Source organism: Bacteroides sp. 1_1_30 (genome assembly GCF_020982715.1).
GTDB lineage: Bacteria > Bacteroidota > Bacteroidia > Bacteroidales > Bacteroidaceae > Bacteroides > Bacteroides xylanisolvens.
This window is the reverse complement of the sequence record NZ_JAJKHN010000051.1, coordinates 1-47,787: the sequence shown is the minus strand read 5'-3', so window position 1 is coordinate 47,787 and position 47,787 is coordinate 1. Positions and strand designations below refer to the sequence as shown.

Sequence of the window (47,787 nt, the reverse complement as noted above, 5' to 3'; positions counted from 1 at the left end):
AAAAACACACCAGCCACAAGCCCTGAAAGGGCGGAACTATATACAATTATGCCCTTTCAGGGCGCAAATTCAGATTGCCGTTTTTACGTAGGGCGTTGCCCTACGCTATATAATTAAGCCCTTTCAGGGCACTCCGCAAAATTATCATTTACCTCATTCTTGTATAGCAACAATCTTCGAAAAAGAATGGGTAAGATAACGTCCGTTCGATAAAAATCAGCAGATTTGTCAGCAATCAAACCTTATATGTCAGCAATCTGACCATCGTTTCAGCCGGATATTAGCATCTTTGCACCAAGCTTTACAAGTATAAAGCACATATTACGTTTAACCTTTAAAATGCTAAAACGATGAAAAAAGTAGCACTATTCCTATTTTTATCCGTTTGCTTCGCGCAACAATCCTGTTCGTCGGATTCTGTTGGAACGGAACCGGAGGAAAATCCACAAGACATTCTTTTTAAAGACGATTTCAACTTTTTCGACGAAAAAGTATGGACGAAAGAAACTCATGAACCCGGTTGGACCAATCAAGAGCTTCAGGCATACGATGCCGCCCATGTATCAGTAGGAAAGGACGGGGATAAATCGGTTCTGATTCTTACCGCCGAACGCAAAGGGAATAAAATCTACTCCGGCAGGATCAATTCAAAAGGGAAAAAGAGTTTCAAGTATCGCAAGATAGAAGCAAGCATCAAGCTTCCCAAGACTAACGGCGGACTGTGGCCTGCGTTCTGGATGATGGGAGATAACGACAAAGAATGGCCGGCATGCGGGGAGATTGATATTATGGAAATGGGAGAACAGAGCGGAATGGCTGCGGGCGATTCGGAAAAACAAGTGAACACCGCCATTCACTATGGCCCCAGCGCAGCGGCTCACGAACAGCAATACTACAAAGCCAATGTTGCCAACAGCCTGCAAGACGGCAATTATCACACCTACTCTCTGGATTGGGATGAAAACAGCCTGACAATATCCATCGACAACGTCAAGTTTCATACGTTCGACATTAGCTCGAACACATACTTCCACGACAACTTCTACATCCTGTTCAACCTCGCCGTGGGAGGTGCGTTTACAGGAATTACTAACATTAATAAACTGACGGGCCTGAAAGACGGTCAGAAAGTGAAGATGTACATCGACTGGGTGAAAATATTATAGGAATCTTAAATATACATGCTATGAATATGGAAAAATGTAAGTATCTACTATTTTGCGGAACACTCGCCCTTTGGATGGCGGGAGGTTTCCAGCAAGTGTATGCAGCAACGGAACCAAGTTCCCAGGCTATTCAACAACAAAGCAACAAGGTAACCGGAAAAGTGAGCGATGCCACAGGTCCCATCATTGGGGCTTCCGTAGTGGAGAAAGGAACTGCCAACGGAACGATTACCGATCTGGATGGAAATTTCAGTTTGAATGTAAAAACGGGAGCTACGCTCGTTGTCAGCTACGTGGGTTATAAATCCGAAGAAGTAAAAGCGGGAAGAGGTCCTTTGAACATCACCTTGAAAGAGGATGCCAAAGCATTGGATGAAGTGGTAGTCACCGCCCTTGGCATCAAGAGAGAGCGCAAAGCGTTGGGCTACGGCATTGATGAAGTGAAAGGTGAAGCCTTGACCAAAGCGAAAGAGACGAATCTTATCAACTCCATGGCAGGACGTGTGCCGGGCTTGGTAGTCAGCCAGACCGCCGGTGGTCCTTCCGGTTCTACGCGCGTTATTCTGCGAGGCAGTACCGAAATGACCGGCAATAACCAACCTCTTTATGTAGTGGACGGCGTACCTTTGGACAACACTAATTTCGGCAGTGCCGGCACAAACGGAGGCTTCGACTTGGGCGACGGTATTTCGAGCATCAATGCCGATGACGTAGAAAACATGTCGGTATTGAAAGGCCCTGCGGCATCCGCACTTTATGGTAGCCGTGCCAGCCACGGTGTTATCTTGATTACAACCAAGCGAGCCAACAAGGATAAAATCAGCGTGGAATATAACGGAACACTGACTTTCGATACCCAACTTGCCAAATGGGACGAAGTGCAACAGATATACGGTATGGGAAGCAATGGTACTTATAGCTATGATGCCATATCCAACACAAACAAAAGTTGGGGCCCAAAAGCGGACGGTTCAAACATGCTGAAGTATTTCGACGGCGTGGAACGCCCTTTCCTCATTGTCCCCGACAATACGTCCAACTTCTTCCGCACGGGTATCACCGCCACCAACTCCGCCATCATAGGTGTGAACAGCGGAAAAACCGGAATTCGCTTTACCTATACGGACATGCGCAATAAAGACATTGTTCCCCAGACACACATGAGCCGTGACATTTTCAACCTGCGCGCCAATACGTCTGCAGGAAAGGTAGACTTGGATTTCAGCGTCAACTATACACGGGAAGACGTGAAGAACCGTCCGGCTCTGGGCGACAGCAAGTCCAATATCGGTAAAAACCTGATGACCCTTGCCACCACCTACGACCAGGAATGGTTGCAAACCTATCAAACTGCCGACGGCGAATATTCCAACTGGAACGGTATGGATCCCTACAACGTGAATCCATACTGGGATATCTATAAGAACTTCAATAAATCCAAAAAAGATTTGTTCCGCATGAACGGCAAGGCCGTATGGAACATCGACCCACATCTGAAACTTCAAGCAACATTGGGCGCCGAACTCAACTGGTTCACGTTCGATGATTACAAAGCACCTACCACTCCCGGATTCGAAGCCGGAAGACTTCAAAACAGTGCTTTCCGCAACCGCATGTACAACTTTGAAGTGTTGGCTCTCTACAACAACCATTGGGGTGATTTCGATTTCAACGCTACGTTAGGCGGCAATGTATATAAGGTGAACAACCAGACCACCGTTACCACCGCTCAAGACATGAAGATACGCGATGTCCCTTCATTGACGAGCTTCAACGAGATCAGTGTAGTGCCCGGCAGTTACCGCAAGCAGATTAATTCGGTTTACGGAGCAGTGAACGTGGGATGGAAACACATGCTTTACCTCGATGCTACGTTGCGTGGCGACCAATCGTCTACCCTTCCCACTGGCAACAACATGTATATGTATCCTTCTTTCTCCGGCAGCTTTGTATTCTCCGAGCTGACAAAACTGGGCGACCTCCTGCCTTACGGAAAGGTGCGTATGTCATGGGCGCAAGTAGGTAGCGATACCGATCCTTATCAATTGGGACTCGTCTATACGAAATCCAAATATGCTTATCCCGGATATACCATCGGATATATCGATAACGGAACCATCCCCAACAAAGACTTGAAACCAACCAAAACAAACTCCGTGGAAATGGGATTGGAATTGAAATTCCTGAAGAACCGTATCGGACTGGATTTCACCTACTATTCTCAAATCAGTAAAAACCAGATTATGGGAATGGCAAGTTCCTGGACAACCGGTTACAACTATCGCTTGATTAATGCCGGCAAGATAGAAAACAAAGGTATTGAGATTGCCCTTAGCACACGACCGATTCAAACACGCGATTTTTCCTGGGACATTAATCTGAACTTCTCCAAAAACAGCAACAAAGTAAAAGAACTGGATGGCGAATCGGATATGTTTGAACTGGAAAAAGCATCTTGGCTCGACGTTCAGGTAGCCGCTAAGGTAGGCGAGAACTTTGGTTCTATTGTAGGCCCGGACTTCCAACGGAACGAAAAGGGAGATATTCTGATTGACCCGCAAACCGGTCTGCCGCAATATGACAAGAGCAACCACGTATTGGGTAATGCCTCTTGGGACTGGACAGGTGGATTGCTCACCAACTTTACCTACAAGAATCTTTCGCTGGTAGCGGTATTCGATGTGAAAGTAGGTGCCGACCTCTATTCTATGTCTGCCCGTGCTGCTTACGAATCGGGTAAAAGTCCGGAGACACTGGCAGGACGCGACGCCTGGTATCGCTCGGAAGAAGAAAGATTGGCAGCCGGCATTGCGAAAGGAGCCGATAACTGGAAGCCGACAGGCGGATTCGTTGCTCCGGGTGTCATCGACAACGGTGATGGAACATATCGTCCCAACGACATCTACATCAATCCGGAAGACTACTGGATGAGCGTTTGCCGTAATGCACCTTCTATGTTTATTTACGACAACTCATACGTGAAATGCCGTGAACTGACGTTGAGTTACAATGTACCCAAATCCTGGCTGAAGAATGTAGTAAGCGGACTGACCGTTTCGTTCGTTGCCCGCAATCCGTTCATCGTATGGAAGAATATCCCGAATATCGACCCGGATTCCAACTACAACAATACCACCGGTATGGGACTTGAATACGGTTCGTTGCCTTCACGCAGAAGCTATGGTTTTAATGTAAATGTGAAATTCTAAAAAGATATATCATGAGACAATCTAAATACATCACAATCATCACGATGGCATGTGCCCTGTTTTTCGCTTCTTGCAGCGATGAATACATGGAAAACATGAATACCGACCCTTCCAAGGCCGCTACCATCGACCCGAATGCGCAGCTCACCACTGCCCAACTGCAAACGTACGGAGACCTTAGTATGATGGAAATCTACCGTAACTACCATTATGCATTCACCCAACAACTGATGGGATGTTGGAACACCACCAACTACGGTGGACGCCATACGCTAGACAATAATGAAATGAGCCGTATCTGGACATCGTTCTACACTCAATCCCTGAAGAATATCATTGATGCTCAATATCGCACAGCCGAAGATGCAGAGAAAGTGAACATCAACTCTGTGCTCCGCATTTATCGGGTTTATCTTATGTCTATCATCACCGACACTTACGGAGACGCTCCTTTCAGTGAAGCCGGCCTGGGATTCCTCGAAGGAAAGTTCAATCCGAAGTATGACAAACAGGAAGATATTTACAACGCTTTCTTTCTGGAGCTGGAAGATGCCATCAATAAAATCGATCCGACCAAAGATAAAGTGACAGGTGACCTCATCTATGCCGGTGACGTAACTAAATGGCAACAACTGGCAAACTCGCTTCGCCTACGTTTTGCCATGCGAATCTCCAATGTCAATCCTACAAAGGCACAAACGGAATTTGAAAATGCTTTAGCTGCCAATGGGGGTGTGATAACGGACGCCTCAAGCGATGCGCTTATCAAATACATGACAATCGCATTTAGTTTCGGACAAGAAGCTTACTCTGATTATCGCGGAAATTCATTGTCACAGTTATTGTTCGGCAACGACCCCGCTAATAATCCAAGTTACCTCTGTTCCACTTTCTTTAATCAGTTATACAATTCCGGTGATCCTCGTACATTCAAAATTTCCCGTTGTTATTATGACGGGCTGATGAGTGCCACCAGTCCCGACAATCGTGTCGACATCACCCAGGAGATGATTGAAAAAGGGATTGATTTCAGTCCGCGCGACCCGGGTTCCTACTCGTGGGAGCCATGGCCTACAGGATACGACAGCGATATTTGTAAGGAATTAGCCGTTAACAACCCTTCTGTTACAGCAACCATGGCTCGTGAAGTGGAACCCAAACTTGCCAATAATTTCCTAAAAAGCGACAATCCGGGCGTAGTGATGACCTCTGCAGAAGTGAAGTTCCTGATGGCAGAAGCTACCGTGAAAAAATGGAATGTCGGCAGTGTGTCGGCAGAAGATCTTTACAAGCAAGGAGTGCGTGCAGCTATGGATTTCCTGACAGACAACTACGGTTGCACGGCTACTACTGATGCAGAGTTTGATGCATTCATTCAAGGTAGAGGGACGTTCGGACATACGGACAATCAGAAACTTGAAGCTATCAATACACAGGCCTGGATTCTTCACTTCACCAATCCTGCCGAATGTTGGGCAAACGTGCGTCGTTCCGGTTATCCGAAGTTGAAATCACCGGCAGAATATGGGTTCGGACAATACCTCACCGGTGGAACGGAAATTCCGGTACGTCTCTGCTATCCTGTATTGGAATCTTCCTATAATAAGAAGAGCTACAACGAAGCCATCGAGCGCATGGGAGGAACAGACAATTGGCACAGCCTTCTGTGGTGGGATACTGAAAACTAACTATTAAACAATCATCCATTATGAAAAAGATATATATTGCACTATTTGCCCTACTCGCTGTAGGCTCCACATTTACTGCATGCACCGAGGAAGAACCGTTCGCTACGGTGACGGAAAATGATGATCCGCATATCCTTGCCCCGGTATTCCCTGACAGAACGAACGGCCAATTGGCTACATTCGCCAACATCAGCCGGGATGCGAACTTATCCATCGCGCTGACCGTGACTCCGAAAGATTACACCACAGTAACCTGGTTCATTGATGGACAGGAAGTAGAATCGGGTACCGACTCCGACAAAGAAATCAACCGTAGTCTGAAAGCCGGTACGTATAATTTGAAAATAGAAGTGGAAACTGTGAAAGGGAAGAAGACTTCCCGTGAAGGATTGGTGGTGGTCAATCCATTGGCTGATGACCCTCAATCTAAAGAAGTAGCTTTTGAGAGAATTGTATCTCCCGGTAAGACTGCCCGTTTATATGGCAGTAATTTACAGAACGTAACAGCCATCCTCTTGGGAGGAAACACGATCACCAATCCTACTTATGTTGAATCGGAAGACGAGAACTATCTGGAATACATCGTTCCGACAGGCGTAAGCGAAGGCGATTACCGTATCGTTCTGCAAGATGCCGCCGGCAATGAATATGGAGCCGACATGGTGAAAGTGACCAATACTTCCCTTGTCATTTCGGGGGCTAACCGGGCTACTGCCAACGTGGACTGGACCATTTCCGGTATCAATCTTGAAAACATCGCTTCTCTAACTATCGGCGGACAGACGGTGTCTCAATTCAGCAATCAATCTTCTACGGAAGTTACGCTGACTTGTCCGGATTTGTCTGATGGAAGCTATACGCTGACAGGCAAAACCCGTAGCGGAGAGGCTGTGCAGTTCTTGAACGACAATGCTACGACTACCGAACAGACTGTGACCGTATCTACCGAAATAACACTTTGGTCAGGACACCATTACGTTTCGTGGGATAAGCCGGACGGTGACCCCAACAAGAGTTTCGGTCTGATTCCAAAAGATGTGTTTGCCGGTATCACAGCCGGATCAACACTGAAAGTAGTCTACTCCATAGAACCTACTGCCGAATATCATCAGATGCAACTTGCCACAGGTTGGTGGACTGGCCTGGCAGATAAGATAGAATTTTCGGAAAACGGTGAATACACACTGGTACTGACACAAGAGATACTGAATAAGATTCAAACTGAAGACGGATTCTTATGTACGGGTCATGGCTATTATGTAGACCTGGTAACCGTGAAATAATGTTCCTAAGTAAGTTTAAAAATCATTCATACCATAAGTATCTGTCATTCTTCGGGTTAAATCCCTCTGAATGACAGATTACATAAACGATGCTACTTAAAAACAAATCATAATGAAACTAAGAAATATTATATTAATGACCGCATCTATCGCAATGACTGCCTGTTCCAAACAGGCAGTTCCCACTGCCATTCCTGAAGACGCAAAAATAGAACAACAAGTGGAAGAGCTTCTATCAAAAATGGATCTTGACGCCAAGATAGGGCAAATGACCGAGCTTGCTATTGATGTATTAGGAGAGACGATAAATGGAGAATTCCAATTGGACGAGGCAAAACTCCACAAAGCGATTGCTGAATACAAGGTAGGTTCGTTTCTCAATGCTCCCGGCCCGGTAGCACAAAGCCCTGAAAAGTGGAACGAGATTATCGGTCGAATACAAGAACTGTCGATGACGGAGATTGGTATTCCATGTATCTACGGTCTGGATCAGAATCATGGTACTACCTATACATTGGGCGGCACACTCTTTCCTCAAAATATCAATATGGGTGCTGCCTTCAATCCGGATTTGACCTACGAAGCGGCACGTGTAACAGCTTATGAGACAAGGGCTAGCAATTGTCCCTGGACATACTCCCCCACCGTCGATATGGCACGCGATCCCCGTTGGCCACGTGTATGGGAAAATTATGGAGAAGACTGTTTAGTCAATGCCATTATGGGCAGCACTGCTGTCCGAGGCTTCCAAGGAGATGATCCTAACCATATTCCCGCCGACCGAATCGCCACCTCCGTGAAACATTACATGGGATACAGCATGCCACGTACCGGTAAAGACCGCACACCGGCTTATATATCGGTTTCCGAACTGCGTGAGAAATGTTTTGCACCGTTCAAGGCTTGTGTGGAAGCAGGTGCACTGACTATAATGGTCAACAGTGGTTCCATCAACGGAAAGCCTGTGCACGCCGACCGCGAACTCCTTACACAATGGCTAAAAGAAGACTTAGGATGGGACGGAATGTTAATCACCGACTGGGCGGACATCAACAATCTTTATACCCGCGAACATGTGGCGGAAAACAAGAAAGAAGCCATCGAAATGGCAATCAATGCAGGTATAGACATGGCTATGGAACCGTATGATCTCAATTATTGTACACTACTAAAAGAGTTAGTGCAAGAGAAGAAAGTGCCTATGAGCCGTATTGACGATGCCGTCCGCCGGGTGCTTAGACTTAAATTCCGTCTGGGTCTGTTCGATCATCCGAACACTTTATTGAAAGATTATCCTCTCTTCGGCAGCAAGGAGCATGCACTTATCGCACTTCATGCAGCCGAAGAATCGGAAGTATTGCTAAAAAATAAAGATAATATTCTTCCGCTTCCTCAAGGGAAAAAGCTACTGGTAACCGGTCCGAACGCCAACTCTATGCGTTGCTTGAACGGCGGTTGGAGCTATTCATGGCAAGGACATCTGACCGACAGATTTGCCGACAAATATAACACCATTTACGAAGCAATCTGCAACAAATTCGGAGCCGATCATGTCCGTCTGGAACAGGGCGTAACCTACAAACCCGAAGGTGCTTACATGGAAGAAAATGAACCGGAAATTGAGAAAGCTGTGGCTGCCGCCCGCAACGTGGATATTATTATCGCCTGCATCGGTGAAAATTCATATTGCGAAACACCCGGTAATCTTTCCGAACTTGCCATCTCTGCCAACCAAAGCAAACTGGTAAAGGTACTTGCCGCTACAGGAAAACCGATCATCCTGATACTCAATGAGGGTCGTCCCCGCATTATCAACGAGTTGGAGCCATTGGCTGATGCTGTTATTGACATTCTATTACCCGGAAACTATGGTGGCGATGCATTAGCGAACATTCTGGCAGGAGACGTGAACCCCAGCGCTAAGATGCCTTACACATATCCGCGACACGAAGCAGCACTGACTACCTACGATTATCGGGTGAGTGAAGAGATGGACAAAATGGAAGGAGCTTATGACTACAATGCAGTAGTCTCCGTTCAATGGCCTTTCGGATACGGATTGAGCTACACCACTTTCGAATACAGCAACTTCCAAACGGACAAATCTTCGTTTACCACAGGAGATGATTTGCACTTTTCCATAGATGTAACTAATACCGGTAAATATGCCGGAAAAGAAGTTGTCATGCTATTCAGCAGTGATCTTGTGGCTTCGCTTACTCCCGAAAACCGCCGGTTACGAGCTTTCAAAAAGGTGGAACTGCAACCGGGCGAAACCCAAACTGTCACTCTATCCATCAAAGGCAGCGACTTGGCTTTTGTCAATTCCGACGGGCAATGGGTACTGGAACAAGGAGATTTCCGTATGCAATGCGGAAATCAAGTATTGACTATTACTTATAAGTAGGCATTTATAAGTAGGTATTTATAAATAAATGCGCATTATTAATATATACACTCCAGACAATAACTCTATGAGACACTGCGTTACTTTGTGGTGAACTCAAATTATCATCTAACCGGTTGAACAGCCGTTTGAGACTGTTCAACCAAATTTAAACAACCGCTCCTCTTGATCCAAACGACCGTATGTCTACAAAAAAAAGACAATCGTTTGAGTCCAAAGGAGCGGTTGTTTTTATCTGAAGGAAAGCGGCATTATTACAAAGGATATTCCTCAAAAGCATACAAAATGGTAGATAAATAACGTTCGCCTGTATCGGGTAATAATGCAACAATCATTTTCCCTGCATTTTCCGGTCGCTTCGCCAGTTCCGTAGCAGCATATACGGCTGCGCCTGAAGATATGCCTACCAACAAACCTTCCTGTTTGGCTAATTCACGACTCGTACGAATGGCATCGTCATTCTGCACCTGAATAATCTCATCTACGATAGAAGCCTTGTACGTTTTAGGAACAAACCCTGCACCGATTCCCTGAATCTTATGCGGACCTGGTTTTCCTCCCGAGAGTACCGGAGAATCAGAAGGTTCTACTGCCACGATCTTTATACTCGGATCACGCATCTTCAGCGCTTCCCCTACACCGCTAACTGTCCCGCCAGTACCTACTCCGGCCACAAAGATATCGACTTTCCCCTCGGTATCTCTCCATATTTCCAGACCGGTAGTCCGTAAATGCATGGCGGGGTTAGCAGGATTCTCAAATTGTTGTAAGATGACTGCCCCCGGAGTGACCGCTTTCAGTTCTTCAGCTTTGGCAATGGCTCCTTTCATACCATCTGCACCAGGAGTCAATACTAATTCCGCACCTAAAGCTTTCAGAAGATTACGCCGTTCGATACTCATGGTATCGGGCATCGTCAGAATCAGTTTATAGCCTTTAGCAGCTGAAACAAAAGCCAATCCCACACCGGTATTTCCACTGGTCGGTTCAATGATAGTTGCTCCGGGATGCAAAATTCCTTTCGTTTCTGCATCCTCAATCATAGCCAATGCTATGCGGTCCTTCACGCTTCCTGCCGGATTGAAAGACTCAATCTTTACAATCAGACGAGCTTTCAGGTCGTTACTTGTATTATAGTTACTAAGTTCCAATAACGGAGTATTACCTACCAAATCCGTCAATTTTCTTGCTATCTTTTCCATATATATCTGTTTTAAATTTCTCTTGTTTTAATATATGACAAAGATAGTGCGGATTCTGTTCAGGGTAAATACCATATATGTGGTAAATTCATACCACATATATCTGACTTCCTGCCAGAACAATATATCATTTGAATCTCTTCACATAATCTGCAATCAGACGACATGCCGGACCGAGTACTTGACCATGATCGAATCCTTGCATTTCGTACAAAGTCACTTTCTTGTTACCTATACTTTTCAAGACAGCTTCCAGCAACGCATTTTCTTCATATCTTGCCGCCATCTCCAGATGCTTGTCCCCCGTAATCAACACGAGAGGAGCTGTTTCCTTACGAGCCTTATTTACCGGAGCATACTCATCAACCACCGGAATACCGTCAGGCAAACCGCGTTCCTTACGAATAGTGAAATGTGTCACCGTCTGACCACTCACCGGAAGATAAGCAGCTACACTATCGGCATCTGCTCCGTATGCTGCCATGTACTTTTTATCCATTGCCAGAATCAACGAAAGATAACCTCCCGCAGAATGACCGGAAACAAAAATGTGATCCTTACGACCACCATACTTCTCAATATTCTTGAAAACCCATGCCACAGCTTCAGCTGCATCTTCGATGTAAGCCGGATTCTTTGCTTTCGGACTCAAACGGTAATTCACCGCCACTACTGCAAACCCTTGTTCTCTCAATTCTTTGGGAATAAATTTATTTCCACCTTCCATACCACCGCCATGAAACCAAACGATAGTTGAGAAATCCTTCTTGTTTTCAGGATAATAAATATCCAGTTTACAACGCTCCTGACGATAGGTGTCCGTTTCGGAACCAGAGACATAAGATATATCTTTATCGGTGCGATAAACATTTTGTGCTTGAGCAATGCAAGTAACAAGCAAAAAGAGAAGAGAAAAAATCTTTTTCATGGTTTTATTTATTTTATATTCATCTATTAGTACTATTCTTAAAAATTACTTTAGAGTTAATGATGTCATGTTCATCAATATATAATTCAGGATTCTCACCCGAGCTTTCCACCAAAGCTTCAATTGTGATACACTCATCCGGCAACCACTGTTTAAAATGTAACATATTATCTCTCAACTCTACCATATTATTGTCCGTAGCTGATAATTGAATCATCTTTTTTACATTTTTCGTATATAATGGAAGTCCGCCCCCTTTAGCCACTAAAGAAGATTGGGCACCTTCACCAATAATATTTCTATTTCCCGTATTCTCTAACGTATAACATATTCTCCAAAGATTTTCAACCGGTATCGTATCTTCATACTGTACAAAGACAGTAATTCCAGGTATTTTAGGTTTTTGCGTCAGCAATGTACTCTCTGTACAGCAGATTGTCACTCTGACTTTTTCCTTCGAGAAATATGAAAGCAAAGTAACTACTCCTCCTAAAATTGTGACTATTGTAACTATAACTTCTATCATACACCTGTGTCTTTTTTTTCATAATTACTATTCTTTAGTCAGCTCCCTCAATCGCCATGCACAATCTTTAAATTGCTTATCAATACACTTTAACCGCTCTTCCAATTCATCTATTCTTTGTAAAGCAACTTTTACATCAATCTCCTTTCTCTCAATCTTATCCTCTACATACTTAATTACTTTCAAATCGTACTTGTTATGCCGTATCTCATCCTGCGTAGCGATATAGAACGAACAACCTTTTTTTTCTCTCCCCATCTCTTCTCCGGCAAGAAACTTTTTATATGTATTCGAAAGCTGTTCCAGCATTTTATCAGAAAGTTTACAAAGTCCTTTATTCGAAATATACCCCTTCCGTGCGTCAACAAATAAAGTTTGCGTCCTCATTCTTTCCTTTCTGAATACAAGAATTGCCGTAGAGATAGCCGCTCCATAAAATAGATTCGGCGGCAATTCAATAACTGCCTCAAGTAAATTATGTTCAATAATCTGCTCTCGTATCTTACTTTCAGTATTTCGGAACAAAACGCCTACCGGTACTACTACAACAGCTTGTCCGTCATTCCGCAAACTTGCCAAAATATGACTTATATACGCCCATGTAACCTGACTTTTAGGAGGAATGCCATATTTAAAGCGTTTGTAAAAATCACTATAAGCCTCTTCGGCTGCCCACTTATCCGCAAATGGAGGCACAGAGACAACAATATCAAACTTTCTTAGCCCTCCATGATCCAACAATTTAGGATTACTAAGACTATCTCCCCAAAGAAAAGTCGCACCCTTGAAGCCATTCAGCATCAGATTCATTTTTGTCAATGCATACAAATTCCAATTCACTTCTTGCCCATAGAGCTCAGTACCTCTGATCCCCATTTTTTTACCGACCTCAACCAACAGAGTACCACTACCGGATGCCGGATCGCACAAACAAGCATTTTTTCTATCGCCATCTATTAGTTTCGTGATCAAACTAACTACCTCTGTAGGAGTAAGCACATTATTTATCTTTTTACCTGCTTCTTCAGCAAATATATATAACAACTGATTATATAAATCACCAACGTCTATCAACTGCCCGGTAGCATTAGTCAGCCTGATTTCTTGAAAAAGCAAAAGAAGCTCACGCAACTTGATCGATCTCGCGTTCATATCTCCTAATATATTACTTTCGAAATCAATAGCTTTATTGATTTCATAACCTTCAGTAACCAAAGCGTTCACCTGCTCCAGTTCATAAAGAGCCATATTTATCAATCTGCCAAGTTCCGGTGAATCAAGTTCTTTACATAGATAATCGAAAGAACTGCGCTCGGACACTAACAAACGTAAAGCAGGGCTATTATCATCTTGTTGAAAAGAATTATTTGATTTATAGTACTCACTTGCAGATTTCAAAAATAGCAGAGCCAATACATAATCCCTGCACTGATCGGCAGAAATCGTTCCACCCAAAATTTGCCGTGCTTTACTTACGATATAATATGCTTTCTCTTTCATAATACAATCATTTTAAAGAATCCATCAACAACTGATCTTGCAAACTCTGTTTAAGTATATCAATTTCACTACGAATACATTCACCTTCTTTTCTCAACCGATCCATTTCTACAACAAGCCTTTGTACTTCTATAGATGGTATATCAAGCTGTATTTCCCCCATTACCGATTGAGGAATCACCTGAATACCTGTACCTACTGCTGCATTCTTCAACATACCAAGAATGGACGATGTATTTAAAAAACAACAAAGGAATTCCGGTAATATGTTACTAATGACGGGACGTATGATAATAAAAGATGAAGATGCTATAGTACTTCGTTCTGTCCCTTCATACTGTATGCAATAATTGGAGCCTCCTTTAGCCGCAAACAACAAATCTCCGTTTTTCAACCAATGCTTATCATTTATTCCTGTATTTATTACCGTAGCTATTTGAGTATAATCGAGTTTATTCTCCGAATTAACATCCTTTACCTGCAAATACCTGACCTCACCTTGTGAATCAGTTTTCATGTATATGCCGGATTGCATTATAGCTATATCCTTTAATGTTACTTTCTTATTCATTACCTTACCATTTCAAATAAAGACTCTACTTAAATAATCTGCCATGAATATCAGTAATACTATTTCTTGGCTATTACCTCAATTTTATAGATTGACCGCACAAATATATAGCTTTTTCTGATATTACCAAGCAATAGAAAGAAAATAAATCATAATCGACAAAACATATCTTACCTCCTCCATCTTTTCAGGTTTCGTCAAGTAGAAATCCTACTAAATACAAATCACGCAACTTGATATAAAATCAGAAGAACATAAATTACCTGCTTTTGACAAAACATACATCAATACCCCATTCAAATATCCCACCGTCTTCCCCTAGCATATTTAGTTTTAATATGCCTATAATAAACGACAATCTCCCACCCGAAAATATACCTCAAAGTATATTCCGGACAGGAGACCACCATAATAGACAAAACGAACTGTTTGTCCTTTTCTAAGGTTTTCTTTAAAATCCCTCTCTAAAGTTTCTTGATAGAGAAATCGGCAAAACGAATTTCTTCGTCACGCAACTGGTCTTGCCAGGTCCTATCTTCACCCAAATAGCGGTAGATACCCCATTTGGGACGAAGTCCCGTACAATCCGTACGCCACATATCCATCTTTTCAGAACTAAATTCCAAGAGAACTTTTCCGTCTTTTATGCGTGTGATGACTACTTCATACGAACCGTTCTCACCGAAACAGGCTTTTTCTTCTACTTCCACCCAGTTGCCGAGGAAGCCAGCAAGGTCTGTACTGGCAAGGGTAGTAGTGCTTCCGCCACGTTTGTCATAACGTACGCGCAGTTGTTGACCGCCTTTACTGCCGCTGTTGGAATAAGCAGTCAGGGTAATGAGTGGAGAACCGACGTCTGCCGTGCCCGATGAATTATCAATACCCTTCAACTGGTGGAGATGGGAGAATTTGGCTGTCGTCTGGAATCCTGTCGGCAAACAGAATTTCCAGCGAAACACCATAGTCTCTCCCTTTTGTCCGACAAGGCTTTTCGGAGACTTATTATCCGTCTTTATCTCATTACGCTGGCGGTCGGTGATGTTTGTCAGTCCGCGGTCATCATCTATCTCGGCATGAATAAAGAAAGCAAATACGTACTTATTTAGCTGGTTGTCATGCACCTGCTGAATATGTTGGAAGTGCTCTGTCTTATGTTCGCGCGAGGAGTCGGGAGCTTCGTGGTTATAGCCCGAACGTTTAATCAAGTCATACGTTTTTGCGCTATTACCGTCAGCGGTTAATGTGCCATCCACCGGTTGTTCCGGTTTCAGTTGTTCTTTCTCATCTATCACTTCCGACGAACTGTTGGAGCAGGCGATAAAGGCGAAAAGAGCTAAGAATAAAATTCCTTTTCTCATTTGGATTTATTTAATATGGTTAGTCAGGAAATCTACCGACTTGAAGAAAATCTCTTCCATCTTGTCCGAAGTCTTCGAACTTACGTTATGGTCATAGTATTCATACTTCAACAAGTCGCAGACTCCCCCTCTTTTCTTTAAAGCCGATGCGAACATTTCGCTCTGTTCACACTCTACCGTAACATCACACGTGCCACATACCAGCATGGAAGCAGGAACGTCCTTCTTTGGAATCAGATTTATGGGAGAGGCTTCACGAAGCACTTTCGGCTCTCTGTCACAGAAGTATGCAATACGCTGAGGGTCTTTTGTTTTCATGGTGATGGCAGCCTTTTCCAAGTTATATATTCCGGAATAGCCTACGAAAGCCTTTGTACCGGGAACAGTCATCGCAGCTACTGCTGCCAAGTGCGCACCGGCAGAAGTACCCAGGAAACCGAAGCAATCAGGGTTAATGTTCAGTTCTGCGGCATGCTCCTGTACATACTTCACTGCGTCCAGAATATCCTGGATAGAGACTTTCACCGTTGCATCGGATTGAGGTGCCAATGTATAAGAGACACGTACGCCTGTTATGCCTTTCTGTTTCGCCAAGTATTGGGATAAAGACCGGGACGAGCCGTTATTACCGCGCGCCCATCCACCACCGTGGATATAAACGACAAACGGGGCAGGCTTCTCTGTCTCAGCAAAGTCTACCGTGAGTATCAATTCGTAATCCTTATGTTTCTTGTAGACGATGTCCTTTGTAGTCACTCCTTTATAATCCTTGCTTTTCAAGCGGTCTGCCTGATAGGTATAGGGAACCATCACATCGGGAATGGTGTTCACATCAATAAACTTCGCATATTTCTTTGCATACAACAAGGCATAAGAACCGTCGTCGTTCCGCGTCATCTTCATGCCATAGCGGTTGGAGAACTGCTGTGGTTGAGATTCCTGCGCAAGGCAGAGAAGCGGCAGCATACACAAACAAAAAATCAGTTTCAGTTTCATGTTATCACTTTATATTAGGTACAGATAATCTTATTTCTTCTTCAAATTTTATTTCTTCTTTAAAACCAGATAAGGTATTGTTTCCACATCGGACGTACTGTATTTCAAACCGATGCGCTTTGCCGTATCGACATACTTCTGATTACCCAATGCCGTTCCCGCTTCATAAAGAAGAATGGCGGCACGGGACTGGTCGAAAGGTTTAATCTGTTTAAATTTCCAGTCTTCGGGATTCAGATAAAACGGATACAGATAATCTACCGCCTGCGAAGCCACTTTTCCGTTGAAAGCAGGGGTACTCCATAGATTGATGCCTATCTGGCTGGTAATTTGGTTGGCTTCCATTAAGGCTTCCAGAGCGAAAGTGGAATAATGCAGGGAGAGAGTCCGTTTCAGTTCCTGGGGTAACGAGCCGTCGTCGGCAATCTGTGCACCCATCTTGGGGAGAATACTTTGTTCCGCCACTTCGCGGATACGGTCGGTACGGTCCAAGTAAGCCAGTACCATCAAGTGGATGGCTTCGTACCACAAGCCATGATTGTTGGCGGCATGAGATTCCCTTTGCCCTTGCGTGCTGTTCTCCATCCAGTAACAGAAGGCGGTAGCCCAATCATCGAGTTTTTTCTTATCCGAGGGAGTCCAGCTTTTCGAGCCTTCTATCAGTTTGGCAACACCCAACGCACGGCTGAAACGGCGCGAGTCTATGAAGCCCGAACCTCTCATTTTCTTCATACCCGGCACGGCTTGGGCATAAGTCATATTCGGGTTCATACCCAGTTTCGGGTCTGTGAACCATGTCCGCAAGTGGTTGGCGCATGCTTTGGCGTAGACTTCTTTTCCTGTGATATAATAGAGTACTCCCAGGCAGTAAGCGGCATCACCGAAACGGTTGGCATTCTCACGTTCGGGGTATTCGTAGACTTCGGGATTTCGTTCACCGTCTTTCCGGATATAGGGAAGTCCGTCTATTTTTGTAGAATCAGGCCACCAATAGGGAGATAAGGTCATATAATCCCTGGGATCTTTACTGGGGGGAAGTTTTTTCTTGGCAGTCACCGATAGAGGAGTCATCTTTATATATTTCTCTGCCACCTTTTCCTGAAGTTCAATGTATCGGGTGACTTCCTTCTCACCTTTCTGATAGTCGTTTTTTAGCTGTTCAAGCAAAGTCGCATTAAACGGGCCTAAGGGGGCGGCATTCAGTATCCCCCAACAGAGGCATACAGCCCATATAGCAAAGATTCGTCTCATAAATATTTTCTTTAAAGTAGGTAAGTATGTCATTCGGAGCGAAGCGGAGAACCTGCTTCTGGTATCTGCCAAGGGGCAGGTTCTTCACTACGTTCGGAATGACGGTATCAGCTTTCTTCTTTAAGAGAAGAAACAGCCACCGTTAATGTCAATGTTCGTACCTGTCAGGTAAGAAGATTCGGAGCAAGCGAGGAAGCAAACCAGGTCGGCAACTTCATCGGCAGTTCCTTCACGACGCAATGCGTAGGAAGCCTTCATACGTTCGCGGTTTTCCGGCGTATTGAAACGGTCGTGGAAAGAAGTGGCAATCGTGCCTGGACAGATAGCGTTGCAACGGATTCCCTGAGGGCCGAGTTCCTTCGCCATGGAACGGGTAAATGTCATTACCGCACCTTTCGCGGTTGCATACATGGAAGCTCCATTGCCACCGCCGTCGCGGGCAGCCAATGAAGAGAAGTTGACGATAGAACCGCCTGCCGGCATCATCGGAACCACTTCACGGGTACAGAGGAATACGGAACGCATATTGACATCCATCAGGAAGTCATACCAGTCTTCGTCCTGTTCGGTGATTTTCTTACGGCCTACAATGCCGCCTACTACATTCACCAATACATCTACCTTGTCGCCGAATGCCTTGTTACACTCTGCAAAAAGATTCTTTACCGCAGCAGCCTTTGTCATATCACCCTGAACTGCGATTGCTTCGCCACCGACATTTTTAATCAGTGCCAATGTTTCCTGTGCATCGGCTTCATTGTCGAAATAGTTCAGGCAAACTTTTGCACCTTCTGCTGCCAATTTCACTGATATTGCACGACCAAGGTCGCGTGCGCCACCTGTTACGATAGCTACTTTTCCTTCTAATTTCATAATTGTCTTGTTTTTAAAATACGTTTATTTTTTTATTTGTTTAATCTCTCCTACTGTCAGGAAGATGGAACACAGCGATAGCGGCACCAAAGCTCCCAACAGACTGAATAATAATATCCAATTCGTAATATAACTGGCAAAAAGGATTGCCAGGATAGTACCTAATACGGCCGAAGCACCGCCCAGTCCTGCCAGCGAGCCGACAGATTTGCCGCTGTGCAGGTCGCTCGGGATAGTCTGCAAGTTCGTCATAAAGAACTGGAATCCACCCAGTACCAATGCCATGAAAACGATAGCGACCGGAGCCGTAGTAGACATGATAGCTGCCAAGATAGACGGGATGATGATAATCCCACCAAGCAGCATTGCCGCCTTACGGGCATAGTTCACCGTATGTCCCCGGTTTATCAGCCAACCGGAATACCAGCCGCCGGCAATACTTCCCAATGCCGCACCTACATACGGAACCCAAGCGGAGAATGCCACCTCTTTGATATTCAAGTGGAACACATCTGCCAGATATAACGGCAGGAATGTCACGAACATCCACCAGATAGGGTCGAGGAAGAACCGTCCCAAAATGACAGACCAGTTCTTTTTCACCCGGAGCAGTTCGCCCCAGCTTTTTCCTTTATCCTCGGTTTTCAGCTCCTGTTCGGGCTGACCGCTCAAGATATAGGTACGTTCTTCTTCTGTAATCCAGGGATGCTTCTTCGGCCCTTCCTTATTGATAATCAACCAGGGAATCAACCAAATCAGTCCTAATCCGCCGACTACAATAAAAGTCAGTTTCCAGCCGAAAGCAATGAAGAGCATCAGGATAATAATCGGTGCAAGGATTGAACCGATGGATGCTGCCGCCCCGAACAAACCCTGTGCGAAAGCGCGTTCCTTCTGCGGGAACCATTCGGCGTTGCTTTTCGTCGTACCGGGCCACGGACCGGCTTCCCCCAATCCGAGCATCATCCGGAAGAAGGTCAGCGAGAAGATTCCCCGTGAAAGGGATGCTAATGCATCTGCCGCCCCCCAGACGAGCACGCTCCAGAAGAAACCTTTCCGGCATCCAATCTTGTCGTACAGTTTCCCGGAGACAAGCTGGCTGATACCGTATGCTATCATAAAGAAGATAGTTATCAGACCAAGAATATCTTTCGCTTTCTGCGAAGCATCCGGGTCGTTGCGGTCTATCAAGCCGAGGTCGATAGCGATACCTTCGCGATTGGTTACGAACGTAACGCCGTTCTTCTCCTTCATCTGTACGTTGGCTACGCTGACAGAATCCCGGTTGCCATTAGCGGCTGTCAGGATATACTGCTCTCCTGCCAGGACGGCATGATTACCTTTATCTGCCGACGCATCCGCTTCGGAAACCAAGTGATAGTCGATATTAGCCACCCACATATAGTTGAGCGTACCTCTATCCAAATAGTTGATGATGGTTATCAGCATAATTAACCCGATAACCATCCATCGGAGTCCTTTTACCTTCATACGTTTACAGGTTTAAGAAGTCTGCACGCACAGGGCTGAACGTATCAATCAGGATACCGGCTTCGAGGCAAACACAACCATGCAGCTCGTCGGGCGCTACATAGTAGCCGTCTCCGGCAGAAAGGATTTCTTTCTTATCGCCAATGGTTAGTTCAAACTTGCCACTTACTACGTAAGTCGCCTGGCTGTGGTAGTGCTCATGCATACTCCCTACTGCACCTTTGTCAAATTTCACTTTGACCATCATCAACTGACCGTCATACGCCATAATCTGGCGATTTACACCCGGAGCAGGATTTTCCCACTTCAAATCTTTCTCAAACTGATAAGTTTCACTACATGTTTTCATATTTCTGTCTATTAATGGTTTATTATATTCTCGATTCATTTATAACTCATCTTTCATTAGTTATCTCATCCCATATTAACATCCTGTAATCAAGTTGTTAATTCACTGTATTTCAGAAGTTAATTCACCGTTCGTCAAGTGTTAACTGTTAAGTTGTCAAGTGTTAACAGTTGAGCCGATAAGTATTAATACTTGAGAAGACAGGTATTAATACCTGAGAAACGGAAAACTAATCATCATTTCATAAATACTCCGCAACGACCGTTCCAAGCATACATAGTGCCTTCGACCGTCAGGCGGTGCCCTTTCTCTTTGTCGGCATCGGTATTGCTCAAGCAAAGCATTACGGAATGCCCGCCTTTATAGGTTGCTTTCACCACTGTATAGGAAGCCGTATCCATCACGACTTTCACCTCTTCGCAAGATGAGGTCAGGTTACTGGAAGTTTCCATTACCACATCATATTCTCCATGCGTTTCGATGGAAGTGGCGAATGTATGGTTCTTCCGTGCTTTTTCCCTTATCAGGAAAGCGGTTTCGTTTCTCAAGTTGAAATCAGGGTCATTGGCACCCAGACGAAGCATCTTCATCTCTGTTTGCGCAGTAGTAGCTATACTAATAGTATAGAAACGATCCTTATTAACAAAGGTGAAGCTTGATGTATTTCGGCTCTTGTTCTGTCCCCAGGCTTCCAGCCAAAGATGCTGATAGCCGTCTTTCGTGCCAAGAGTTTTCAGTTCGTTAGTTGCTTTGGCGTAAGGGAAGTTCAGGGAAACGAAGTGCCCGTTATACCAGATAGGGTAATCGTATTGGTGCTCTTTGTCCGCATTTGCTTGCAGCACATCCAAGATTAACGGGAATTGCAGGAAAGGGGTAGTCACGTAAGCCAGTGTACGTTTCATCTCTATTCCGGGATAGGCATTGGTGTCTTTCGCCACCATTACCTGAAAATGTCCGTCGTTGAAATCATGGTAAATAATATCTGAATGATAACGGGAAGAGACTTTTATATCTCCGGCAAAGTGGGATGTTTCGTCCACGACCAATGTATTGTGCGCAATAGTCTGTTTGGCAAACGATTGGTTTTCACGGGTATAATGACCTTTGTACTTGGCTTCGATATTCAAGAAGCGGGAAGCACCGTAGTCGGGCAGAATCTCGTTCCCATTGTCGTAATAAGCCATTGTCAGTTTATCAAAATGTCCATGGCTCAAGCCGTGTGAGGTAGCTTTCAGTGTCAAGGCGCTGTTCAGATTAGAATCTGTGGAGCGGATTACGGCTACACCGCCTTCATCCCCCTTGCGCCCGTCACGAAATACACTGCTACGATAGATAATCGGAGCAGCTTCTCCGCGGGCAATATCACGGGCTACTTTAAAACCGCCGCTAGTAGGGAGATAAGTATGCTGGTACTTATTTGCAACGGACAGCAGTGATTTGTCCGAAGGATTAACATTATACAATATGTCTACCGCATATACCAGTTCCTGTGCGGAAAGCCCTTTCAGCAAGGCATCATTAATATGGAAGAATTCGCCTTCATAAGAAAGTTGTATCAATGTGGAGAGGGCTTTTGAAAGAATGCTATCCCGGTAATTGAAGATTTTCAAGTCCGGCAGTTTATTCTCGATGCATTGGGCGAAGATGACGAAAGGCCAGATGGCATAACGTTGATAGTAGGCTCCTTCCGTGAAGTAACCGTCGGGAGAGAACAGGTAATCCATCTGGCGGATAAAGCCGCCCCGTTTGCCTGTTCCGTCAGAACCGTAAAGTGCCTTCTTTACGTAATCTTCACGATTCATCGCAAAGCCAATCATACCGACGGCGGCCGTAGCCCATGTAGCATGGTTGTGCATTTTATTGAATGTCTTGTTATTTGCATGGTTGTCTCCCATACCGTCCATGATGAAGTCCGCCATCGGAACGAAAAGATTCTTCTCGATAGTGGCACGCTGTTTGGATGAGAGTGTGTTATAGATACAGTCATAAGCAACCGCTGTATGCACCAGCCATACACTTTCATTCAGTGTCTGCCAAAACAGACGTCCCGGGACGGGGGAAAGTTGCAGGGGGTGGAACCCTAAAGTAGGGTATAGTTTTGCATAGGCTTCCAACATATCGCCCACGTAGGCGGCATATTTCTTATCCCCTGTCAACTGATAGGCAACTCCACAATGGAACATGGCATAGTAATTGGATTTATGCTGTTCGTGTACCACACCGCCACCGCCATCTACGGGAACCGGTACGGAAACAGGAGAGTTTACTGCTGCATCGGCTGCGGCCAACACTTCCGAAAGAGATTTGTCGAATGCGGGTACTGTCCCCTTTCCTGCCCTCATCTCGTTCACTTCTTCCTGTGTGAAAAGAAGGGACGGATGTTGGGCAAATGAAAAGAGGTATCCACCTAAAACCATGAATATGCAAATAATAAGTTTTCTCATCTTACATCATTTTCTATTTCAATAATAGTATCGTATGACAACTGTTCTACTTCTTTTTCAAGCCGATAGAGAGTTTTTCCAGTTCGCTACCCTCAACCGGAGTATAATCGTATGCTTCGGCATTGATATATGCGGGACGGAAATTGTACATCTTTCCCTGTATTGCCTGGGAAGTGGTAGTCATCATTCTACCGGAATTCCACAGATTACAGTTTGCAATGCGTACTTTCTCCCAGGTCGCCTCATCCAGGCGGATAGTTGCCCCGCCGCGTCCGCTATTATCAAAATTGCAGTTCTCTACTGTCAGTACTTGCGGGCCAATCAGGCGCATGACACTTCCACGTTCTTTGTTGCAACAGTCTACAAAGGTACAATGTCTGATAGTAATATAAGGGCCTGCCGTACTTTCATCGCTTCCGCCACGATAAATATTAATAGGTAAACCCAACAGACGGTAGAAGGAACAGTTTTCAATCAACATGTCGTCGGCATTATAGCGACCTATATCATCTTTCTCTGCCGCATAGTTGATAGCATCTCCTGATAAATCGCGGAAAAGACAGTTGCGGATGGTAACGCTTTCGGCAAAAGTAGCTTTTGTTCCTTTAATGGCAAAGAATCCGCCTTCTCCGAAGTTCTGGAATTCGCAGCCGTCTACTATCAGTGTATAAGGTTGTATCATATCAAAGGCAGTAGAAATTCCTGCTTTAGCCAAAGCCTTTCCGGGCTCTAATACGCCATCGAATGTTATATTCTCAATGACCATTTTGCCGCCATCGGCAATAGTTACCATATTATCCGGCTTATCTCCGTTGAAACGGACAAGCGGCTTGTTGGCTGCATCGGCTGCACGGATAGTCAACGGTTTGTCAATGAACATAGCACGTTGGATAGGATATGTGCCTTTCGCCAAAATAATGACGCCACCCGGTTCTGCCGAATGAATGACTTCGGACAAGTTCGTTCCCGGAGACACATTGTATTCCTTATGAACATTCGCTGCTGGGTGTGCCACTTGGTTCTTAAACCAGGAAGCGCCTTTATCCTTACGTATCGCAGCATCGTCGGGCAACTGGGGAGCTTTTACTTTTTCCGTAGTAAATCCCGGAGCCGAGTAGTTCTTTGCCAATTGCACTTTGTTATCTTTGAACTGGATACCCGCTACGTCGTCAACGGCTATATAAGGCTGGTCGAGTCCTTTATTGATGATGATATTATCCGTGAATGAGACTTTTTCCGGTGCAAGAGTACGTTCCATATCCTTGCCTGTACCAAATTCTATATTCGTGCAATCTACGAATGTGTTACGGTACATCTTGACATCAACAACTTGACAATATCTATTAGGTAACGAATTGGGTACGGCATCCATAACTCCCAAAGCTGAGAAGAAACGGGTACCTGCCAAGCCGACCAATACATTATCGTAAATCTGATGTCCGGCATTGACGACACGGATACCGCCGGTATTGCGACGTCCGTTACCGATAAACAAATTATCATTCACAGTATTACGGTCACCATGACGCAGTGCTACCACTCCTTCACATTCCAACAGCGTATTGTTGCGGATGATGTTATCACTGGATTTAATAGAAATTACTTCCACTTCACCGGAGCAACGTTCGAACAAGTTATTCTCAATCACCGTATTTGAAGAACTGTAAGCTTGCTGGGAAGTTCCTACACGCATTGTTTCGGCACCGTTCGAGCCATACACGGGTCTTTCTCCAAAGTAGTTATGGTCAATCCGGTGATGATTTTCCAGACAACGTTCGTCGTTGAGGATGACAATCAATGTCACCCCCAAGTTAAGTTTTCCTGTCAACGAACAATGGTCTACTCTGTTGTGACGACCATAAAGCAATATATAGCTGTAAGCCTGGTCCCGGCGAGACGGATTGAATTTGTCTATCACACAATTCGTCAGACGACAGTGATTAGCCAGTTCTTGTCCGTTACGGAATTCTATTACGGAACCTTTGGGAGCGTATCCGTCAGTGAAATGCAATCCGCTGACAGATAGCCACTCGCCCGCTATCCGCAAGGTGGAACCACCTTCTACCTTTACCTTTCCGGGGTTCAGGGCTTCTATGGTAATAGGAGATTTCTCCGTTCCTTTGCCTATCCATTTCAACTGCATGTCCTTGTATTGACCGTCCTTGATGTAAATCCGGTCACCCGGTTGTGCAGTCTTCAAGCAGGAAGCTACTTCGGGGAGCGTTACGTCGTATCTTTTTGCAAAAGAGACTGACGGTAGCCCGATAAGCAGGAGAGCTATAATTGCCTTATGTATATTTCGTATCATCATTAATTATTGAACTTTTGAGTAATCGTAATCTTGTTTCTGCCAGTACATATCAAAGGTAATAGAACTTGCGGAAGGGTCTTTTTCCGTACCTTCTTTCATCTTGAAATCAGCACTCTTGATATACATCAGCCCTATGCGCTTCACATCCCTAACCGGATTCTTATCAGCTGCTTTATTGTCATATCCTTTCACATTGTAATAGAATACCAGGAACACAGCATCAATTGTCACATTAGTTTTCTCCACACCTGCTTCAAATTTATCTTTTGCCCAAGCATCAGTAGTAGGTGCAGCACTCACTGACGGCTTAATGCCGGCGCATGTTTTCTTTTCCACATCAAGCGGGAAAGTTATTTCATCAATCTTTTTGATATTGCCAGCTTTCACATTATTGACCAGCTCCGCACAATCCGGGTTAGTCTCCGGATCCAAATATGCAAATGATAATGCAGGGGTGCCATAATAGCTGCTCCCCCCCGTAATGGAAGCCTTACCGGAAGTTTTAAAATTCTTCAACTGCCCGTTAGAGTTCGCCGGACTATTGATAGCTAAATTGAATTTAGAAGATGAGCCGGAAATGAAAAAATAAGGATTTACAGAATTATAGTCTGTTTCGGACACAACCGGAATATTCGCTGTCTTACAAGTATTCTTTCCTGCAGCAGCAATAATATCCACTTCCTGGCTCCATACATCATTAGAATAAACCCGTCCTGTTTCCGGTGAGAAGAATGCAGAAGTCTCTCCAGCCTGTGCATGAATAGTCCTGTTCTCCCAATAATATACAAAAGCCACCCTTACAATAAATTCATCCGTTAATGTCGGTGTCTCACGACCGTCAAAATAAGAAATCTTTAACGGTACCATATTATCACCGTTCTTAAAGCTATCAGATGTAGGTACAACAAACTTTAATTCAGTTTCAGTCTGCAACGTAATAGTACACTCAATATCACCTAACAGCACTTTATCAATCTTATTTAGATATGCTCCCTCCAGCACTACCATATCTCCCACGTTGGCTGGTTCAAATACAGTAGTTGTAACCTCAGGCTGATAACGTTTCACCGTTAACTTGGGTGCGGACGAACTTGACGTCTCCACTTCTTTTGTTCCATCAAAATATTTAAATGTTACAATAGCCTTGTCACTTTCCACATAAGGAACCTTTACTACTATCTCATTCTCACTTTGTGAGATGATCTCTGCCTCATTTCCTTCTGTCCCGCCTTCGGCAGTGAAAAGAACAGCACTCACCACATTCATGGAACTACCGGAGAGCAACAAATTATTGCCCATTTCAACTTCCGAGGGCATTCCGGCCTGTGAAACGACAGGAGCCGGATATTCAAGGGTAAAATCTCCTTCGGACACACCCTCACCTATCGAATTTACCAATACAATTTTACCACTGCGTGCCTGATTTGTCACTTTCAAAGACAAACGCCGGTTGGACACTTTCTGTAGGATAACGGCTTTTCCACCACCGATAGTAGCACTTACCACATCATCCAAATATTCTCCGGTAACAACAATCTCACTACCTATGCTTCCACTCTCGGGCGAGAAAGAAAGGATTTCCGGTGAACTAACCGCCACATCCTTCATCGACGTAGAATCACAACCACACAAAAAGAATAAACAAACAAACAATGATGCCAGACTCCATTCTCTATATTGTTTCATATTCGTAAGCATTTAAAAGATTAATAACCCGTATTCTGTGCTATCTCTGGATTAATGTCAATCACACTCACCGGAATAGGCAGAAATGTTTGCCAATCTTCTATATCATTCACCGTATAAGAATATTCCGTATAAAGAAGCTCGCTGTTCAAGTAGTTGTTTACTGTCTGAGTAGCGATCCCCCAACGAAGAAGATCAAACCAACGCTGGTTCTCAAAAGCCAGTTCAAGCCTGCGCTCATTACGTACAGCCTTTCTAAAATCATAAAGACTTGGCAGGTCGGTCAGTGTATATGTAGAAACACCGGCACGTTCACAAACCATATTCAAATACTTCAGATTGTCTGCAGAAGGCCCCGAGATTTCATTTGTCAATTCAGCATAAAGCAAAGCAATATCAGCCACACGAATCACAGGCCAGTCACTCTCGCCATCATACTGTGTAGTTACAGGATTTACATACTTCTTACAGTAACGGCAATTACCTTCCGTCACCCACGTCTGAGTAGTTGTATTGAAATATTTCTGGGCGATATTCACATCCAGACGTTTATCAGCCCCCGCACCTCTTTGCTCGTAAGCTGCAATAATATTGTCAGTAGGAGTATTATAACCGGAAGAAGTACCGATAATCACATTTGCACCATTATTGACCGGAGCAAACATATTGCCGAACGGCGAACCGATACCGGCATTTCCCGAAAGGTAACGAACCGCAAAGATTATCTCCTTATTCATCTCATTGCCAATATCAAAAACCTTATCATAAGCCACAAGATCACTACCCGATTGCGGATTTCCCACAGATTCACTTTCGAGTACTTCCTTACACAGTCGGGCGGCACGGGCATATTTCTCGTCACCCGCCTGGTAGTGCGTAGCATATACTTTGGCAAGCAACGCTTTTGCCGAATTCAGGTCAGCACGTCCCAAGTCACCATCCGCCATCTTGCCGGGCAACAGTTCATTATTGACAATATTCTCCAAGTCTCCCTCAATAAGCGCATATACTTCATCCACCGTAGAGCGTTGCATATCACGGGCCACTTCAGAAGGAACCTTGGAAGTAACAATAAATACCGGCCCCCATAAACGGACCAGATTGAAATACTCCAATGAACGAAGAAAAAGTACTTCTCCCTCATATTGGTTCCGCAATGTCTCGTCCGTCACTACATCAAGGTAAGAAATAACATTGTTTACCCGTGCAATTGTGGCATAACAGGCATTCCAATACGTTTTCACCCATTCGTTTTCCGGTACGATAGTACCCTGGTCGAGCTGTTCCACCAGTCGTGTAGTATTCGAAGAAGAACCTGCAGCATACATACGTCCGTTATCCGAGCGCAATTCTGTCATGGCCCACTCGTAATACATCACATCATGCAGGGAATTATAACAACCCAGCACCAGATTATTTACCGACGAAGCATCCTTCACATACTTATCCGCCGCCACTTCCGAATAAGGATATTGATCCAAATCACAAGCGGAAAATACCATGACGATTAACAATAATCCTATATAATTTATTTTTTTCATCGTTTTCCTCCATTAAAAATTAATATCAAAACCGGCAGAAATGGTAGAAGTCAACGGGAACCCACCACGCTGATACCCCGAAATCATTGCACTGGAATAATTACCGGATGTCATACGCGACTCCGGATTAATGCCTTTGTAGCCACTTCCCCAAATATAGAGCAAGTTACTGCCCGACACATAAAAACGTACACCTGATAACTTAATCTTACGGGCAGCAGTTGCCGGCAAGGTATATCCCACTGTAAAGTTACGCAGACAAGCATAAGAAGCATTTTGCAAAGGATAATCAGTAAGCATGAGGTCATGTCCCGTTTTCACATTCTGATAAGGCGTTTTTCCGTCACCCGGATGTTCTGCGCTTACCCAACGGTTCTTTGTGTACTTCTTATTCCACTTCTTTGTTTCATTATAATATACATCACCATTAAGCACTGTGATGCCCTGTACACCCTGAATAAGGAATGAGATGTCGAAATCTTTAATTTGGAAAGTATTGGTGATGCCCCATGTGAAATCCGGGTAAGGAGTGCCCAACGCAACCCGGTCTTCAGGAGTCAAAGAGCCGTCATTATTGGTATCGACAATGCGTATCCCCCCCGGTGCATCGTCTGAAAAATGAGGATTAGCTGCAATCTCTTCCGCACTATTCCATACACCACACGTTTTGTATCCATAGAATTGAATCAACGGCTCACCCACTTTAGCAAGATAACCCTCATTTCTTTCACCCAAAGAAATCATTTGTTGTTCACCGCCTAACTCCAATAATTTATTACGCGAAAGTGAGAAATTTATATTAGTATCCCATGAAAACTTACGGCTTTTCATATTATGCGTATCAAGCTGGATTTCCAAACCTGAGTTACGGACTTTTCCTATATTATTCCAATAGTGTGTGTAACCGGTAAACGATTGCGTCGGTTGTTCGAACAATAACGCACGCGTCACTGAATAGTAAGCATCTATCGCCAGATTGATACGGTTGTTGAAAAGTCCCAAATCCAGACCATAGTTAAACTCATCAGTCTGCTCCCATGTTATATTAGAATTAGCCAGCGAAGAAGAGATATTCGCAGAACCATTAACCAATGAACCCGTACCTTTGCCGGTCACGTAATTCGCACTGTTCAATACCTCGAGGGCTGCATTATAACTGATACGGTTATTTCCTGTCACACCATACGATGCACGAAGTTTCAAGTTAGAAATAGCCTTGATACCCTTCATGAATTTCTCTTCACTCACGCGCCAACCCAGTGATACGGAAGGGAACCAGGCATTACGGTTTCCTTTGGAAAAGAGCGATGAACGGTCCAGACGTAGAGAGGTAGACAACAAATAGCGCCCCAGATAACTATAATTGACACGTCCCAGATAAGATTCCAATACAACATCCGGATATCTGAAAGTTCCCGTACCCGCCGTATTTCCATTACCCTCACTAGCCAACTCGTAAACAGTGGCGGCATTCAAAGTATGAATGTCATCCGTAGCAAATCCCGTCGCAGCCATAGCCACCCGCTGATTCCGTGTCTTTTCTACAGTATATCCCAATAAAGCGTCAAGACTATGGTCTTTATTCTTTCCAAAGTCCAAATGGTAACTCAAGGTATTCTCACTCAACAAATCAATATAAAGTGCACTGGAATAAGTAGCGCGGCTTGCTTCCTTGTCTTTCGTAGCGTCCTTATTTGCATAATAATAAGAAGGGGCAAAACGAACATTCAAGCCGTTGGATGTCTTAAACTGTAATCCTTTACAAAGATCAAGCGTGAGATACATGCTGGCCAATCCTTGCATAGTCTCGCTCCAACGAAAAGTATTAGTCATTACGCTCGCCGGATTATTATTGGCAGAGCTAAATGGAGACGATTTTTCCAATACCCGGTTACCGTCGGCATCCAACAACGGATTTCCATCGGCATCCACGGCAGTCGGTGTCATAATATTGTTAAAATGGCTACCTCTTGCAAATCCGGTATATCCGGTCAGGTCTGTACTATACGCATTGTGATAGACCGGTAAAAAAGAGGGAGTACGATAGAAATCAATAAAGTTATTTTTCGGACGTTCCGTCTTGCTATATGTACCGGATATATTAACACCCACCGTAGCTATCTTTGAGAGTTTGGTATCCACTTTAGTACGGAAATTCAGTTTGTCCAGTGAATTGTTGAGCATCACCCCCTGGTCTTTAGTATAGGCCGCTGAAATAAAATATTTCGTCTCTTTGCGTCCGCCCGAAACACTCATCTGCACATTCGTGATACCTGCCATATCACGCAAGCCCTCTTTCTGCCAGTCGGTAGTCCCCATCTGGCTTTCCAAATAAGCAGCCCCGCGAGCAGCACTCGGTACTTTCGGACCACCTAAGGCAGCTTCTTCTTCCAATAAGCCCAACCATTCGGAAGAAGTCATCATATCATGCAACTGATAAGCGTATTTAAATCCCTGATAGAACTTAAAAGAATATTTCGGTTTGTCCGGCGTACCGCTCTTTGTCGTCACCATAATCACTCCATTGGCAGCACGTGAACCATAAATAGCAGCCGAAGCCGCATCTTTCAAAATTTCAATAGACTTCACATCCGCAGCATTGATAGACGACAAACCACCGGATACGGGAAATCCATCTATGATAACCAACGGTTCACTATCTGCGGAAATGGAACCCGTACCGCGTACCCGGATAGAAGGAGTCACACCCACTTCCGATGTCTCATTAGAAACCGTCAATCCAGTCATAGCACCTTGCAAGGCAGTAGTGACATCACTCACCGGAGCATTAATCAGCTTCTCACCTTCCAACTTTGAAATCGAACCTGTCAAATGAGATTTCGCCTGTGTACCGTAACCGATTACCACAACATCATCCAACATCTTCGAATCTTCTTCCAACGTCACATTCACAACTGTACGTTTGCCAACCGCTTCCGCCTTATCAACGTAACCGATATACGAATAAACCAAAATTGTCTTGGAATTAGGAACCTTAATGGAGTATTTACCTTCAGCGTCCGTCACAGTACCGGTAGGAACGGCAGCGTCTTTCACTGTCACCGAAGCTCCAATCAACGGACCCTGTTCATCTATCACCTTACCAGTAACTACATGCTGGGAGTAAACGTTCAATGTCCCTACCAACAACAGGAACATCATCACGACTTTTTTAAAAATACAGGAGTTGTTCATAGATTAGTGTTTTAATTTCTGTGACAAACGTAACGATTAAAATTGGTAAACCAAAATTTTGGTCTACCAATTAATATTTATTAATAATTAGATATAAGCCGCTTATAAATAACACGTTACGCGTACCTCTATATAAAAGGACAGGAGAATATTTTTACTAGAAAGCTTTACTTTGAAAGATAATATTTGTACTTTTACAGCCGAAACGGAAAAGGTCATCTTTTTAAAATATTTATATCTTATGAAAGACGAAATCAATTCGCAACCAGTTAAGCATGTAATAGAACACATAAAAAAACAAATATCAGAACGTCAGATTTTACCGGGAGAGCGTCTCCCTTCTGAGCGTAAATTATCCGAACTTTTGAAAGTCAGTCGGTCACATGTTCGCGAGGCATTGCAGAAACTGGAATTATACGGTATTGTAAAAACATATCCTCAGAGTGGAACAGTGGTATCCGAATTCTCCAAAGACCAGTTGGATACTATGATTACCGATGCATTGAAAATCAGCAGATATGATTTTTCAAGCTTGGTTTATGTACGTGTACTTCTGGAAATAGAGGTCTGCAAATTATGCGCAGTAAACCGCACAGAAGAGGATTTGAAGAATATCGAAAACACGCTTGTCGAACTGGAAGAAAAGTTTGATACAGACCTTCGTGTCGAAAAAGATTTTGCCTTTCACCAGGCCATTGCGCAAGGCGGACATAATCCGGTTATCAGTTCACTCCTGCTTATTATTACTCCCGATATTTTAAAATATTATCAAAAATACAAAGTTTGTGCTGTTCCTCAAAAAACGGTTCATGCAGAACATAGGGAAATGTTACAGAAGATAAAAGATAGGGACAAAGAAGGAATGAAAGAACTGGTGATCCGCCACTTGGCCAATCTGATTGATTTTGCTAAAATGTCCGCGAAAGGCGATATCCCGGAATTCGAATACGGACATATCTAAGATACGTAAAAGAATAGATTTAATTAGCTGTATGCGAGAAACTATCCAGTCTCTTGTATACAGCTAATCCTATTTAATAAGCAATGTTCTATTTTTAATATTATACAAGGAAATGGCCAATTAGAAAATAACGAACCGGAAAATAAACTGCATAAATAAATGCATGAGCATACAAAAAGATGCCTAATATTGCATAAAAGCAAACAGGATATGCATCTTTCTCTATTCAGAAACCGCTCATTGCTTTAAAACCAACGAAGTGTTCCTCGGTGTGCATCGACTTGTTCCTCACCGAGGAAGCTATCGTTCCCCGGTGAAGAAGATAAAAATGAACTATTAAGAAACATTTTTTCTCTAGTTTACCATAATATATCGGAAAGGAAAAAACAATAAAATGATTAGTTATTCGGGCATCTGTTCTCCAAATAACAAAAATAATTAAAAATCTATCGCAGCTTGATAGCCATATTTTCGAAACAGCAGAAATAGAGAATCGCGTAATTACAAATGCAGGACATTTTCCTGCTTTTCTTTACCAAACTGCAATTCACGTCCTTCTTCCAATGATTAAATATTCCTTTTTTAAGAATCATCGTTTTTTAAGAGGCTACTGATTCCTTCAGAAGGCTCTTTCAACTTTTATCCTTCAATAGCTCTTTTGTCTTATCCGCCAAAAACAGGGGGATATTAATCAAATTACCATCTTGTTTCAAATTCAGCATTGAATAGCGAATCAGGTAAGCGGGTTGGAAAAGCTTCTCATAATGAATCACACTTTTGATATCAGAAATGTGATAACTTACACATTTCTGATATGAGTTTCGTGCGAATCTACACATTATCCATATAAAACGAAAGAAAAACTCTGAATATTAGCTTGCCAACAGCTCCCTGTTTATTTAAAAGTAATCATCAACTGTTCATCAACACCTTTATCAGGTATTCTCACACTACAGACACCAGTTTCTTTATCCCAACTCCATAATACAGATTCCGTGTCATTCTCTAAATCTTCTTCCAAGCGTTCCGGTTTAGTTTTCTTTATCTTCTTTCCTTTGACAGTTATCTCTTTCGGAGCTTTCGCAGAATAAATACGGAACAACAGATTTCTCGGACCGGGAACAGTGTATCCTTTTCCTTCACGGGCAGAGACTGTCAGTTCATATCCATTTGCCAGAGTGCTGCAAATAATCGGTGTTTTGACAAATTCATCACGCTGATATCCTAAGTCTTCTCCTTCATCTTCGTAAAGAGTAAAGGCTGCCTGTGCATCTTCCTGTGCGGGGAAGATTTCAAAAGTAAGTGGATATACCGGTTTCTCATGGGTGTAGTTCATCACCGGCATGGTGGGGATGATGGAACCTTGCTTCACAAACATGGGAATAGAGGACAAGGGAGCGTCAACGGTAGTCCATTGCTCTCCGGTGTAGACCGTCTGCTTGTTGTTGTAGTCTATCCATGTGCCTTCGGGAAGGTATACGTTCTTTGTGCGGACACCTTTCTTCACCACGGGAGCTACCAGTAATTCACGACCGAACATGAATTGGGCATCCGTAGAAAAAGTTTCCATATCCATTGGATATTCCAGAAACAGAGGCCGCATGATAGGCAATCCTGTATCATACGCTTCGCGGGCGTAAGTGTAGATATACGGTAACAAACGATATTTCAGTTCGATAGCCGCTTTCGCGTTCTTTTCCGCTTCCGGCCCGAAAAGCCACGGTTCCACCGGGTTATCTCCCTCATGGTGGATACGGCTCAAAGGATTAAATGCTCCGAATTGAATCCAACGGGTATAGAGTTCCGCCATAGCCGGATAATCCTCAATGTCTCCACAGTAACCGGTAATATCACAAGAAGAAAACGGGATTAATCCCAATCCGGCGGAAAGCATTACGGGAATCTGATTGGCTAATTGCCCCCAACCTTGCAGTACATCGTCTCCGTTTCCGCTATCACCCGTCCAGCCAAACGTATAACGTTGCAATCCGGCATAAGCAGCACGAGTCATTTGAAAAACACGACGGTCCGGATTCCTCTTTTCAAATTGCTCCTTTACCACTTTGTCCCAGGTCAGACCATAGACGTTATGGATTTCATCGTGCATACCGAGATGGTGCTTCATCACCAGGCGCTCCGTCTGCTCTTCGTTACTCCAGGCAGGTTCGCCCATGTCTGTCCAGAAGCCGGAGACACCATCGTCAATAGGTTTCTGCTGATAAGTTCCCCACCAGTCGGCTACGGTAGGCAGGGTGAAATCTACCACTCCGCAGTTCCCACCCCACGGCCAGGGCATATCGTAGCTTTTACCGTTCGTATTGTCCTTTACAAAATAGCCCAGACGGTCTGCTTCTTCCCATTGTTTTTTGTTGGCTTGTGCAATTACCGGGTCTTGAGATACGACTACCTTAAAACCCATCTCTTTCAAATCCGAAAGCATCTTTTTGGGGTTTTCATAGTTTCCTTTGCGCCATTCGAAATCCTGCAAATATTCTGTCCAGCCGATATCCTGATAGATAATATCACAAGGGATTCCCCGTTTCCGGTAGCCTTCGGCTATCTCACGACTTAGCTTTTCACTTGTCAACAGACCGCGGCATTGAGCAAAACCCAACGCCCATTTCGGCGGCATGATAGGTTTTCCAGTCAGTCCGACGTATTGGCTGATGATTTCTTTATAGTCTTTACCGAAGATAAAGTAATATACCATTTCCCCGTTCGGAGCTTCAAAGCTGTAATAATCACGGCTCTCTGTTCCGAATTTGAATTCCGTCTTATAGGTGTTATCAAGGAAAATACCATACCGGTAATTGCTCATAAAGAAAGGAATACTCTTGTAAAGAGGATCTTCTACCACACTATAACAAGGTTTGTCACTATTCCACATCTTATAAGACTCGCCACGACGGTCCATCTTTCCCGCTTTCTCACCAAGTCCGAAGAAGTGCTCGTCACGACGAAGCACTTTATATTCCACCTTCTTCGTTCCTTCACTGACATGGCCTTTATCGGCATAATCACTAAACAGGAGTTTCTGATATTTATCGAATATCTGAAGACTCATCGGAGATTTATTCACCCGGATACGCAACTTCGGAGTAAATATCTCATAACAGGCCGCCTGTTCATCCACATGAATAGTTCCTACCTCTTCCAGTTCTTCATTAATCACTGCAAACGAAGTATTTCTTCGTTGCAATTGCCCATCGGGTGAGAACCAGATTTTCACGACGGAAGAGCTGCAAAGTTGCAATTGCAAGGCGGCACTGTCCGCCAGGTGAAAAGTCACCTGACGTCCCTGCTGTGTAAAAGAAGTGCATGTACGTGTCGTATTTTCCGCCCAAACCCATGTTGGAAATACCAAGCACAATACCCATAATCTATATCTAATCATCATACCTATCATTTTAGTTATTCTGTAGCAACCGCTTTATTCAGCCACAATCATCGTCCAATATTTCAGGGAAGGCAATGTAAATGAGACGACCCCGTTCTCCTGTGTAAAGGCCAATTCCTGCAAAGCTCCTCCGTGTACATCCGGCGACGCTACCCACAGCTTATTCACCTTTGCCGACAGATTCATTTGCAAAGCTGCTTTTGTAATCAGAGCCGGTTCCGGCATCGTACCGTCCACATCTCTCCAGCTAAGACTGTTCGCTTGCGAGAAATTAAGAAGATGTATCACTTGCTTGCCACCTACCTGCTTGGCATAAGTAGTAACTGATCCCTGTTGAGGAGGCCAACTATTTAATCTCATTGCGCCATTGGTACAATTCATGGAAACACTATTCTCCGTACCACCGTCACGAAGCAGGTTTTGATAAGAAGTCAGGAAGTCATAGTAACGAACCATCGCTGTTTTCAATTCTTCGCTCATTGTCAGGTTCTCATTCGGAAAGTACTCTTTGCACAACATGTGATCGCCTCCCAACTCCAGGTGCGAACCACCCAAAGCAAACATGACAGCATCTGTCAATAAGATACCCGGCGTATTAAATTCTCCCCGGTTATCCGCTTTATTATAATTCATATAAGCTGCAAAAACCGTATTCAACTCATAATTGCCATAGACTCCATTTTCATAAAGAATGGCTTTCAGATTGGTAAAATCAGCCTCATCCGCCCACACCTCATTATAGAAGAAATCAACTTTACCTGTCTCCCCTATCTGACGGGCACCGTAACGGCTGACCGCATTCATCACCAAACTCTTGTCCGGATGAGCCTGCTTCGTCGCTTCAATAAAAGAAGCATATCCCTCACGCAGATTGACCGGAATACCGTTGTAATTGTAAAGCGTGCTGCGTCGTCCCAACTGGTCTATCTGATAGCCGTCGAAGGCAAAGTTCGCGTATACATCATCATTCCTTTCGTTCAAATATTTCTGCCATTCCTTATTAGAAGGGTCGACCAGATAAATATTACTTTTCCATCCGCCCGGCAAATCATGACTGTCTTTAGTAGTATGAGAAGCATCCTTAAACAAATACCATTCCTCCTTCACCCCGTCCGTAGCAGCATCCTTCAACGCCCCGAAACAAAGATTGTAAAACATAGACTTCATACCGAAACGATGCTGCGCTTCAATGTAATTTTTCACCGAACTTGTATAAACCTCCCGGTTAGCGATGTCCATATATACTTCGTCCAACTGTGTGCGTGTACCGCCCAACGGCCAGTGATGTTTATTATGCCAGTCCTGAAACTGTACCCAATTGATGTGATGACGATTCAGATACGCCATCTCTTCCTGTGTCTTTTCAGCCGTCTTCTCCTGACTGAAATCAGCGACAAAACCATAACGCGGAAAACGTGACGGATCACTGGATACATCTACCGCAATCGTACCGACAATCACATCCGTACCATTCTCCTGACGGTACAGTTCCGCCATATATCCTTTGAAATCAGTAGTAGGCGGTTGCCATGTCCAACTGGTACCATTTACCGACTCTTCTCCGACAACCTCCCCTAAAAGACGATAACGAACTTTAGTTCCGGCAGGCAACGCATCTTCTGCTGTAAACACCACTTTCTCCCCCGGTTTATAGAAAGCCTTATCTGTAGACAGTTCCACACTTAAATCCGATGTTACCGGAGTCACTTCGGTGACACCGCCCGAAGCTCCTCCATTTTCTTGGTTCGCCCCATGATCGTCACTGCAAGCCATACACAGGAAAGCAGCCACCAAATATATTATTTTCTTCATCTTGAATTCTTGTTTTATTGTTTCACAATCGAAATCGTCTCTTTCAACTGGTCAATCGTAATCCGATAAGAACCGGCTTCCTGAATATTCCACTTATTATCCAAACTACCCAAATCTGCATCCGGATACATACTGCTCAACTCCGCATCCGACTTGGTAACGAACAATGCCGTCTCTACTTCACCCGTCGGAGCCTTATTGCTCTTATCCGCCATAAACCAGTCTCCATTCCAGTCTGACTGTTTATCGCAGGATATCTTCATCTCACCTGCCTTCAGCGTGCCACTCCAGGTAAATATATAAGGATTGTCGGCACTCTTAGTCATCGGAGTAGCATTGTCCAGACTCCATCCGTTCGGAGTTGCCTCACCCACCAGATACAATCCTTCATAAGGAGTGAACAGACGCATCAACATCTTTTCTTTTCCCTTTCCTGTGTAGAACCATACTTTATAAGGCTTGCCACATTCGGCTTCCTTCATCTGCCATTTATTATCCTCACCTCCAAGCACTACTGATGTCGAAGTGTACGGAGCATTAGCCATGGTAGGATGGAAGAAAGCATCCGCCTGACCGAAATCCGTCACAGAAGCGAACTTAAAATCTCCGTCTGCTTTCCAGGGAATCACGGCTCCATAATGGAACAGATCCATCTGGACAGCATCTTTAGACAATGCCTCAAATCCCCAACCACCATTACCGGTAAACGAACCGACAATGAAAAATTCTTCAAATCTCCAGCCAATATCTTCTGTTTCGGTAAGTGTTAATGTCAGGTCGAGCAGGTTTGCTTTTACGATATAAGTTGCTTTTTCACTGATTGTGAACTGTTCGTCCGGTTGGTCATCCGATGTACGGTAGGTCAGTTTGAATCCTTCTTCGGCTGTAGCATCGCGGTTGTACGATGGCAGGAATTCTCCTAAGGTCGTTATAAACTTAAACGATCCGGCATTCAGCTTTCCCATCCATGTAAATTGTCCGTTATCCGTACGTTCCATTGCCGTTGCGTTATCGGCGCTCCATCCGTTCGGAGCAGCATCACCAATCAGGTAAAGCGTGGTAGTAACCGGCTGGTAGGTAGTCACTGTAAAGGCAGTCGTCGCAATCTGCTTCTGATCTTCCATTCCGGCAACGACGGCTGTGATACGTGCTTCCAACTCCGCTTTCACGGCATAACCGATACCGAACTGCGTATGCAGAAATTGGTTAAGTTCTTCCACTTTCTTAGTCCATTGATACGTTCCCGTACCCAAATCTACCGAATAAGGATTCGCAAAGTCCGTTCCGGCTTTCGCCAGTTCCAGCGTATAAGAGATACGGTTACCGCTTCCATAATTCGTTCCGGTAGTCCATGAAAGCGCCAGCGCCTCCTGACTATGGTTCTTTTCGTTCAACACCAACTCCTGCTGATTCACCGAAAGGGTGAGGGTATCATGTCCTTTATCTGTCTCCATATAATCCTCGGTACAAGCAACCATCGTTCCACCGATGAAAAGAGAGCATAACAACTGATATATATATTTCTTCATCATATTATTTGTCTAAATGAATGATTATAAAACGGATTAATAACCGGGATTTTGAGTCATCAGGTGATTGGAGTCCATCTCCGTCTGCGGAATAGGCAACAGGAGACGTTCTTTGGTCACATTATTCTTACCGATAGATTTCAGGAATGTCAATGCATAATTTCCATTATCAACCCGGATCATATCGAACCAGCGATGTCCCTCAAAAGCAAGTTCCATCCGACGTTCGTGAATAATCTTTTCTCTCATTTCGGTCTGCGTCAGAGTAGTCGGCAGCTCTGTCAGTCCGGCACGCTTACGAACGATATTCAATGGTTCGGCAGCCTGATCCGGATGTCCCTGCTCATTCAAAGCTTCCGCTTTCTTCAGTAAGACATCCGCATAACGGTATACTACAAAGTTGTTGGGGTTGGTATTATACTCCGGAGAGACGGTTTTCGACACAAGGAACTTACGTACGTTATAACCCGTATTCGACCAGGAACGTCTGTATTCCATACCGTCAAAAGCAGGACAACCCTGATACAACACAGTGATGTCTTTCCGCAAATCACCGTCTTCGTATTGCTTGAAGAACTCTTCCGTAGGCAGGTTCCATCCATAAGCACCGGCTACCATACCCGAATTACGAGGCCCCATGAAGGTAGACAGCCAGGATGACTGGTTATCACCGCCCCAGAAGTCATATTCCGTACTACCGGAGTATTGCACTTCGAAGAGAGATTCTGCACCATTATTGATCGTAGCATTAAAGTTATCGGCATAATTGCATTGAGTCAGATCATATCCCATTGCAGCAATGTTATTGCACAAGGTCACTACTTCATTGTAATAGTCACGATGATTAGGAGCCAGTGTCAGGTAAATATCCGCCAGCATAGCCATTGCAGCCTCTTTGCAGGCACGTCCCCTGTTGGCATCTCCATAACTGCTTTTCGGAGGAAGCATAGTCACTGCATTCTTGCAGTCGGAAAGGATTTGAGCATATACCTCATCTACCGTATTACGGGCAATATCCGCAGATTCTCCCGGTTCAAACGGTTCCAAGCGCAAAGGCACCCCTCCGTACAAACGAACCAGAATATAATAATAATGTGCACGCAGGAAATAAGCCTCACCCATGCACCGGGTCTTTATCTCATCGGAGATAGATGCTGAAGGCAGATTGGAAAGCACGATGTTGCAACGTCCGATCCCAACCCACGGAGAACGCCATACATACAAAGCAAAGCCGTTGTCGCTCTGGGCTATGAAGTTGGAAGCCTGAACAGTCTCCAAACCGTCAGTACCTCCTCCGGCTCCTACTTCACTGTTGCCTGCGATGATGTCGAGGCTCCAAATACGCTGGTTATACATATTAGATGACTGAAGAGTCTTGTAGCAGGCAGTAGTCAATGCCACAGCAATCTCGTTCGTCACTTCCGATTCGGGATCGACGCCATATTTGGGATATTTATCCAAGAAATCGTTGCACGATGTCAATGCCAGCACGGCAGACATAAATACCAAAGTTATTATCTTTTTCATATTCTTTCTCCTGATTTAAAAGTTAAAGTTCAAGCCCATACTGAAGGTACGTGAAATCGGGTAACGGCTGCTGTCGATGCCATTAATATCAACTTCCGGGTCGAAGCCGGAATATCCGGTGATAGTTGCCACATTCTCGCAAGAGAAAGAGATGCGGGCATTTTCCAGTTGAATCTTTTGCATCCACTTTTTGGGCAGTGTATACGAAAGCGTGATGTTCTTCAGACGGAGATAGGAACCGTTTTCCACAAACCTGTCGGATACACGGCAGTTCTGGTTCGGGTCTCCCCAAATGGCGCGGGGCATAGAGTTGCTGGTTCCTTCACCCGTCCAGCGGTTCAATACGGCTGTGGTCTGGTTGTAAGCGGCTGCCATTCCTTCGTTGTCAACATTGTTGGCGTTATAAATCTTGTTTCCCGATACGCCTTGCAGGAAAACGGAGAGTTCCCATCCCTTATAAGAGAAATTATTGCTTAAAGAGAAGAACCAGTTCGGATTCGGGTTACCGATAACGGTACGGTCTTCATCGTTGATGACTCCATCGTTATTCAAGTCCCGGAAACGGATATCCCCCGGAGCTGCTCCCGGTTGGGTGGCGTGACGGTTTACTTCCTCCCAGTTTTGGAAAAGTCCGTCGGTCACGTATCCGTAGAATACATTGATCGGATAACCGGCTCTAAGCATAGTCACGTATGAGTTACCCAGCTGATTGATAAACATCGGAGTTTCGCTGTTCAGGTCCAGAATTTCATTCTTGTTATAGGTAGCCGTTAAAGCAGATTCCCAAGAGAAAAGACCTTTCAGGTTGATGGTGCGCAGGGTCATTTCCACTCCTTTGTTACGCATTTTGCCGGCATTGGTAAAGGTTTCAGTAGTATCTTCAAAACCGGAGGTGATAGGGATGGAAGCTTTCACCAACATGTCTGCCGTCTTTTTGATGTAGGCATCCAGCGAAAGGTTGACACGTGAATTGAACAGGCTCATATCCACACCGAAGTTGGTTTGGCGTACCTCTTCCCAATGAATATTCGGATTGGAAAGGGTGGTAGATACCAAAGCGGTAGAGTTGTTGTTGCCGAAAGGATAGACTCCTGTATTATAGGAAGCAACAAAGCCGTAGTTACCGATTTCCTGATTACCGGTCACACCGTATCCGATACGCAGTTTGAGGTCATTCACCGGAGAATTATCTTTCGGAAACCATTCTTCCTGCGAAATACGCCATGCCAGAGAAACGGAAGGGAATGTTCCCCAACGGTTGTTCTTACCGAAGCGGGAGGAACCGTCACGGCGCACAGTGGCTGTAAGCAGGTATTTATCTTCGTAAGAATAGTTGAGACGTGCCATCAGAGAAAGCAGTGCCCAGTCGCTCTGGCTGCCACCGATACTATACATCTTCTCGCCGTTGTCCATTTCATGGATATTATCAAACATGAAGATATTCTTTTGAGCATTCAGGTAATCATAGTTGTTCCACTGGGCGGAAGAACCTGCCATCACACCTACACGATGTTTTTGGGCGAAAGTATGGTCGAATACAAAATAATTATCCCACAGGTAGGTAAATGATTTGTTGTCACTCTTATAGCGGGAAGATTCTTCTACCGGATTCGGTTTCCAGTCGTAAGCCGGAGTAAAGTTGTCGACAAACCAGAATTTGGCATCATAACCAAAGGTACTTTTCAACTTCAACCATTTGGTAAAGGCAATCTCTCCGGTGATGTTTGCCAGAAAGTTATATCCTTTTGTCTCGTTCGTCATCATATACAACGTACCGATCGGATTGCGGACACTTCCATACCATTGCGCTTCCTGTCCGGGACCGCTCCAGTTACCGTCTTCATTCTTCACCGGCTGGGTGGGGAGTGCTTTCATCGCATCTCCGATGCTATAGCTTCCTCCTTCTTTCACGTCCGTACTGAATGTCAGGTTAGTAGTGAACTTCAACCATTTATTGACCTGGGCATCACTATTTGCCTGGAAATTGAAACGACGGTAATTAACGCTTTCCACGATACCGGACTGGTCGAGGAAACCGCCGGATACATAGTAATGTGCCTTTTCCGTACCACCGGAATAGCTAACCGAATAGCTTTGTTTCACTCCCGTACGTAGCATCTCATCCAGCCAGTTCGTTCCTGTTCCCAATAAAGAAGGATCTGCCCAATAAGGGTTTGTATTATCATCATTATTAGACAGCATATCATTGCTCAAAGCGGCATATTGCGCAGCATTCAGCATATCGGGTACTTTAGTAGCGTTCTGAATAGCCCAGTTTGCGTTTACCGTTACTTTTCCGGCACCTTCGGCACCACGTTTGCTGGTAATCATCACCACACCGTTGGCACCACGCGAACCATAGATAGCTGTTGCCGAAGCATCTTTCAATACGTCTACCCGTTCCACATCAGCCATATTTAAGGAAGACAATCCCAAGTCGGTAGGAATTCCGTCAATGACAATCAGCGGGTTACTGTTATTGATCGTACCCAAACCACGGATTTTAATGGTGACATTATCACCCGGCTTACCGGCATCGATTATCTGCACGCCGGATACTTTTCCCTGCATTGCCTGACCGATATTAGCTACCGGAGAGTCTTTGATGTCCTTCACTCCGACAGAAGATACGGCACCAGTCAAATCGCTCTTTTTCATTGTTCCGTAACCTACTACAACAACTTCGTCCAATACTTCCGTATCTTCCTGCAAGGTTACTTTCAACGAGTTTTTCCCGTTCACCGGAACAGTCTGCGTTTTATAGCCGACAAAAGAGATAGTCAGCGTGCTGTTAGCCGGAACGCTTAATGAGAAATTACCGTCTACATCGGTTATCGTACCATTCGTTGTACGTCCTTCCACCACACTGGCACCGATCACCGGTTCACCTGTGGCATCTACTACATGTCCTTTTATTGAAATCTGTTGTGCGAATGCACTAAGAGATAGGAACAAGCCCCACATTATTAATAAGAGGCGGCGTTCAAAGCCTTTCGACTTCATACTCTGTTTCATGTACATTAATTTAAAGTTAATATTAGGGTTACTTTTGTTTTCGTTCTCTGTGTCATTGCTGAAATGACCGTGAAACAAAAGTATCCACATTTCATACTGCTTCTTTGAGCAGATAGCAAAAATATAGTGATTTACACAGTATCTCACAGCATAAACCACTAAATATAAGAACGTTATAAAATAGAAGTCAGACTAAAAAAGTAGTGGTTTTCTTATTCTTCCACCTTCCCTATTTGCATTACTTTAGTCTCAAATTCATCTCTTTCTCCCAAAGCTTTGTTACGGACACGGGTCCGGTAATTATAAATGGTAGTCACGGAATAACGGAGGAATTGCGCTATCTTGGTACTGTCCGTAATCCCCAGCCGGATAAGGGCAAAGATACGGAGTTCGGTGTTCAACAGTTCTCCCGGTTTGGGTTGCATGGGTTCTGTGAGCAGCGCATTAAATTCCTCCACAAAATTGGGGAAGAGTTGCAGGAAAGTCATGTCGAAGTTTGCATAAAACTCTTTCAGTTCTTCGTCAAGGAATTGAGAAGATTTAATGGCTTTATATAGTTCTTCCACTCTTCCGGCAGCAGCAATTTTATTCAGGGAACGACGGTATAAATCCATCTTGTCGAGATAGGTGGAGCATTGATCCATGTATCGGCCGATATATTCCTCCTTGATATAATTGGCTTCCGAAAGCGTATGGTTCATCTCTTTCAGTTGCGAGTTAGAATCGTGAAGTTCTTCGTTCAGTTCTTGCAACAACGTATTGGTATCAACCACTTCGCGACGTGCGGCAGCAACCTTTTTCATCTGCTTGTAAACGAAGAAAATGGCAACCAACAAAAATACGGAAAGCAAACTGATACAAATCAATGATACTTTCATCTCCTGTTGCTGCCGTTTGGTTTTCAATTGGTAAGCCTGGTCAATGATAGGAAAGACTTGCGAGATTTCTAACGTACGAAGGCGGGCATTACAAAGAGTGGCATCCTCTAAGGAGCATTTCAGGTAATTGTAAGCACGGTCAATATCCCCTTCATCGTAGACAAGGGAAGCGAGTTTGCGCAAAGATACATATTCCTTTACCGCCGATTTCAGGTCGGCAATGGCCGAAAGGGCCAGGTAATGTTTTTGCCCCTGCTTGTCGCCTTTCAACCGGTAACCCTCGGAGAGAGTATAAGTAAGCATTGCTTTTGAATGGTCATCCAAAGAAGGTTTGTTGTAATATTCCATCAGCATACGGATGGCTTCATCGTATTGAGCATGTACGATGCACTTATCCGCCATCACCAATACGTGTCCCAAAGAGTCGGAAGCGTTGACCTGCAGAAGAGAGTCACGATACAGATCCGTCATTCGATAATACTCTTTCTTGACTTTCTCCGTAACGGCATAATCTCCCATCAATCCATAAATAGTGCGATACAGATGATAATAGTAACCATAGAGATAATCGGGCAGCGTTTTCTTATCAATCTGCCCCAATAGTTCCAACGCTTCTTTATACATTCCGGTAGTTCCCATCACTTCCGCCATATTCATGGCAGCATCATCCAGATAATCCAGTTTATCCATGCGATGCGCCAGTTCCTCTTTCCGTTGAGCATAGACAAAAGACGAATCCAGATTATAAGCCCGGTATTCATCGAAAAGACGTCCGCAAAAACCATATCGTTGTTCATCGGAAGTAGCCTCCGCCAACAATTTCTTCAGGTCAGCGATACGCGCCTCCTTTTCCGCTCCATAGGTCTGACGATTTTTAATGATACCATCAATCTCACGAAGTAACGCATCGGTACTCTTATTATCTTTTGCATAAAGCAGACCGGAAAGGACGATTGTCACAAAAATCAGAATCACTTTTTTCATAGTGCCGTATGTATTATAGTTGCAAAGATAAAAGTCTTTCAGAAACTTCCGGCTTTCAGGAGAAAATTACTGCAGACGGAATGAACAATCTTGTATTAAAACAGGAAGCATTACAAATTTATTATGAACATAATTTTTATATTTATAATAATGTTATCGTTGGAACAACCATCAATATACAGATAAATTCAAAAGTATGTATTCACAGCAAATTCAAACTGTTCTATAAATATTTTCTTAAATGGATATATATTATTTTGTTCATAGAAAACTAACATAGCTTTCTTATAGTCGATAGAATCAACTGAACGAAATGATAAAGGACAATAACCGTTGGCTATAAGTATTGCATTACTTGTTATACGGGCAGTACGTTTATTACCATCAGCAAATGGCTGAATGTAAGATAACAGAACTAAAGCTAGGAAAGCTTTATCAAAGATACTCTGCTTATTATTAATTAATTGACAAGTGTCTTCCATAGCTTCTCTTATTTGATATTCATTATCAAGTGGACGATAATTCGTACCCGTAATACCAACACGCCGAGAACGAATATGACGCTCAACTCCCAGTTCTTTAATAAGGATACTATGAATGTCTTCAATCTTTCTTATTGATAAATACTGAAGATAATCAGGATTATCTAAAATAAAATCAAGAGCTTCCTTGTGATTTAGTAGCATAATGGCTTCTTCTTTAGTTTTACCTTTTGCTTCTTCTTTTTCCAGCAAAAGTCTTTCCGTTTCAAGAAGATTATATGTGTTCCCTTCAATTTGAGAAGACTTCCAACTAAGATCCACACCTAACCTTTCCATTTCTTTCCGGTACTCTCCGTCTGTCATTTCTAATACATTTCTTCTAAACGTTTCTTGAAGAGCCGTTAAATGTTTCCGTTCGTCCATCGTGAAAGGGTCAACATTAGGCAATATATCAGGAATAAGGCTGAAATTGAAAGCTTGTTGAATTTCACGCTCATCAACTTCTTTCCGAAAGTATGATTCTAAGTCGAAATAACTTGTAACAAACGTTTGTGGTGTTAGTTTATAACATGTGGCAGGTCCTTGCCCTATGACTTCAATACTTCCAGCGGAAATCATGGCAGCTAATAAACGCTTGAATGTGGCGACACTTACTTTAGTATTCACTCCCTCCATTAATTCTGACCTAGAAGATAGAGGATGAAAACGAAGATATTGTTGAATTTCTTCTTCCATTGCTATTTAATTGATTATATCGGCTCAAAAATACATAATATTATTAATATATCGGCTCAAAATGAGCCAATAATTACAGTGTATAGGACTCTTTTGAGCCGATATGAAAATCTTCAGCTACCTGTTAGTAGTCTCATATTGTTTCTGCATTGCTTTGATCTATTCTTCAGAATTCTTATTTATCACAGCAATTTTATCCTGTAATTCTTTATTCTGGATTTCAGATAATCTCATCTGTTCAGTATGGATCTTCTGACTGTCCTCTGTGGTGAAATAGTTCATTTACGTACGGGTTTGGCTCATTCTCTGTACGGTTTTGAATAAAATAATGGAGTATTCTGGAAACGTTGTGGTAAATCTGAAAAAGATGATTGAGTTTTTAAGATTCCCCGTTATCTTTTTATTATAAGATATGGGTCCAGGGTGAGGGGTGGTGAGGGTAGATTTATAACTTTCGTATTTTTTTTTGAGGATAAAAAAGGAGATAGTATA

General features: G+C 43.9%; 29 protein-coding genes. 6 read left to right on the top strand and 23 right to left on the bottom strand.

The features are described from left to right. The first annotated feature begins 350 nt into the window (after positions 1-350). From LPH68_RS15715 to LPH68_RS15695, 5 genes are all read left to right on the top strand, one after another. On the top strand, positions 351-1,166 hold the full coding sequence (locus LPH68_RS15715; protein WP_074908648.1) for a family 16 glycosylhydrolase: 816 nt from the start codon (positions 351-353) through the stop codon (positions 1,164-1,166). 20 nt (positions 1,167-1,186) lie between these two features. Beyond that, positions 1,187-4,375, top strand: a complete 3,189-nt coding sequence (locus LPH68_RS15710) for a SusC/RagA family TonB-linked outer membrane protein (protein WP_151936436.1) — start codon at positions 1,187-1,189, stop codon at positions 4,373-4,375. 11 nt (positions 4,376-4,386) lie between these two features. Continuing rightward, complete coding sequence (locus LPH68_RS15705) at positions 4,387-6,063, top strand: SusD/RagB family nutrient-binding outer membrane lipoprotein (protein ID WP_118418257.1); 1,677 nt, start codon at positions 4,387-4,389, stop codon at positions 6,061-6,063. Between the two features lie 20 nt (positions 6,064-6,083). Further along, positions 6,084-7,346: a hypothetical protein gene (locus LPH68_RS15700; protein ID WP_118418256.1), complete on the top strand. Its 1,263-nt coding sequence runs from the start codon at positions 6,084-6,086 to the stop codon at positions 7,344-7,346. A 112-nt stretch (positions 7,347-7,458) separates the two neighbouring features. Next, positions 7,459-9,753: a glycoside hydrolase family 3 N-terminal domain-containing protein gene (locus LPH68_RS15695; protein WP_230296976.1), complete on the top strand. Its 2,295-nt coding sequence runs from the start codon at positions 7,459-7,461 to the stop codon at positions 9,751-9,753. A gap of 254 nt (positions 9,754-10,007) precedes the next feature. On the opposite strand, the gene cysK is transcribed toward LPH68_RS15695, so the two are convergent. The 16 genes from cysK to LPH68_RS15615 form a co-directional block, all read right to left on the bottom strand. Continuing rightward, positions 10,008-10,955: a cysteine synthase A gene (cysK, locus tag LPH68_RS15690; RefSeq protein WP_004317446.1), complete on the bottom strand. Its 948-nt coding sequence runs from the start codon at positions 10,953-10,955 to the stop codon at positions 10,008-10,010. Between the two features lie 127 nt (positions 10,956-11,082). Beyond that, entirely contained in the window at positions 11,083-11,883 is an 801-nt protein-coding gene (locus tag LPH68_RS15685; RefSeq protein ID WP_008641339.1) for an alpha/beta hydrolase, read from the bottom strand. Between the two features lie 19 nt (positions 11,884-11,902). Further along, positions 11,903-12,409 carry a hypothetical protein gene (locus tag LPH68_RS15680; RefSeq protein WP_008641340.1) on the bottom strand — a complete coding sequence of 169 codons (507 nt, stop codon included), beginning with the start codon at positions 12,407-12,409 and terminating at the stop codon, positions 11,903-11,905. A gap of 27 nt (positions 12,410-12,436) precedes the next feature. Further along, positions 12,437-13,909 carry a class I SAM-dependent DNA methyltransferase gene (locus LPH68_RS15675; protein WP_008641342.1) on the bottom strand — a complete coding sequence of 491 codons (1,473 nt, stop codon included), beginning with the start codon at positions 13,907-13,909 and terminating at the stop codon, positions 12,437-12,439. 7 nt (positions 13,910-13,916) lie between these two features. Continuing rightward, positions 13,917-14,480 carry a restriction endonuclease subunit S gene (locus tag LPH68_RS15670; protein ID WP_032841890.1) on the bottom strand — a complete coding sequence of 188 codons (564 nt, stop codon included), beginning with the start codon at positions 14,478-14,480 and terminating at the stop codon, positions 13,917-13,919. Between the two features lie 464 nt (positions 14,481-14,944). Further along, the gene (locus tag LPH68_RS15665; RefSeq protein ID WP_008641345.1) at positions 14,945-15,838 is read right to left on the bottom strand and encodes a heparin lyase I family protein; all 894 of its coding nucleotides are present in this window, start codon (positions 15,836-15,838) and stop codon (positions 14,945-14,947) included. Between the two features lie 6 nt (positions 15,839-15,844). Then, positions 15,845-16,834, bottom strand: a complete 990-nt coding sequence (locus LPH68_RS15660; RefSeq protein ID WP_008641346.1) for an alpha/beta hydrolase — start codon at positions 16,832-16,834, stop codon at positions 15,845-15,847. A gap of 48 nt (positions 16,835-16,882) precedes the next feature. Then, positions 16,883-18,085 carry an alginate lyase family protein gene (locus LPH68_RS15655; protein WP_151923703.1) on the bottom strand — a complete coding sequence of 401 codons (1,203 nt, stop codon included), beginning with the start codon at positions 18,083-18,085 and terminating at the stop codon, positions 16,883-16,885. Positions 18,086-18,205: 120 nt separating this feature from the next. After that, entirely contained in the window at positions 18,206-18,958 is a 753-nt protein-coding gene (locus LPH68_RS15650) for an SDR family NAD(P)-dependent oxidoreductase (protein ID WP_008641349.1), read from the bottom strand. A 24-nt stretch (positions 18,959-18,982) separates the two neighbouring features. After that, positions 18,983-20,449: an MFS transporter gene (locus tag LPH68_RS15645; protein WP_008641350.1), complete on the bottom strand. Its 1,467-nt coding sequence runs from the start codon at positions 20,447-20,449 to the stop codon at positions 18,983-18,985. 4 nt (positions 20,450-20,453) lie between these two features. Continuing rightward, positions 20,454-20,798, bottom strand: coding sequence for a cupin domain-containing protein (locus LPH68_RS15640; RefSeq protein WP_008641351.1), 345 nt, complete (start codon positions 20,796-20,798; stop codon positions 20,454-20,456). A 236-nt stretch (positions 20,799-21,034) separates the two neighbouring features. After that, positions 21,035-23,242, bottom strand: a complete 2,208-nt coding sequence (locus tag LPH68_RS15635) for a heparinase II/III family protein (RefSeq protein WP_151923704.1) — start codon at positions 23,240-23,242, stop codon at positions 21,035-21,037. 46 nt (positions 23,243-23,288) lie between these two features. Next, positions 23,289-25,553 carry a chondroitinase-B domain-containing protein gene (locus LPH68_RS15630; protein WP_008641353.1) on the bottom strand — a complete coding sequence of 755 codons (2,265 nt, stop codon included), beginning with the start codon at positions 25,551-25,553 and terminating at the stop codon, positions 23,289-23,291. 3 nt (positions 25,554-25,556) lie between these two features. Beyond that, positions 25,557-27,239, bottom strand: coding sequence for an IPT/TIG domain-containing protein (locus tag LPH68_RS15625; protein WP_008641354.1), 1,683 nt, complete (start codon positions 27,237-27,239; stop codon positions 25,557-25,559). A 20-nt stretch (positions 27,240-27,259) separates the two neighbouring features. Next, positions 27,260-28,780, bottom strand: coding sequence for a RagB/SusD family nutrient uptake outer membrane protein (locus LPH68_RS15620; RefSeq protein ID WP_008641355.1), 1,521 nt, complete (start codon positions 28,778-28,780; stop codon positions 27,260-27,262). 12 nt (positions 28,781-28,792) lie between these two features. After that, positions 28,793-31,975 carry a TonB-dependent receptor gene (locus LPH68_RS15615; protein WP_074908666.1) on the bottom strand — a complete coding sequence of 1,061 codons (3,183 nt, stop codon included), beginning with the start codon at positions 31,973-31,975 and terminating at the stop codon, positions 28,793-28,795. A 241-nt stretch (positions 31,976-32,216) separates the two neighbouring features. On the opposite strand from LPH68_RS15615, the gene LPH68_RS15610 reads away from it, so the two are divergent. Continuing rightward, a complete protein-coding gene (locus LPH68_RS15610; protein WP_087318745.1) occupies positions 32,217-32,936 on the top strand; it encodes a FadR/GntR family transcriptional regulator in 720 nt (239 codons plus the stop codon). Between the two features lie 895 nt (positions 32,937-33,831). Here LPH68_RS15610 and LPH68_RS15605 read toward each other — a convergent pair. The 7 genes from LPH68_RS15605 to LPH68_RS15575 form a co-directional block, all read right to left on the bottom strand. Then, positions 33,832-36,330 carry a glycoside hydrolase family 31 protein gene (locus tag LPH68_RS15605; RefSeq protein WP_151923707.1) on the bottom strand — a complete coding sequence of 833 codons (2,499 nt, stop codon included), beginning with the start codon at positions 36,328-36,330 and terminating at the stop codon, positions 33,832-33,834. A gap of 36 nt (positions 36,331-36,366) precedes the next feature. Next, a complete protein-coding gene (locus tag LPH68_RS15600) occupies positions 36,367-38,145 on the bottom strand; it encodes a glycoside hydrolase family 66 protein (RefSeq protein WP_151923705.1) in 1,779 nt (592 codons plus the stop codon). A gap of 14 nt (positions 38,146-38,159) precedes the next feature. Continuing rightward, on the bottom strand, positions 38,160-39,674 hold the full coding sequence (locus tag LPH68_RS15595) for a SusF/SusE family outer membrane protein (RefSeq protein WP_128859542.1): 1,515 nt from the start codon (positions 39,672-39,674) through the stop codon (positions 38,160-38,162). Between the two features lie 36 nt (positions 39,675-39,710). Next, the gene (locus LPH68_RS15590; RefSeq protein WP_370638803.1) at positions 39,711-41,174 is read right to left on the bottom strand and encodes a RagB/SusD family nutrient uptake outer membrane protein; all 1,464 of its coding nucleotides are present in this window, start codon (positions 41,172-41,174) and stop codon (positions 39,711-39,713) included. 42 nt (positions 41,175-41,216) lie between these two features. After that, a complete protein-coding gene (locus LPH68_RS15585) occupies positions 41,217-44,216 on the bottom strand; it encodes a TonB-dependent receptor (protein WP_151923706.1) in 3,000 nt (999 codons plus the stop codon). A 212-nt stretch (positions 44,217-44,428) separates the two neighbouring features. Next, a complete protein-coding gene (locus tag LPH68_RS15580) occupies positions 44,429-46,078 on the bottom strand; it encodes a DUF6377 domain-containing protein (protein WP_004298604.1) in 1,650 nt (549 codons plus the stop codon). A 188-nt stretch (positions 46,079-46,266) separates the two neighbouring features. After that, the gene (locus LPH68_RS15575) at positions 46,267-47,295 is read right to left on the bottom strand and encodes a Fic family protein (RefSeq protein WP_004302765.1); all 1,029 of its coding nucleotides are present in this window, start codon (positions 47,293-47,295) and stop codon (positions 46,267-46,269) included. Positions 47,296-47,787: the final 492 nt, after the last annotated feature.

Bases quoted from the DNA above. Each gene is read 5' to 3' on its own strand.
- LPH68_RS15715 (WP_074908648.1), top strand. From the start codon at position 351: ATGAAAAAAGTAGCACTATTCCTATTTTTATCCGTTTGCTTCGCGCAA.
- LPH68_RS15710 (WP_151936436.1), top strand. From the start codon at position 1,187: ATGAATATGGAAAAATGTAAGTATCTACTATTTTGCGGAACACTCGCC.
- LPH68_RS15705 (WP_118418257.1), top strand. From the start codon at position 4,387: ATGAGACAATCTAAATACATCACAATCATCACGATGGCATGTGCCCTG.
- LPH68_RS15700 (WP_118418256.1), top strand. From the start codon at position 6,084: ATGAAAAAGATATATATTGCACTATTTGCCCTACTCGCTGTAGGCTCC.
- LPH68_RS15695 (WP_230296976.1), top strand. From the start codon at position 7,459: ATGAAACTAAGAAATATTATATTAATGACCGCATCTATCGCAATGACT.
- cysK (WP_004317446.1), bottom strand. From the start codon at position 10,955: ATGGAAAAGATAGCAAGAAAATTGACGGATTTGGTAGGTAATACTCCG.
- LPH68_RS15685 (WP_008641339.1), bottom strand. From the start codon at position 11,883: ATGAAAAAGATTTTTTCTCTTCTCTTTTTGCTTGTTACTTGCATTGCT.
- LPH68_RS15680 (WP_008641340.1), bottom strand. From the start codon at position 12,409: ATGATAGAAGTTATAGTTACAATAGTCACAATTTTAGGAGGAGTAGTT.
- LPH68_RS15675 (WP_008641342.1), bottom strand. From the start codon at position 13,909: ATGAAAGAGAAAGCATATTATATCGTAAGTAAAGCACGGCAAATTTTG.
- LPH68_RS15670 (WP_032841890.1), bottom strand. From the start codon at position 14,480: ATGAATAAGAAAGTAACATTAAAGGATATAGCTATAATGCAATCCGGC.
- LPH68_RS15665 (WP_008641345.1), bottom strand. From the start codon at position 15,838: ATGAGAAAAGGAATTTTATTCTTAGCTCTTTTCGCCTTTATCGCCTGC.
- LPH68_RS15660 (WP_008641346.1), bottom strand. From the start codon at position 16,834: ATGAAACTGAAACTGATTTTTTGTTTGTGTATGCTGCCGCTTCTCTGC.
- LPH68_RS15655 (WP_151923703.1), bottom strand. From the start codon at position 18,085: ATGAGACGAATCTTTGCTATATGGGCTGTATGCCTCTGTTGGGGGATA.
- LPH68_RS15650 (WP_008641349.1), bottom strand. From the start codon at position 18,958: ATGAAATTAGAAGGAAAAGTAGCTATCGTAACAGGTGGCGCACGCGAC.
- LPH68_RS15645 (WP_008641350.1), bottom strand. From the start codon at position 20,449: ATGAAGGTAAAAGGACTCCGATGGATGGTTATCGGGTTAATTATGCTG.
- LPH68_RS15640 (WP_008641351.1), bottom strand. From the start codon at position 20,798: ATGAAAACATGTAGTGAAACTTATCAGTTTGAGAAAGATTTGAAGTGG.
- LPH68_RS15635 (WP_151923704.1), bottom strand. From the start codon at position 23,242: ATGAGAAAACTTATTATTTGCATATTCATGGTTTTAGGTGGATACCTC.
- LPH68_RS15630 (WP_008641353.1), bottom strand. From the start codon at position 25,553: ATGATGATACGAAATATACATAAGGCAATTATAGCTCTCCTGCTTATC.
- LPH68_RS15625 (WP_008641354.1), bottom strand. From the start codon at position 27,239: ATGAAACAATATAGAGAATGGAGTCTGGCATCATTGTTTGTTTGTTTA.
- LPH68_RS15620 (WP_008641355.1), bottom strand. From the start codon at position 28,780: ATGAAAAAAATAAATTATATAGGATTATTGTTAATCGTCATGGTATTT.
- LPH68_RS15615 (WP_074908666.1), bottom strand. From the start codon at position 31,975: ATGAACAACTCCTGTATTTTTAAAAAAGTCGTGATGATGTTCCTGTTG.
- LPH68_RS15610 (WP_087318745.1), top strand. From the start codon at position 32,217: ATGAAAGACGAAATCAATTCGCAACCAGTTAAGCATGTAATAGAACAC.
- LPH68_RS15605 (WP_151923707.1), bottom strand. From the start codon at position 36,330: ATGATTAGATATAGATTATGGGTATTGTGCTTGGTATTTCCAACATGG.
- LPH68_RS15600 (WP_151923705.1), bottom strand. From the start codon at position 38,145: ATGAAGAAAATAATATATTTGGTGGCTGCTTTCCTGTGTATGGCTTGC.
- LPH68_RS15595 (WP_128859542.1), bottom strand. From the start codon at position 39,674: ATGAAGAAATATATATATCAGTTGTTATGCTCTCTTTTCATCGGTGGA.
- LPH68_RS15590 (WP_370638803.1), bottom strand. From the start codon at position 41,174: ATGTCTGCCGTGCTGGCATTGACATCGTGCAACGATTTCTTGGATAAA.
- LPH68_RS15585 (WP_151923706.1), bottom strand. From the start codon at position 44,216: ATGAAACAGAGTATGAAGTCGAAAGGCTTTGAACGCCGCCTCTTATTA.
- LPH68_RS15580 (WP_004298604.1), bottom strand. From the start codon at position 46,078: ATGAAAAAAGTGATTCTGATTTTTGTGACAATCGTCCTTTCCGGTCTG.
- LPH68_RS15575 (WP_004302765.1), bottom strand. From the start codon at position 47,295: ATGGAAGAAGAAATTCAACAATATCTTCGTTTTCATCCTCTATCTTCT.